At 52.6% G+C, this 47,737-nt stretch carries 31 protein-coding genes and 1 pseudogene; 23 read left to right on the forward strand and 9 right to left on the reverse strand.

Going from position 1 to position 47,737, the window contains the following annotated elements; all coding sequences use genetic code 11:
- The 17 genes from TU80_RS33240 to TU80_RS29170 all read left to right on the forward strand — a co-directional run.
- Nucleotides 1-259: hypothetical protein (locus TU80_RS33240; RefSeq protein ID WP_211271288.1), on the forward strand; the 259-nt coding region annotated here is incomplete at its 5' end.
- Nucleotides 260-447: 188 nt separating this feature from the next.
- The gene (locus TU80_RS29095; RefSeq protein ID WP_057005979.1) at nucleotides 448-1,902 is read left to right on the forward strand and encodes a tyrosine-type recombinase/integrase; all 1,455 of its coding nucleotides are present in this window, start codon (nucleotides 448-450) and stop codon (nucleotides 1,900-1,902) included.
- A gap of 881 nt (nucleotides 1,903-2,783) precedes the next feature.
- Nucleotides 2,784-3,794: a helix-turn-helix transcriptional regulator gene (locus TU80_RS29100; RefSeq protein ID WP_057005980.1), complete on the forward strand. Its 1,011-nt coding sequence runs from the start codon at nucleotides 2,784-2,786 to the stop codon at nucleotides 3,792-3,794.
- 185 nt (nucleotides 3,795-3,979) lie between these two features.
- Nucleotides 3,980-4,717 (forward strand): vWA domain-containing protein, encoded by a 738-nt coding sequence (locus TU80_RS29105; protein ID WP_057005981.1) that lies wholly within the window; start codon nucleotides 3,980-3,982, stop codon nucleotides 4,715-4,717.
- On the forward strand, nucleotides 4,717-4,986 hold the full coding sequence (locus TU80_RS29110; protein WP_057005982.1) for a WXG100 family type VII secretion target: 270 nt from the start codon (nucleotides 4,717-4,719) through the stop codon (nucleotides 4,984-4,986). The genes TU80_RS29105 and TU80_RS29110 overlap by 1 nt, the downstream gene beginning before the upstream one ends.
- 16 nt (nucleotides 4,987-5,002) lie before the next feature.
- Nucleotides 5,003-6,319 carry a hypothetical protein gene (locus tag TU80_RS29115; RefSeq protein WP_057005983.1) on the forward strand — a complete coding sequence of 439 codons (1,317 nt, stop codon included), beginning with the start codon at nucleotides 5,003-5,005 and terminating at the stop codon, nucleotides 6,317-6,319.
- A complete protein-coding gene (locus TU80_RS29120; RefSeq protein WP_057005984.1) occupies nucleotides 6,316-6,657 on the forward strand; it encodes a hypothetical protein in 342 nt (113 codons plus the stop codon). Before TU80_RS29115 ends, TU80_RS29120 begins: the two co-directional genes overlap by 4 nt.
- Nucleotides 6,650-6,880, forward strand: a complete 231-nt coding sequence (locus TU80_RS29125; protein ID WP_057005985.1) for a hypothetical protein — start codon at nucleotides 6,650-6,652, stop codon at nucleotides 6,878-6,880. Before TU80_RS29120 ends, TU80_RS29125 begins: the two co-directional genes overlap by 8 nt.
- Entirely contained in the window at nucleotides 6,877-9,642 is a 2,766-nt protein-coding gene (locus tag TU80_RS29130; RefSeq protein ID WP_057005986.1) for an FtsK/SpoIIIE domain-containing protein, read from the forward strand. Before TU80_RS29125 ends, TU80_RS29130 begins: the two co-directional genes overlap by 4 nt.
- On the forward strand, nucleotides 9,639-11,432 hold the full coding sequence (locus TU80_RS29135; protein WP_169850805.1) for a Card1-like endonuclease domain-containing protein: 1,794 nt from the start codon (nucleotides 9,639-9,641) through the stop codon (nucleotides 11,430-11,432). The genes TU80_RS29130 and TU80_RS29135 overlap by 4 nt, the downstream gene beginning before the upstream one ends.
- Complete coding sequence (locus TU80_RS29140) at nucleotides 11,429-11,899, forward strand: vWA domain-containing protein (protein ID WP_057005988.1); 471 nt, start codon at nucleotides 11,429-11,431, stop codon at nucleotides 11,897-11,899. Before TU80_RS29135 ends, TU80_RS29140 begins: the two co-directional genes overlap by 4 nt.
- The gene (locus TU80_RS29145) at nucleotides 11,896-12,615 is read left to right on the forward strand and encodes a PP2C family serine/threonine-protein phosphatase (RefSeq protein ID WP_057005989.1); all 720 of its coding nucleotides are present in this window, start codon (nucleotides 11,896-11,898) and stop codon (nucleotides 12,613-12,615) included. The genes TU80_RS29140 and TU80_RS29145 overlap by 4 nt, the downstream gene beginning before the upstream one ends.
- Nucleotides 12,608-13,951: a protein kinase domain-containing protein gene (locus TU80_RS29150; RefSeq protein WP_057005990.1), complete on the forward strand. Its 1,344-nt coding sequence runs from the start codon at nucleotides 12,608-12,610 to the stop codon at nucleotides 13,949-13,951. Before TU80_RS29145 ends, TU80_RS29150 begins: the two co-directional genes overlap by 8 nt.
- Complete coding sequence (locus tag TU80_RS29155) at nucleotides 13,948-17,400, forward strand: DEAD/DEAH box helicase (RefSeq protein ID WP_057005991.1); 3,453 nt, start codon at nucleotides 13,948-13,950, stop codon at nucleotides 17,398-17,400. Before TU80_RS29150 ends, TU80_RS29155 begins: the two co-directional genes overlap by 4 nt.
- Complete coding sequence (locus TU80_RS29160) at nucleotides 17,394-19,349, forward strand: hypothetical protein (RefSeq protein WP_169850804.1); 1,956 nt, start codon at nucleotides 17,394-17,396, stop codon at nucleotides 19,347-19,349. Before TU80_RS29155 ends, TU80_RS29160 begins: the two co-directional genes overlap by 7 nt.
- Before the next feature lie 3 nt (nucleotides 19,350-19,352).
- The gene (locus TU80_RS29165) at nucleotides 19,353-21,908 is read left to right on the forward strand and encodes a chromosome partitioning protein ParA (RefSeq protein WP_235000081.1); all 2,556 of its coding nucleotides are present in this window, start codon (nucleotides 19,353-19,355) and stop codon (nucleotides 21,906-21,908) included.
- Nucleotides 21,844-25,272, forward strand: a complete 3,429-nt coding sequence (locus TU80_RS29170) for a DNA-binding protein (RefSeq protein ID WP_232243872.1) — start codon at nucleotides 21,844-21,846, stop codon at nucleotides 25,270-25,272. Before TU80_RS29165 ends, TU80_RS29170 begins: the two co-directional genes overlap by 65 nt.
- 147 nt (nucleotides 25,273-25,419) lie before the next feature.
- Here TU80_RS29170 and TU80_RS29175 read toward each other — a convergent pair whose 3' ends face one another.
- From TU80_RS29175 to TU80_RS29190, 5 genes are read right to left on the reverse strand one after another with little or no spacing between them, the layout of a single operon-like run.
- On the reverse strand, nucleotides 25,420-25,590 hold the full coding sequence (locus TU80_RS29175; RefSeq protein ID WP_156422921.1) for a hypothetical protein: 171 nt from the start codon (nucleotides 25,588-25,590) through the stop codon (nucleotides 25,420-25,422).
- A 35-nt stretch (nucleotides 25,591-25,625) separates the two neighbouring features.
- Nucleotides 25,626-25,904 carry a hypothetical protein gene (locus TU80_RS32885; RefSeq protein WP_134939717.1) on the reverse strand — a complete coding sequence of 93 codons (279 nt, stop codon included), beginning with the start codon at nucleotides 25,902-25,904 and terminating at the stop codon, nucleotides 25,626-25,628.
- Between the two features lie 42 nt (nucleotides 25,905-25,946).
- Nucleotides 25,947-28,733, reverse strand: coding sequence for a DEAD/DEAH box helicase (locus TU80_RS29180; RefSeq protein WP_057005994.1), 2,787 nt, complete (start codon nucleotides 28,731-28,733; stop codon nucleotides 25,947-25,949).
- The gene (locus TU80_RS29185) at nucleotides 28,730-30,673 is read right to left on the reverse strand and encodes a phospholipase D-like domain-containing protein (protein WP_057005995.1); all 1,944 of its coding nucleotides are present in this window, start codon (nucleotides 30,671-30,673) and stop codon (nucleotides 28,730-28,732) included. The genes TU80_RS29180 and TU80_RS29185 overlap by 4 nt, the downstream gene beginning before the upstream one ends.
- Nucleotides 30,670-32,052: a hypothetical protein gene (locus TU80_RS29190; RefSeq protein WP_057005996.1), complete on the reverse strand. Its 1,383-nt coding sequence runs from the start codon at nucleotides 32,050-32,052 to the stop codon at nucleotides 30,670-30,672. The genes TU80_RS29185 and TU80_RS29190 overlap by 4 nt, the downstream gene beginning before the upstream one ends.
- Before the next feature lie 1,126 nt (nucleotides 32,053-33,178).
- Between TU80_RS29190 and TU80_RS29195 the strand changes: the two genes are divergently transcribed.
- From TU80_RS29195 to TU80_RS29215, 5 genes are all read left to right on the forward strand, one after another.
- Nucleotides 33,179-34,633, forward strand: a complete 1,455-nt coding sequence (locus TU80_RS29195) for a tyrosine-type recombinase/integrase (RefSeq protein ID WP_057005997.1) — start codon at nucleotides 33,179-33,181, stop codon at nucleotides 34,631-34,633.
- Nucleotides 34,634-34,716: 83 nt separating this feature from the next.
- A complete protein-coding gene (locus TU80_RS29200) occupies nucleotides 34,717-35,907 on the forward strand; it encodes a hypothetical protein (protein WP_057005998.1) in 1,191 nt (396 codons plus the stop codon).
- Nucleotides 35,908-36,026: 119 nt separating this feature from the next.
- Entirely contained in the window at nucleotides 36,027-36,236 is a 210-nt protein-coding gene (locus TU80_RS29205) for a hypothetical protein (protein WP_057005999.1), read from the forward strand.
- Nucleotides 36,237-36,722: 486 nt separating this feature from the next.
- A complete protein-coding gene (locus TU80_RS29210; protein ID WP_057006000.1) occupies nucleotides 36,723-37,538 on the forward strand; it encodes a hypothetical protein in 816 nt (271 codons plus the stop codon).
- A gap of 350 nt (nucleotides 37,539-37,888) precedes the next feature.
- Nucleotides 37,889-40,033, forward strand: coding sequence for a CHAT domain-containing protein (locus TU80_RS29215; protein ID WP_159440088.1), 2,145 nt, complete (start codon nucleotides 37,889-37,891; stop codon nucleotides 40,031-40,033).
- 776 nt (nucleotides 40,034-40,809) lie between these two features.
- Here the strand turns inward: TU80_RS29215 and TU80_RS32890 are convergent.
- Together TU80_RS32890 and TU80_RS29225 are read right to left on the reverse strand one after the other, a co-directional pair.
- Nucleotides 40,810-41,727 carry an HNH endonuclease gene (locus TU80_RS32890; protein WP_058421001.1) on the reverse strand — a complete coding sequence of 306 codons (918 nt, stop codon included), beginning with the start codon at nucleotides 41,725-41,727 and terminating at the stop codon, nucleotides 40,810-40,812.
- 3 nt (nucleotides 41,728-41,730) lie between these two features.
- A complete protein-coding gene (locus tag TU80_RS29225) occupies nucleotides 41,731-42,792 on the reverse strand; it encodes an AAA family ATPase (RefSeq protein ID WP_082643917.1) in 1,062 nt (353 codons plus the stop codon).
- A gap of 642 nt (nucleotides 42,793-43,434) precedes the next feature.
- On the opposite strand from TU80_RS29225, the pseudogene TU80_RS32270 reads away from it, so the two are divergent.
- Nucleotides 43,435-44,138, forward strand: a pseudogene (locus tag TU80_RS32270) (transposase); the annotation flags it as partial.
- 32 nt (nucleotides 44,139-44,170) lie between these two features.
- Here TU80_RS32270 and TU80_RS29235 read toward each other — a convergent pair.
- Both TU80_RS29235 and TU80_RS29250 read right to left on the reverse strand, forming a co-directional pair.
- On the reverse strand, nucleotides 44,171-44,608 hold the full coding sequence (locus tag TU80_RS29235) for a transcriptional regulator (RefSeq protein WP_057006004.1): 438 nt from the start codon (nucleotides 44,606-44,608) through the stop codon (nucleotides 44,171-44,173).
- 1,092 nt (nucleotides 44,609-45,700) lie between these two features.
- Nucleotides 45,701-47,443 (reverse strand): B12-binding domain-containing radical SAM protein, encoded by a 1,743-nt coding sequence (locus TU80_RS29250; protein ID WP_082643918.1) that lies wholly within the window; start codon nucleotides 47,441-47,443, stop codon nucleotides 45,701-45,703.
- Nucleotides 47,444-47,737: the final 294 nt, after the last annotated feature.

Below are 47,737 nucleotides of genomic sequence, written 5' to 3' on the forward strand. Positions count from 1 at the left end.
GGACATGCCTGGCCCAGGACTCGCGCCGCGCGTGCATCGTTTCCATGTGAATCCCCTGCTGAAAAATACAGAGGATGCGGGCAGGGGTGCTCGAGGAGAAGGTGGGCGGGCTGGACGCTTACCAAACTTCGATTGTGGTATTACATCGAAAAGTCCACCAAGAGCCAGTCGTTTTGTAGGGGTAAAACGACCAAACATAAAAAAGGGTCGCGAGATAAAATCTCGCAACCCTTTGAAAAATATGGTCGGGACGGAGTGATTCGAACACTCGACCCCTAGCACCCCATCTCCTTTTTCATACTTCTTGAAAGATTCCAAAATTTTACTCTGGATTTTTTCAAGCTAGTATTTACTTGAGCTCCAGCGGTGTTCTGCTCTACGAGAGTCCAGGAACGTCCATCAAGAGCCGACGTTTTTGTGGGGGTAAAAGTAGGGGGAACCCATTTTATGGCCAAAATCACCATCAAGGAACTCGAGTCGCTGACCGCCAATGATGCCGGCCGGATCCTCAGGGAGGATGGCAATCTCGCCGGTCGAATCTCCGTCCGTAAAGACGGTGTGTCGGTCAGCTTTTTTTATCGCTATCGGTGGGGCGACCAGAACAAAGAATACTCCTGCGGCTCCTGGCCGCGCAAATCCCTGACGGACATCCGTAAGGAGCGTAACCAGGCCAGGGCACTCATTGATGAGCAGATCAATCCCAACGATCACAAGAAAACCGCCAAGGCACAGGCATACGCCGCTGCTAACGTAGAGGCTGAACAAGTAAAAACGACGAAGGTCCAAACGCTGACCGTCCAGGATCTGGCCAAGGCTTGGCTGCTGGATGGCGTCGCGCGCAAAGACGGCAATGCCGAGTTGCAAAGACGCTTTAATAAGGACCTTTACCCAGCACTCGGCAAGACAGCGGTCAGCAGTGTGTCCGAGCATGATGTTCGGGCGCTGATCCGGGCCGTGGTCAACCGCGGCGCTCACCGGCAAGCCATCAGCTTCTTCGCCGACCTCACCCAGATGTTCAGCTGGGCTAGAAAGCGCCAACCTTGGCGGGCGCTACTGGTTGAGGGGGATCCGACTGAACTGGTCGACATCTCCCCGTTGATCCCTGCCGACTACGAAGCGGAAAGAAGCCGCATCCTTTCCCCGGCTGAGCTGTTGGAACTGCACAACCGCTTCCAGCAAATGACCGCCGGTTACAAAGCCCTCCCCGCTGGTCAAAAGTACGACGGCATTCGGCCGTTAAAAAAAGAAACTCAACTCGCGCTTTGGATCAGCCTGGGCACCCTGTGCCGGATTGGCGAGTTGCTGCAGGCCGAATGGAAAAATGTCGATCTGGACCAGCAGACCTGGTTCCTCCCCAGCGAGAACGTCAAAGGCACCCGGGGCAAGAAACAGGACCACCATGTCTTCCTCTCCCCCTTCGCCCTGCATTTCTTTCAGGAACTCAAGACCCTGACGGGAGACTCCCAGTGGTGCTTTCCGAACAAGCAGGATGATGGGCATGTGGACGTAAAGGTGGTGAGTAAACAGGTCGGCGATCGCCAAGCCCGGTTCAAAAACCGCAAGGCCCTCTCCAGACGGCGTCATGACGATACGCTGGTCCTTTCCGACGGCCAGAACGGCGACTGGACGCCGCATGACCTGCGCCGTACGGGAGCGACCATGATGCAGGCCTTGGGGATCAGCCTGGACGTCATCGACCGCTGCCAAAACCATGTACTGGCCGGCTCCCGGGTGAGGCGACACTATCTGCATCACGATTATGCCGAAGAGAAGAAACGCGCCTGGAATCTGTTGGGCGATCGACTCAGTGCCGTGCTGTCCTCAACTTACGAGCACACGCCAAACGAGTCGATGATGTCTTTTCCAGGATGTACCGCGATCGGATCCCTACCGCCTTCATAAGTCGGTGTCTTTAGTGCTGAGTCCTTATAGTTTCGTGGACATCGCCGAGCGTTTTCTTCAGATCGATCCCGGCCTGTTGACGCCAATGCCGAATTGCCCCACGTGCCTATGTGAGACTAACCCACCTCAAAATCAGCATTGATCTGGAAAAGGTAACGGTGCGAGGAATCAATCTCGGCAACCAAGCCAATTTGGCGTCGGAACCCACAATCTACCCACTGAAAGTCAATCCAAGCGACACATTTTGACGCTCCCACTCGGCAACCTAGCGCTATTGGTCACCAGCAGGATAACGCTATGCCAGTCTCTCCGCGTCCGTTCACCCTCGTCTGTGCTTGCTGCTCCTGGAAGGAAACCATCCTGCCTCATAGCCATTTGGCAGCGCTCAGCCCAGACACATGTTTTTGTTGCCCCGAATGCCGCTCCCCTTCGCTTGAGCGTCGAGAGGCGAGTCGTCAGGAAATTCTCAGAACCCGCCTCGATGAATTTTTCATCCTCAACAAGTGACGCTTGAGTGTCGCGACACAGGTTGTCGCCCCATCCTGGAAAATATGCAAAAACCCTTGGGGAACCCGGCTATGAAAAACCTGTTTGCTGTCATCGGACTGTGTGTGGTGCTGAAGAAAGGCTACGAATTTTACCGCGAGTACAGCGAACTCAAGCGCGACAGACAACGCCCCCCGCCTTCAGCCTCTTGAGTCAAGGCACCGAGCCACGATCCTTCTCAAGTTCCATATTCCGCTGCCGAAAGACTTTGGTCGTATGCAATCCACATATAGATGGCACATAGCTATCCAAGTGAGTAGGATCGACGCCAACTTGACGCCAACTTGACGCCAGCTTGATGTTCGTCAGTTGAGATGCAGAACAAGGAAGTCATCATGTCCCAAGCGAAAGATACGCTACTCAGGCTATTCGCATTATTGCGCCTGATCCCCACCGAGCCGCAGCGTATTGCAACACCTACCCTGCTCGAAAAGCTTCGAGAACGGGGCTTTTCCGTGACCCTGCGTTCAATTCAGCGCGACTTGAACCGGTTGTCGATCCCCTTCTCGTTACAGTGCAACGACAGCGAGGTTCCTTTCCGCTGGAGCTTCACCCGTGATGCGCCATTGAAGCTGGAAGACATGGATGCCTCCACGGCATTGGCGCTGTATCTCTCGGAAAGTCATTTGAACAGCCTGCTGCCCCAGACTGTTTTGGACCAGCTAGGTCCACAGTTCAGACGAGCGCGCAATTTCCTTGGTGATCTCGGCCACAATGGATTGGCCGATTGGGCGCGACGGGTTCGAGCGATCCCCAACGGAAAAACCTTACTGCCTGCTGCGATTGCTCCCGAGGTGTGGGCGCAGGTGTCTGCTGCCTTACTGGAGCGAAGGCAACTGGAGGTTTCCTATCGGAGCCGAAGCAAAAGCGAACTCAAGCAGTTTCGCTTGCATCCCGCCGGTTTGGTATCGCGGCACGCCATCAGCTACTTGCTGGCATCCGTGGATGGCTATGACGACCTGCGTCAATTCGCGCTGCATCGTATCCAGCATGTGCACGTGCTCGACGAACCCGCGGTGCGGCACGCTGGCTTCGATGTCGACGATTACATCGCGACTGGCATATTCAGCCATCGCCAGACCGACACCCAGGTGGAGTTGGTTGCGGATGTTCATCCGCAGATTGCCTTCCTCCTCGACGAGACACCACTGAGTCACAGACAGACGCTCAGCGATATTCCTTCCCACACCTGGAAACGCCTGCACGCGTGGGTGCCACTGGATCGCGAAACGCTGTGGTGGATCTTCGGCTTGAACGACAACATTCGTGTCCATGCCCCGCAGGTCTGGGCCGAGGAAATCCGTCAACGAGTGAGCGCGATGCTGACGCTCTATCGGGAGGCCTAGTTGACCCATATTGGACACCATCGTTGCTCATCCGATAACGCTTCAAGGATTACACCTGAGCAATCCCCATGGATAAGCCTCGGGAAATCCTGCCGTCACTTGTTTCTCTGGGTGCCTGGCAATGAACAACGTGGCGGCATGGCGACCAGCCAACCCATTTCATTAATTCTCAAGGAGTCTTGTCTATGAGCAACACCCCATTCGATCCGTCGAAATTCACGGTACCGAAAGCCAAACCGGTGCCGGTAATTCTGTTGCTCGATATCAGCGGCAGCATGGAGAGCGAAGGAAAAATCCGCAATTTGAATGATGCTGTACGCGATATGCTCAATGTGTTCCAAGACACGGAGAGCGGTGAGACTGAAATCTGGGTTTCGATCATCACTTTCGGTGCACAAGTCAAGCTGCATCAGCCGCTGATCAGTGCCGGCGACATCCGCTGGCAGGACCTTTCAGCGGGTGGGATGACGCCGCTCGGTGTCGCCCTCAAGATGGCGAAAGCGATGATTGAGGATAAGGATGTCGTGCCATCACGCGCCTATCGCCCCACGGTTGTGTTGGTCTCCGATGGGCAGCCGAGCGACGATTGGGAAGGCCCGTTGAATGCGTTCGTCAACGATGGACGCTCCGCAAAATGCGATCGCATGGCGATGGCCATCGGTGCCGGTGCAGACGAGGCTGTACTCGGAAAATTCATTGCGGGTACTGCGAACGGTCTCTTCTACGCCGAGAACGCTAAACAGCTACGGGATTTCTTCAAGTTCGTCACCATGTCGGTGACCATTCGCACAAAGTCACAGACGCCAAATATCCTGCCTGATGCGAGCGCCATTGATATCCAACCAGCCACGATCGACGCTCGGCAGGAGCATGTGAAATCGGTGACACCGAAATCCTCGGATGAAGATGGAGGATATTGGTAATGGCACAGGCAATCGGAGACCCGGACGAACTGGAGCGCTTTGCGTATTCGTTGCAACAGTTCACTGATTCACTCAACGATGCCGTCAGCAGCCTTAACGGTGCATTCGCTTCGCTCGGTGACACTTGGCAGGACGATAAACGAGCGCAGTTTGAAGAAGAGTACAACGCGCTCCTCCAGCAGCTGCATCAGTTCGATGCCAACGCGACAGAGCAGGTTCCGTATTTGAACGCACTTGCCTCACGCCTGCGCGATTACTTGCAAAGCTAGGGGCGCGGGAGTCGCAATGGCACAGGTTTCAATTGGACAAGTGGAGAATCTGGAAGACCTCGTGCACGGATTGCAGTCTGTACTCGAGGTACTGGAATCCTCATGCCGCGAACAGATTGCTTTTGCGGAACAGAAATCCGAAGAAGCTCGCGACGAATCACAGAACAGCGAGAGCTTGTTGGACAGTGCCACCCGGCAAGAGCAGGCGGCGCAGCAAGAAGTTGATGACGCTCAGGAGGCTTTGGCCAGCAGTCAAAGTGCGCTCGATTCCGCCCAATATTCGCTGTCGGCCTGCCTTTCTCAACCGAGTGATGATGATGATGATGAAACTCATCCCGACTGCTCCGATGAGTACGCTTGCGTTGCTGAATTTGAAGCCGATGCCGAGCAGGCTCAAAGCATGCTGGAACAAGCAAAAGCGGATTTCGAGCTAGCCACGGAAAATCGTCAAGCGATGGAGCAGCGCCTGGATCTCGCGAGACAGGCTCAAGCGATGGCGGAACAAATGCTGGTACAGGTTCAACAGGAATGCAATGCACGGCTGGCATCTGTCGGCCGGGCTGTTGAAGTTGGCACTGCTCGGTTGACTGCCGCACAACAGGCACTGAATGCATACCTGGCGACGAATCCGTCCGCTGGACAGTTTCATGCCTGGCTGAAATGGGACCCCACTCAACAGGGCGGCCCCATCACACCGGACATATTGCGAGACCGGATGAACCTGTCGTCAGAACATCAACGGATGCTTCAGGACTATCTATACGAGCGCAACCCTGGGTATCGGAAACTGGTTGACCGCTATCGCAGCCAATGGGCAGACGCGAAGGGCGACGCCGAGCGCAACATCGTCGCACGCAAGGCTCGTATACATCTGAGTGGTGAATTTGGGGAGCAAATAGCGCGGCACGCACTTGCACCTCTAGGCGGACGAATCGAAACACAAGGTCGCACGTTCGTTGGCGACGATGGACGCTACACAAAAACAGATCTACTGATAACCAACTTACGAGTCCCAGTCATTTTGGGACGTGGCGAGGGCATGGGAGCTCCTGTGGGAGGCTCGATGGCGTTCGAGGTGAAATGCGGGAAGGCGCAGTACCTCTATTCGCAAATGGAGCACATGGTTTTCCAGTCCGAAGGACACAAGCAGGCGGATGCGCAATGCACGCTTTGCTCGCGAGATATCCAGGACCTTTCACCAGAGAAGCAGAAAGAATTGCGCGATACCTTGCGCGAAGCAGGTTCGCCAATGGTGGGAATGTTGCCCAGGAAGAACGAAATAGATAAGTCCTGCCTTGATTTCATCCGCCCAAACGAGGAGGAGCAGCCATGAAAGTGCGATTCGCAATTATCAGCCCAGACACTCTCGCCCAAGTCCGGACGGAGATTGAAAGACTTCAACAAGCGGTCAACTCCGGGGATATGGACGGCGTGGATGCGGCCACGGCGCAATTATTGGAATTGACGGCGGACTGTCAGTCGATCGATTTGTCCGAGGAAGATTGGCGAGCGTTTCTGACTCGAGTCAGGTGCATGAATCCTGAGTTCACATCCAACTATCTATTGCCAGGCGAAGTTTGCGCCTCGATTTTTCCGACCATCACCGCTGACAGCTATGTACTCGAGCTTCCCATTGATGGTGATACGGCGGAGGAAGAGATCGATGTTTGACGATGTTTTTGGAATGGCGATTTTGTGTGCCGAAAACTTTCGCGAAACAGCACACGATTCATTTGGTCTTTCCATTTCCACCGAGGTGCTCGAGCCGATTCTCAAGGAAATCGATTCACTGCGCATTTTCAATGAGGAATTCCAGCGCCAGGCACTCAATCTTGATAAGACTCTGGAGAGCGCGCGACTCATCCAGAGCACAAATCCTGGGAATGAAAAATGAATGGAACTCAGCGATTTTCCAAAACTACGATGAACGCGATTGATAAAGCTGTCGCTGATTATCGAGAGGGTCTGGCGCGCATTGACCGCGAGTTCGATGCCCTCTCCAACCGGATAGAACAATCGATTCTGGACCTGTCTGGCAATGCGGCGAACAATCGAAGTAAATTGAACGAAGAGGCGATGCAGCGCCTCGCATACGAAAGCAAGCAAGCGAACGGCAACCGGGAAAAGAGGACGTTGAATTGGCAATCGACCTTCGCTCGAGAATGGGAGAAGATCGCCGCTGAAACCGGACGTTGGGGTTTTCAGCTTCGCCGACAACAGCCCGCGTTTGTGGATTTCGGGCCAAATTGCCCTTTGATGGCATCTGATATTCCGACACACATATCGTTTGGTTCGCATCGAGTTGCCTTTGAGGAACTCTCCTGTGTTGTCCCGCACACCCCTACATTCCCGCTCGCACGCGCCCTTGTCCTATCGGAGGACAACGCAGCGCACAAGCACTTGATACATCAACTCCTGTTGCGGCTACTGTCAGCCCTGCCGCCGGGCCGGTTGGAATTGACGCTCATTGACCCTCTGCAATTGGGACAATCGATCGGACCGTTTCTGCCGCTTCTGAAAGTGCCGCAATTGGTGCCGCAACAACGCGTGCTGACTCGCGCAGACGAAATCGAAGCAGCCCTTGGCAAAATGACAGACGAGGTCGAGGAGCTGATTCAACATCGGTTCACCGACCAGTCACCCAACTGGTCAGAGTACAACGCGCACAACGTCGACAATCCGCTGCGTTACAAGGCCGTATTGCTTTTTGACGCTCCAGAACAACTTTCGGACAAGAGCCTCTGGTTCCTTGAGCGGCTTTGCGTGAACGGTCCACGCTGCGGTGTACTGCCCATTCTCGCGATTGACGGGCACCGCATGGAAGACCGGCGATATGAAAAATTTCGCACCACACTGGAAACTTCGACCATGGGCACTGACGCACTGTTGCGTGGTGCGGACTACGGATGCGACGGGCTGTCGTTGACCTACCAGCCAGAGCAATGGCTCGAGCAAGACTTTTTGGCCGGGTTCATCTCCACGGTTGCCGAGCATTACGCCGCCACGGCACGCTTGCGCAAATCAATGCCTGATCTCTGGACGAATTTCAGCAAAGGCGCGACCACCCGCACCGGCTTCAGTATTCCAATCGGATGGACGTCCGTCGGTGAGCAGGTGCCACTGATCCTGGGTGCAACGACCTCCGAGCATCACGCACTGCTTGCAGGTAAAACGGGCTCTGGCAAGTCCAACCTGCTCCATGTGCTGATTCAAACGCTGTGCGAGAAATACTCGCCGGCAGAAGTTGATCTCTACCTGCTGGATTACAAGGAATCTACGGAATTCAATATCTATGCAGACCCACCACTTCCTCACGCCCGTTTGGTCGCCACGGAAAGCGATCCCGAATACGGCGTAACGGTGCTGAGGCATCTCGTGGATGAGCTGGAAGAACGAGCGCGTATTTTCAAGAAAGCGGACGTTCGTGATTTTGCTGAATACCGCACGGCGAGCAGCGAGCGACTACCACGGATTCTTTTGGTCGTAGATGAGTTCCAGGTTCTCTTTGCAGGGCAGCGCCAGGTCGCAGAGGCGGCAGAGCAACTGCTCTCACAGTTGTTAAAACAGGGCCGCTCATTCGGTATCCACATCCTGCTTGCAACGCAAACCCTGAAAGGCATTAATGCACTGTCAATCGCAAGCATAATTACCCAACTGGGATGCCGTATCGCGTTGGCCTGTGGTCAGGAAGATTCCGCGATGATCCTCGGTGCAAACAACTGGGCGGCGGCTGAACTCAAGAGCCCTCCCGAGGGCATTATCAACAATGCCAACGGTGCGAAATCCGGCAATATAAAGCTGCTAATTCCACTGGCAGAAAACACACTCTGCCGCGAACACATTGCAACGTTGGCGGGATATGCGACACAGCATGGCATGGCCGGCAAGACGCGAATTTTCAGCGGAGCCAATCTGCCGGAGCTGCCTTCATCCAGTGAATATCAAACGATTTGCGGACAAGACGACACCCTGCTTTTAGGTGAGCGGCTGACATTCGATGCCCAAAGGCTGACGATCCCGCTTACCCGACGCTCAGCGTTCAATGTCCTGTTCAGCGGCTACAACGACCAAATTCACGACGGGCTGTTGGCCGCTGCGCTTTCCAGCATTACCTTCACAAACAGCTTCGATGAGATTGTCTATTTCAATGGACGTGGCGTTGCACCAGGCGGTGGATTCTCCGCCGCAGCGCAGGTGCTCGGCGCACGTTTAAAGATGTTCGACGACATTGCCACGCTACCACTGCAAGCGATAGCGGACGGTATCGGGACGCGCCGCGTCGCGTTGATCATCGATGGTCTCGACGCCGAGAAAGCACTGCATCCGTCACCCGCATTCAAGGCCCCCAAACCTGGTGACCCCCCCTCACCCGCTGACCTGCTGAAGCGCCTGGCTGAAGAAGGCCCACGCAAGGGGATATTCGTGTTTGCATTCGTTGACCGTTGGCAACGCTGTGCTGGTGCTTGTAAGGATCTCTTCGCATCTTTCGAGTTACGCGTGGCGTACTGCATGAACGAAGACGATGGGGGATCACTCGTGAGTGGTGGTATTGGTAAGTTCAAAGGCATCGAAAAGCCAAATCGCGCCGTTTTCGTCAACAGAATGACAAACGAAATCGCATGGTTCCGGCCCTACATTCAAAAGAACTCTCAATGAAAAAGTTTCTGCTCACTTGGTATGGCATCACGGATTTTCGCGCATCGTTAGGCTTTGAAAGCACAGACGGCCCAATCGCCGCGGCACTCGCTGCGCAAGACTATTCTGATGTCGTTGTTCTCTGCTACACACGGTCGGACGAGACAGACAGACAGAGTCTGAAGACCCAGGACGCCTTCAATGTAGCGCTAGCATCAATCCATGACTCGAATCAGCAAAAAGACTGGAAGTCGACCAGCGATTTCGTTTCCAGATTCGCCAATACTGCAGCAGCGCACGAACATTTCGTCCGCTGGTTAAACGGCAAGTTTCATACTGCCGGCAGCAGTCCGAAAATCAGCTTCAAGAGCGAAAAACTACGCGAACTCAACGACAGTGAGGGGATCTACGCTTGCGCTATGCGAGCTCTGGATTCTGTTGCAAAAGCGACCGGCGAGAAGCTTGTTACGCTCTATTTGAGCCCTGGTACCCCGGTGATGGCCTTTGTCTGGGCCTTAGCGGCACTCGGACATCCGAATCTCAAAAAGAGACTCCTCGTATCACCTGTTATTGGAAAACCACCCGAAGCCATCACCTTACCCGTGGAATGGCTTGAACGGCATGGTGCAAGCCAGAGAGCGACACGCAACGCGGTAGACGGATTTGATGTGACATACCATCTGTTCGGCGAGCAGCGCATGCCGGCGTTGCTGGGCATCAGGCAGTTTTCATCAACCCGGCATATTTTCGTGAACTCGAATGATTTCCCCGCGGCCTGCATGCAGGCATTCATTCACGATGGAAACCTGGAGGAACTCGCCGTTGATCCCTGGGATGCCCACGACGTTCATGAAAAAATCATCGGTCATGCCAGGAGCCTGCCGGCAAACGCGCGAATTGGCGTCAACCTGACTGGCGGAACAAAATTGATGTTTGCCGGTGCGCTCTCGGCAGCCCGGGCGCTGGGCGCTGTTCCCTTTTACTTTGACAGTCGCAATCAGCGCGTGACTTTTGTGGACAATCTTCGCCGCGAATCCATTCGACCCATTGATTCGGTCGAAGCATTTTTGCTCCTCAATGGGGATGGGCTGAAGTTATCGACGACTGGCGCGATGGAAGGGATGTCGTCAAATCGCCGCCGTCTGACCGAAACGCTCTGGAAGTATCGAAGCAAGATCGCAAGTTGCTACAAAAAACTATGCGAACTCAATAACAACCACGAAAAGCTGCGCAAAAGAGGCGCAGAACTCACGCCTTTCTCCGTTGAATGCAACGGCTTCCTTTTCGAATTTGGACAAGACAATGTCGCATCGGTCGTTGGCTACGGACTGGATCTGCGTTTCAAGGACTGGGCTGATTTCGCAAAATACCTTTCCGGCGGATGGTTTGAGGAATACGTATATCTGCAATGCAAACCATACGAAGACAGAGGAATCATCAGAGATTTGCGTATCAATCTCACGCTGCAACTTGATGGTGAAAGCCAGGCAGGATCATCCACTGGGGACGCCCAGCATAACGAACTCGATGTCACGTTCACGGACGGCCACTCTCTCTACATCGTGGAATGCAAGGCAGGAAATGTAACGCAGGAGCAAGTCATGAAGTTGCAGAACCTGGTTCGTTTCTACGGTGGCGTCGAGGGCCGTGGCATTGTCGCTTGCTGCTTCTCACCAAATTCGGAGTCGGTTCGAAAAAAAATCAAGGATGCACGATTGACGCTCTGTTGCGCGGGAGCATTTTCCGAACAGTTGCGTGCGTTGATGAATGGCATCGAAGCACGCGCCAAATCAATCGGGGAGTCCCTATGAGGCTCTACCTGGTTTGTGATACCTCCGGCAGCATGAGGGACGGGGGCAAGCCGTTCATCATGAGAACAACCGTCATGGCTATCGCCCAATGGGTGCGCTTGGGATATGGAAACGCACAAATCAGCTTGTGCGCGTGGGCATCCGAAGCATGCCTCGTCCCTGATTGGAGCGAAAAGCAAGAGTACCCGGCACAACTGCTCGATTGCCAAGGAACTTCAAATTGGAAGGCCTTGATTCAGTTGCTTGGGGAACAGCCCGACGGCAAGGTTTTGCTGTTTTCTGATGGGTTTTGGTCGCGGGCCGATGCGAGGTTATTCAAGCAATGGAAGGAGTGCCTGCCGCCGGATTCACTGCGCATTGTCAAAACGGGCGCCGACGCCAATCCACAACTCAGAGGGCCGGATATTTTTGCGGCTGAAGATTTATTCGCCGTACTGGACGGTTGGCTGGAAGCCAATTCAGCATGACTCTTTGGAAGAGTTTTGGCGCAAGTGTCCGAGGCCCAGGGCATATAACTACAGGTACCACCAACCAGGACGCATGGGGATCGTTCCACCATGCATGGGGGGACGGCATTGTTGTTTCCGACGGTCTCGGCTCAAAGCCGTTTTCCAACTTCGGAAGCGATGCCGCCTGTCTGGCAGTGAAGTATGCAGCTCGCGCCTGTCGTGACAAATCTGAAATGGACCACGACCTCCTATTCCAGCGCATCACATCCAATTGGTTAACCCTTGTCAGGCCGCTTACACCCCGCGATTGCGCAGCCACTTGCCTGTTCGCGTTCCGGCTTGGAAATGGCGTAATCCACCTGGGAATGCTCGGCGATGGCCTGGTTGCCGCAGTCAGATCCAATGGCTCTGTCGTGTCTCTGTCCGAGGATAAATCACAGGGTTTTTCAAACATCACTGCTGCACTCTCGCCGAATGTTTGCGCGAAGGACTGGCGGCATGCATTGCTGCCGGAGGAAGACTGCGCGGCCATCCTGCTCTGCACCGATGGCGTGGCGGACGATCTGGAGGATGTCGATGGGTTCGTGAGGGGCGTTATCGAAGCACACCGGCCCCTTGCCACCTTAAGCGCCAACCGACGTATCCACGAGATGCTCGAAAACTGGCCGACGCCAAAGCACAGCGACGACAAGACTATCGCCTGCCTTTGCCGCGAGGAGATCACGAATGGATAAATCCGAAGAACTGATGCATTCAAAGCCGCTTTGCGATGAATACGGCAATCAGCACTATCTGGCCGAAGAGCTCGCCAGAGGGGGACAGGGCGTAGTGTTTCGCACCAGAGATGCTGATCTGGCGATCAAACAGCCAATCGATAAATCGGGCGGCCTGGACAAAGATGCCAACCTGCTTGAACGCTTCAAGAACATCCGCCTGCTGCCCATGCCTTCCCGCATTCCTGTTTCCCTGCCGCTTGCCATTCTGCGCGACGAGCCGGGTTATGTGATGCGCCTTTTGAACGGGATGCAACCGTTCGGCGTTTTCGAACACGATGGCAGGACGAAGAAGCAGCAGGAAGATTGCAATCCTGCACTCCCCGAGTGGCTCGCAAAAATTACGGACAAAGATATGGCGTTGCGGCTCCTGCAATATGCCAAAACGGGTTCAACCCGCCGCCGCTTGTTCGCTCTCTCCAAATGCGCATCCATCCTCGCCCGCCTGCACAGCGCAGGGTTAGTGTATGGCGACATTTCGACGAACAATGCGTTTATCGCAGACGGCTTAAGCGATGTCTGGCTCATTGACGCCGACAATATGCGCTTTGAAATGCCCGGCGGCGGCACTTCTGTCTATACGCCAGGCTACGGCGCGCCAGAAGTGGTGCGTGAAACCGACTCCTCGCGCCCGCGCTCGGATTGCTGGGCCTTTGCAGTGATGGCATTCAAGACACTAGCTCTGTGCCACCCATTCATCGGCAAGAAAGTGCTGGAGCCAGACGAAGACGAAGGTGGCTGGGACACCGAGCCGGTTGCAGACGCCTCCCCTGCCGATTTGGACGAGAAGGCCTACGCCGGCTATTTGCCTTTTATTGATGACGACAATGACGATTCAAACCAGGGCGTTGGTGGCCTGCCACGCGTGTTGATAACGACGCCGGGGCTGCGCCGGCTTTTCCAGGAAACGTTCTGCGGCGGAAAAGAACAGCCGCACCGCCGTCCGGCGATGGCGTTCTGGGCGCTGGAATTGAAGAAGGCATTCGACCTATCGCTGCAATGCCATGCGTGCAGCATGAGCTACTTTGTCGATGACCATACTCAATGCCCTTACTGCCATGTCGCACGCGCTTCCTTCATCCGCGCCATAACTCCGCGCGGGAATATGGTGATTCCCGGCAGTGCCGCAGAGCTCGCACTCCCGCACCGGCTTTTTCACCCGTTTTCATTCGAGCATGACGACGCGCAAGAATACGAAGCAGTTCTGGACTTTAAAGCGAAAACCGCATTCCCCGCACGAGGCACGAAGACGTTCCCCGACACGCTGGCTTTCGAGTTTGTGGGAGGAGCGAAATGAAGTTTCAAGAAATCCCGGCCGATATCTTCACCGTCCGCATCAAGCGAACTGACAACACAACGGATACCTTGCCAGAGCAACCTGTCTTTTCGATTGAGAGCAGTCCGTTGCGACCCGAGGAATTTGAACTTCGCCTCAAGCAGGCGCTTATCTGCGTTCGAACCGTGCATGCCATTGACACTCGTCGCCTCAACGCAGAACTCGCCAGTGGTCGCGCCATGCTTGCTCAACTGGTCAATTTCGCAGCCGACGGCAGCATGGAACTGCAAATCGCCTTCTTCACGGGCGAGTGCCTTGAGATGGGTGAAGTCGAAATCGGCGTGGACGAACATGTGGGAATCAAGATTTCGAAGATCGAACCTCGCAGGGGTGAACTAAAGGGAACGCGTCTTTACGAGCGGCTTGTTGAACATTGCTGTTTCCGACAAGACGAGAGCGAATTCTTCTTTCTGACCGCCGGCCCGGCAATTGATGAAGCATTGGAGCCAGAAAAAGCCCGAGAGCAGGCTGAAGACAATGACGACGGAACCGAAACCCAGGAAACGGCAATTGATGCCGAGTCGAATGCGGTTCCTGACAATGTAGCGCACACAGCAAACACACGGCCGACCCGCAACAACTCCTTCTGCATCACCGGCGACGGCATTCGCTTTGTCGCCACTGAGACCTCGTTGTCAGAAGGCAAATCCATCTTCATGACCTCGCGCCTGACCGAAATCAGACGTCGAACCGATCGCGCATTGCGCTTGGTGAAGGGCACGCTCCGCTTTACTGACTGGACACAGGCCGGCCAGATTCGAATACTCGCAAAAGCACAACTGACCGCGCTGACGCAGGACGATGTCAGTTATCTAAAAAAATGGGACGAGTTTGGTGATCTGGAAGGCGAGTTACTGCTCAAAAGAGCCCGGGTCGTCGGTGCCTTGCAGTTTACCAATATGGCTCCAAAAAGAGACGGAACAGTCTCTGTTCGTATTTCCCAAGCCAGTGATGCTGCCTTGAGTGCATTGGCAGGGGGGTTGGTGCCTGAAGTGAAGATGATCGACGAACTGCCCGATTACCTGAGACACGAATCCCTGCGTTTCAAGGATTTCGCGAGCGGAATCGAGCGAGCCATGGAGAACGAAAAACCTGCTCAACGCAATGAGCGACGAGACGCGAAGGCGAAGACGAATTTCGAGGTGTCTGATTTTGACAAGGAATCAAGGACGCTCACGCTCAAGGCCGAAACATTGCCGGGGGAATCAGGCACGCTCATTCTTTCGTTGGCGGGCGAGATTGCTCAGATCAAGCGCCGGTTATCCGCTCGCCGCTCGATCCTGGAAGGCCGCGCAGCCAACCCCCAGCTTGGACTGCTGATTGAAGAAAAAGCGACAATCGCACCAACACGCAAGCCACCGGAAATCGCGCCACTGACAGCGTTTGTTCGTAATAAAGTGTTCAAAAATCAGCCGACGGAGAAACAGCTGGACGCGATCAAGTACGCATTGGAAACACCCGATATTGCACTTATCCAGGGCCCACCCGGCACCGGCAAGACCACAGTCATCGCGGCGATTCTCGAACGGCTGAACGAGATGGCAGACAAGCGTGGCGCGAACGTCAAAGGCCAGGTGCTGCTGACAGGTTTTCAGCATGATGCGGTCGAAAACATGATTGAGCGATTGTCGCTCAACAGTATTCCCGTTCCGAAGTTTGGCAAGCGCTCCAACGCGCAAATAGACGGCTCCAGTCTCTTTGAGAAGCGGCTGGACGAATGGTGCGCAACACTCGCGACTGAACTTCGCGAGCGAAATCCGCGGATTGCCGACATTGAGCAGGAAATGGAAATCAAGCATCTGTGCCTGCAATACGTTCAGACCCCGACGCGCGCGCTGGGCGCACGTCTCGCCGAGAAAATTGCATCACTTGGCATCGCGATTATCGGTGAAGAGTACGCGCGACGAGCCGTAAATCTCAAAAACAAGATGTGCCTTGAAGAAAAGCTCAATGACGACACCAACCAGTTGCTCGGTGCTGTGCGCCGTCTGCGCTGTCATGCGGAAAGCTTCGCAGATGACGGGGCTGAGCGAGCGGCTGATGCACTGAATGATCTGCATGAGCTACTTGAAAAGAAGGACCGCGATTTACTGGACAACGCCAGCCTGTGGCGCAACGAAGATGGGCCCCCGTCATTCCTGAAAGAGTTGACGGTATTGAAGAAGACACTTCTTGCCCGTTTCACCGCTCCTCCGGTGTTTCGTGTAGAGAAGCAAAACGATGAAGTCGTAACGCTGGCAATGCGCGCGATCGAACGCATCAAGGCTGCAGGTCACACTGCCTGGGACAAGAAGTCTGTCGCGCTTGCCGAGTTTCTGGCCGAACTTGAAAGCAACCCTTTCGCTATGTTGAACGCGGTGTCTGAGTACAGTTTCGCGTTCGCTGCCACCTGTCAGCAAAGCGTGAATCGAGGGATGCAGATCCAGAAAGGCATCAAAGGGGGTGATGCCAATGAGAACCAGCAAAGGATGGAATACGAGTATGTGATTGTCGATGAGGCCGCGCGTGTCTCGCCGCGCGACCTCATGGTACCGATGGCCCAAGGCAAGCGCATTATCCTCGTCGGCGACCACCGTCAATTACCTCACATTATTGACGACGAAGTTGCTCATCAGATGGAGGCAGGCGAAACAGAGCTGCAAGAGTCGGACTGGCTCAAAAAGTCGATGTTCCAGTATCTGTTCTCAGAGCGTTTGAAAACGCTTGAGGACAACGACGGCATTACCCGCCGCGTTACGCTGGACAAGCAATACCGCATGCATGAACTGCTGGGCGACTTCATCAGCCGTAACTTCTATGAACGTTTCGATCCATCGGAGAGATTTGACTCTGGTCGGCCCGCAAGCGATTTTGTCCATAATCTCCCTGACACGGATGGCAAACACGCTGCCTGGCTGGAGGTACCCGTCGACAAAGGCAAGCATCAACGTAGCGGAACCAGTTGGATACGCCCTGCGGAGGCGACCGTCATCGTTCGCCAGTTAAAGAAGTGGATGGATTGCGAAGCCGGCAAGGATCTGACGTTCGGCGTCATTTCATTTTACAAGGCGCAGTCCGAGCTCATCAGCAAGCAACTCGGCGCGATCGCGGAAAACGACAAGAAAATTCGTATCGGCACGGTGGACTCCTTCCAGGGCATGGAATTCGATGTCGTCTTTCTGTCAACGGTGAGGACATTGCCACAGCACTGGAAGCCCGAAGACGATGACCGCGAGAAACAGGCACGAACGCTGTTTGGTCACCTCTGCCTCTACAACCGCCTGAATGTTTCGATGAGCCGCCAGAAAAAACTGCTGGTGGTGGTGGGCGATTCAGGTTTGCTGAATGGAGAACTTGCCGCGGATTTTGTTCCGGGTTTGGTTGATTTCCACAAACTCTGCCAGGAACACGGAGTCATGCTGAAATGTTGAATCTCCTGGATTACGGTAAACCAAACCCCTTCGGTGCAACCATTGGCAGGCCACGCAATCTTTCCTGGCCCGTCAGCACCTATCGCGTAACCCTGCCCAGACCATCCGAGGACGGCGAGAGCCTGAACCCGTTCGAGCATGTCATCCTCAAACTGCTCGATGCATCAGGCGCGATGGAAGCTCAGGCGCTGGCAGATGAAACCTGCATTCCGATCGACTTGGTCGAAAGTATTCTCATGCGTTTGCAGGACAAGGCTCTCATTGACGAGTCCAAAGCCATCATCGAGCAAGAACGCAACACTGGCGGCAGCGATGTTGAAAAAACGCCTGTGTTTGTCACCGCGCTTTTGTTTCGTGAACTCGTCACCGGCAAAATCCTCCCGTTCATGCATTGGCTGGACGACGCGAATCCATTGCAAAAAAAGCAGGGTAAGGAGGGGCAATTTCGAATGATTCGTTGGAACAATGCCCACAAAAGCAATCCACCCACTCAGCGAGATGTCATCAGTATATTGCGGGTAATGCATAGAAGGTCGGCGGCCTTCGGGAGGGAAGAACCAACGCTCAGCGTCCAAAAGGTCATGATTGTTGAGCAACCTGAGATGCATTACCTTGACTGCCCGATTGCAATCCAGAAAAGCGATGGTGAGTTCCGCATCGCGGATCCGTTTGGCACTGGATTTTCGTTGATCCTCGAAGGAGCATTCGAGCACTTGCTTGAACAGGACGAAAAGCTGTGCGAATGGCTGGAACAGTGGAAAGTCTCACTGAGCAATCCGCGCGCAAAAAACCTGGAAGCAAAGCCCAAAGAGCCGTTCGACACCGACATCAATTGGGGTCACTACCCGAAACTCATCTCCAGTCTGCGCCTGCAGTCGAATGCTGCCTTTCACTCCATCGCTCAGGTTTACGCCTCAGTTGAATGGGCACTGTTTTACGCTTGCCGCAGACGCCCCTTTGAGGATGCAATTACAAGACTGAGATTCACCCCGCAAGCGGAACATTCCGCGCTGCTTGCGGATGCCTCGAATGATGTAGGGCTAACCTTGCCGCACTTTGGATTCCGGCCAATTCGAGAAGGAAAGCTCCTGGATTTCCAGAACGGAAAAGCGGAGCTGGAGACGCTCCTGTCCATTGCCATTTTGCAAGCACAAAGCGACGCGTCCCATCCCTTACACCGCATCGCGGTCTTGCACCCGACACTCATCAGCCATTTACTTCGTATCAAGAAAACACGCGATGAGAAGGGACATGGAAAAGGCAGCGTTGACGCGCCGGAAGTGGAGTTGTCGGATGCCCCATTCATGCGCGAATTGGTCCACACACTGCTTCCGGAAATCTTGTTTTCCGACATACCCGTCTCCACGCCTGACAGCGATGCCCATGCCGACTCCCTGCTGGATGGCCGCACAAGTATTCAAAGCGAATTTGGCTTCAAGACCTTCAACCGCCTCGGCACGAATTTGAAAGAGCGCCTTATTCATGCAGAACGCTTCTTTCTGTTCTGCAAGGACGGGGATGACGCACTCGCTTTCGTTCGCGATCTGTATGCGGCGCTGCAATCGGTGTTTGAGATGTCACTGGCCAGCAAATTACCGCCGGATATCAACGATGCGCAGCTTGTCGAGTCCGCTGGAAGTAGAGCCATCTGCGCCGGTTTCTGCAATGAACTGCCTGAGGGCCTGCGCACCGTCAAAGCTTCCGCGGTCCGGCAAACGCTGCAGGGCGCTGGACAATCGCTCGGGGCCTGTGTGCTGGCATTTCTGCTGATGTCCGATGCCGATACCCTCGACTCAATCTCGGGCTCGCAGCCATCGTTTGTGGACGATGTGACGGATGTCATTACTCGGCGAGGGCACGGTAATGAGCCGCTGCCGCTGCCAAAGGCGGAAATCGCAAGGCTCCGTAAAGAATCCTACAAAACTATCAAAACACTCATTGAGGTATAGGGAATGGAACACGCTGGCGAATTGGAAGATGCCATGAAGCAGGATGCAACTAACCATGCGGTGCGCGAAACCGACATAGCACTTCGGGAGCAGGTTCTCGCTGAGCTGGAACGATCCATGTCTGAACGCGAACAGCGCATTGTCGAAGAAAGTCGTGCGGTTGAAGAAAAAAAGACCCAGCTCACCCAGCGTGAACAAGCGCTTATCGGCGACGAACAGAAGCGCGAAGCGGGCTTCGCCGACGAGCGTGCCATCCTGAATGCCGAACTGCGCGATAAACGCTTCGATACCGAGCGCGAGATTGCAAACAGCCGCGAGCAGAAGCTTGCCGCCCTTGACGATGAAGTTGCCAGGCTAAGAGCCAAGCGCCTGGCAGATATTTCCAGCGCTGAAAACATCGAGCGCGATCGCATCCGTGCCGATATATCCAGAGAGCGCGAAGCATGGGACAAGCGCAAGGACGACGCACGACAACTGCTGGACGCTGAACACACCGAACTTGCAAGGCAAAAAGGAGCGCTGTCGGCCCTGCAAAGCGAAATCGAGGGGCGAAAACTGGAGCTTGAAAACTCCGAGCGGGCTTTGGAGCGCAAGGATCAGCGGCTGGAGCAGCAATCGCAGAGGCGTATTGAGCAACTTGATGAAGAACTCGGTTTCCGCCTGGAAGAAGCACGTAAATCACTGGATGCGCAAAAACAGTCGTATGTGGAGGAAAACAACCGCCTGCGGCAAAGCCTTGCAGCACAAACCGGCCTGCTAGGCGCATTTGAGCAGTTGAAGCGGCAACTCGGGGGCAAAGAACCGGTCGAGATCCTGCGCGACCTGAACAGTCAAACCGATGAGCTGAAGCGCCTGCGTGAAGAACTGGCGATGCGGCCCACCGAAGAGATGCGCGAACGACATCAGGCACTTGAGCTGGAAACCAAACATCAGAAGGCCCGTGCAGACGAGTTTTCACGGCAATTAGAAAACAATAGAGTCGCTGTCGCGGAAGTTGGCGATTTACGCTACAAAAATTCCGAACTTGGCGCGGCAATTAAGTCTCTGACGCAGAAGGCTTCTATCTTTGAGGGAGCGGCCAACGAGGCACAAGCCGAACTCAACCGCCTGCGTGCTGCTTATGAACGTCCCGCTGAAGTCGAGGCACGGCACAGGGAAATCGAGATTCCGCACTTCAGCGCGGAAAAAGCCAAGCCGCCAGTCAAAGCCGAAATCGACGAAACGACATGGCTCACGGGTATTGCCGGCGCCTGCAGTACATACGGCTTGCACTTCAGTCCCCGTATCCTGAAAGCGTTCCATACAGCGCTCAAAACGGCCGAATGGTCCCCACTTACCGTTCTCTCGGGCGTTTCTGGCACAGGTAAATCCGAACTTCCTCGCCTCTACTCACACTTCGGCGGTATTTTTTTCGAGCCGCTTTCAGTCCAGCCGAACTGGGACTCACAGGAGTCCATGCTTGGCTTCTTCAATTCGATCGACAACAAATTCGACGCCCAGGCGGTGTTGCATTTTCTAGCGCAAAGCCAGAAACACTGGAGTGATGATTATCCGGGCTTGTCCGATGCAGTCTGCCTCGTTCTTCTTGACGAGATGAACCTTGCCCACCCTGAACTGTATTTTGCCGAATTCCTGAGCAAGCTTGAGTTGCGGCGAGGCAGGAAAGGCGAAGATGTACCATTTCTGCCCGTAAAAGTTGGTGCTGGAATGCAACCCTACAAGCTCCCACTCGGCCGTAATGTCCTGTGGGCAGGAACGATGAACCAAGATGAAACAACCAAGTCACTCTCCGACAAGGTCATCGATCGCTCCATCATTATTAATTTCCCGCGCCCTACCGAACTTAAACGTCGCCTGAAACTCATGCCACTTGATGACACCAACCGTGGCCCTGCATTACATAAAGCATCCTGGCAAAGCTGGTTGGTTCAGGGCAGCAGCTTCTCGGAGGAAGAAATCAAGCCATTCAAAGAGTTCATTGAAACAATGAATGGCGCGCTGTCGGTTTCTGGCCGGGCGCTTGGCCACCGAGTCTGGCAGTCCATTGAATATTACATGGCAAACTACCCGGATGTTCGGGCTGCTCAGAGGGCAAAGGACAAGAACCTGTTGGCGAAAGCAATGCATATCGCTTTTGAAGATCAACTGGTGCAAAAGGTCATGCCCAAGCTTCGCGGCATCGATACACGAGGCAAAAGTCAGACTGAATGCCTCGACAAAATCAGAGGCCAGATTGTTACAGGCATTGGCGGCCATAGTTTCAATCTTTCCGAAGACTTCGATCTTGCCTGCGAACTGGGCTACGGCCAGTTCATCTGGCAGTCAGCAAACTATTTGAACAGTGCCGACACAAAAATGGCAGTTCTCAGTACCGAGGCGCTTGTAAACACGACCTCTGACAATGACGAAGAACCCCATCCGTTATTTCAAATAAACGAGCAGGACCAGAATAAACGCCAAAAAGCATGGAACATGAAGCCCGCTAATAAACGGAATGAACTACGCAAGCAACTGGAACAAAATGCGAGGGCTGGAAAAATTGTCGACCATGATATCTGACCCTTCCCAATGGGTGAAAATCAAGCTGCCTGATCTCTATGCCAACTACCGAGGCGTTGGAGAATATAGTGACGTAGCGCGGATATTGTTCGAGCAATCAGACTGGTTTTGCTGTGCCGTCGACTTTGATCCCAAAAGCGGACAGGCGTTGCCTCAATCGCTATCCTCAGTGCTTTCGAAGATTGCCAGGTACGCGTCACCAGAATCAGGCGCACTGGTACGCGACCGACTCTGGCGCATCACTGAACATAGTCGCGCTTCAGTAGAGCGGCTTTTCCGTGCACTTAACGAAACGCCACGCCGCGAACAGGCGTTGCTGCCTGTTCACGCAGTGCGCGAACTCGATGCCACCAGTTTCATCAAGCTTAGCAATCGCCCGGGACGCAATATCCGGGAAAAGCTCGCAGGGAACCCTTATCTGCAGGCCGTCCGCAGGTTCCAGTCCGTCGACCTGCCGGAGAACCGCCTTCTAAAAGCGTTTGTTGTTCGCCTTGCGCAACTGCTCGAGTTACGCAGAGATTGCCTCGGTCACGAGGACAACTTGCTCCCAACGATCCAAATGTGGCTGCGCTGCGGCGAAGCGCGGAATATTGCGCGATGGGACAACCTGCCGCCTAACAACACACTCCTTTCGCATCGTGATTACAGACGCGTATGGGATGCTTGGCGCTGGCTGTCTACTCTGGATGACGACACCGCTGGTGACCTGTCAAAACTGAAGGAGCGCAACCAGACGCTTCGCACCTGGACCACATACGCGAAAATGTGGACCGAAGGAGCGCACCGCTTCGCGGACATGCCCATTTTTTTCGATTTCGAAACATTCAAAATTCGTCCGTGGCTGCCAAATGTTGCGGTTCAGCAAACGCCAGAAAAAATCCATCGAAACGTTGGCGTCCAAGTAATCTCCACCCCGGTTTGCGTGGATCTCACCCTGTTGCGTCCACGCTATGCCGCTGCGACAACCGCCAAATCCCTGCCCGATACTTTCCTTTGGCAACAGTGGAAAAACGATGACGATGCAGTGGCTATCGAACTCTTCAACGCCGATGCCGCCTACCATCATCCCCATGCGTCAACGCTGTCCGTTCCAGACCTTTTTTTCTCCAAAACCACCTCCGAGCACCTGGACCGTGCCGCACGCGCATTTGCCTCCAGGCTACACGCCGTGTTCAGGAGCAATACGCTTGTCTGGTTGGTTCCCGACGCACTCAACGACTTCGAACTCGATGTCGTGCGCCGCAATCTCAACGCTCGCTTCCCGGACGCTGAACCCCTCCCCCGCAGCGTTGCTGCCGCCTTTGAACGAGTTGATTACTCAAAAGTAAAAGATGGTTTCCCCATCGTGGTCATTGATACCGTAGGCGGCATAACGTGTGTCACCAAACTTCTTGCCAAGTTCGACCCGGACATTAAAAGAAGCCTGCCCGAAACGGGTGGCTTTTATTGGGAACGGCACCCCCCGATAGTCATCGCAAGCGCAGAATCGGAGATACCTGAACAAAAAAATTCAGATATTGCTTCCGTTGACACGCAAGGGAAGTGGTGCGATGCGACTCGAGCAGTGAGACCACCTGTCATTGACGCATCGACCCTGAAACGTGATTCACGCATAGGGCCATTTGCATTCGCGATCAACTTGACGGAAAGCCCGGTGATCGGAGGCATTCGCCTCCATAATCTGCAACAACGCGCCGGAGCAATTGCACTCTGGCGCGACCAGGTTCCCGAGCTATCGATCAAAGTACTGAAAGATGGACGCCACCAGCGCTTCTATCTAGTGTCGCGGGGTACAACCGTCAAACCGATTCGTGGCCGGCCGGTCATCATCCACGTTGGCGAAGATTTCACGCTTCCGGCCGGAAAACCGTTCTATCAGTTTCCGCTTTTCCTGGGTGAGAGTTCCGAAGATCTCGGTTACTCGGCCCGCCTCGACTCCACCGCATTTCCATTGAGAGAAAACACCGTTTGCAAACTTCACCTAACCTTTGAATACGGTGCAGACGACCCCTACAAACTACTCTTCATCCCCCACGACGACACTTTCCAACCGGTTCGTGCCACATGGCAGCGTACGGAAGAGGTCAGCATCACTGATGACGCTCCTGCTCCGGAGTACCCTGCTCCCATAACATGGGCGGACTTGCGCCGCGTGCCAAAACCCGACAGCAATGAGACATCTGATTTACCTAAATGGGTAACAAGCGTAATCGGCCGACTAGACCAGGATTTTTACATCCGCCCCAAAGCCAGGACGATCGGCGTAATAAAAATGGATTGGTGTCTTGATAAAAAAGGAGGGCATTTCACCTTTGCCGATAGGGACACCACCGAGGGTCAGGTCTTTATTCATCAGAATAATTTCATTTACGGACTGAATCATGCTGACTTTACCCAAGGAGATAGCATTTCATTTGAACTTCAAGAAAAAGATGGAAAACACTACGGTCGTAAAGTGGCCGCGCGAAACCATACAGAAACAGAGCGCCTGAAGGATTTCGACGAAGCGTCAACCAGAAGCGTGGTCAAAAAAATACGCAGCGGACTCTATTATCCTGTCATACAAATCTGGCGCGACGGACGTTCGATCGACGACCCGGAATGTCCGAAAGAGTTTTCCGAGCCAACCCGAGACGATATCCGGTATCTCGTTGCGTTACTGAATGAAAGCGCAATTCCAGAGCCGATAAAAAACGAAATATTTTTTTTAATGTGTAGCATGGGCAAGGACGCACCCGACGAGTGTGTTCAGTGGATAAACGAACAGGTCGCCAAGGAAAATGTTATCAACCCACGAGCACTTGGTTTTACGCTGGGCAGTGTCTCCGAACCGTGGCAGAAACAATTATTGTCGAAGCTTATGGAGCGCCCCACGGAAAGCGCTCTCCGGGCTTTTGCTTATGCGGTCTGGCGAGACCAGCACTTCATTGAGAAGTTTGATTTGGCACAGCTCAGGTCAATTCTTGATTTGCTGAGCGCGAAGCTGAGTCAGATCAGATCGTGCCCAGCAAGGAAAGGCGAAAATGACAAACGGGTTACCGTCAACTGGACTCGCGCTACAGCAGAATTACTCGAACTTCTACTGGGTTTGCTTCGTGCTCGTGATTCCTCAGACGCTGAAATCAAGATGCTCCTTCAGCCGCATCAGAGGATTACCAAGGAACTGGCTAATAAGGTCGAACGGGTGACGGAGTTAGTCGCGCAGTCAAAGGTCTGTCTCTTTTCCCGGGTGCAGATCAACATCGAGAAGCCCGACGGCGACCATACCCCTGACCTGCTTTTCGCCCTGCGGCTCTATCTCACTGGCGACGATGGCGCAAACGCGATCCACATCACCAGCATTTCCGATAACCTTGAGGAATGAGCAACAGGAACCCGACATCAAGTGCCTCCGCCTCACCCGCCCCGGCAAGACTTAACTTCATACACGGAGTGGCGTCTACCGTAGGTTCATTTGAGTCATGCACATGAAAAGAGTTGTGCCTGAGTTACCCCGCAGGCACCACTCCCCCTACGCGGGAAGATGCTTGCGGGTTCCAAAATAACCGGCAACGTCCGGAATGAGCTCCGCCGCTTCGCTGTCCGCTGGAATCCCCTGCTGAATCTCACCTCTCGCCGCCTTCCTCAGGTCAACGGCAAACACTGGATCAACAACGGCATCAACCTCGCGTTTACGCGCCATGAGTATTTCGATCTGCTGGCGCTCCAACGTGTCGCTTAATATGGATAGTGGACTTCCAGCCGCAGTGGCGCTTCCGCGCCGTTGCCCGCCTGTATCAGACGGCGTTCTATCTGCTGAAATAGCGGTTGATCCGGCCAATGCGCTGTTCCAGATCGCCAGGCGTCCACGCCATAGTACATGGCCCGATCACAGAAGAGGTGCAGATTAACGACTTCGCGAATGGTATCGGTGCCAATCATGACGTAAGGCAATCCGGGAGTATTGAATTGCTGGATCGGACGTTTATGACCTTGGCTGTTACCGGTAATACCCACGACCGGATCCAGCTGATGCAGGAAATCGAAGTCTTCACTGGGTCAGTTTTCGGTCAGCGGCAACACCCCGAGGATAGATTCGAAATAAGGCTCATAGTTTTTGGACAGATCGCCCTGCGCAAAACTGGCGCCGTAGGGGTCATTGATTAACGTCTGCCCTCGACCAACCGGCGTCTGCAAGAACTCCTTCCACTCCTGCGTATTGTCCAAACGCATCTGCTTGTCAAAATTGGCCTGAACGCAGGCATCCATTTGTTTTTCAACTTGGTGTTTGCGCGCGATGAACGAAGCGACCTGATCCTCATCAACCGACCCCTGCAGGAAGGGATAATGAATGCTCAGATCGGTATTGCCGGCGTGTTTCAAACGCTGGTTGACGCAACCGAACAAACGATCAAGGCGCCCGACCCGCTGCTCATTGTCACCGGGTGACCCAGCCAGCCCGTAGTGATGAATCTGATGACACTGCATGTGCAGATTGACTCCCTCCTGGAGCACAGAAGTAGACACCAGCACATTGGGATAGAACGGACTGTTGAAGCCAAGGATCAACCGCTGCCGACTATTACTATTCTCTCCACTGGCATACAAGCCCGGACTGGTCAGACCTTTAAGGCTTCGCCACTCCTGATCCCAGCGATTGAGACCGTGATCAATGATTTTGCCGCACAGCTGATCGAAGGTTTCAAGCGCAGCAATGAAGTAGCGCAGCATCAACGACCCCTCAATTCTGCCGCTCACCCACTGATAAAAACTCCGGTAACTGCTATGCACATTCCTGTCGCGCCTACCGCGTCGGAACTCAACAAACCACCCATAAAGTTCGACAATCACCGGACTCGCATGCAGGAAGCCAGCTTTGAGATAATTTCCAAAGTTTTCCGCAACAGCCTTATCCGACTCTGCCCAACACCTGAGCTTTTGTCGAAGCAAATCGGGTAACCTGGGTACCAGCAGCGACCAAACGCTAAACATGGGTTGATCAAACTTGCCGTCCGGCTGCACACGATCACCGATAGCTAACTTGAGCTGTGCCTGATTGCCCCAGTGTTGAAAACGAGCAAATTTAGCTGCATTTGCATAGTCAGCCCTCTTCGCATCTATCTGGGTGTAATAGCCTCCATAACCAGCCTCCTGGTAGTCAGATGCTGGCTCCAGAAACAGTGAAAATACACTCTCCGACTTGCTGAAGCGCAAACGTGAATTTACACAATCGGTTTGGCCACCCAGCTCCCTCTTAACCACAAACAGTTCAGCAATGCGAGATGCCAGCTGGCCGCTATCCTCCTCACTGTCCTCGTCGTCGCCAACGACTTCTGCAGCCTCGTCCATGACAAACGCATGATCAAGTCCGGAGATGAGCTGGTCATAAGACGCCCGCGACCAGCCCGTCTTCCGCCAAACATCCACCCGAGGGTCATTTAAGGGTATGCCCCATGCCTGAATAATTATGCCTGCCAGTAGCTCGTCATAACGCTCATTGACCCGCTGAGTCAGTTCGCGGACCGAGGGAATACGTCGCACAAAAATCAGATGCTTATGGTCATGCAGCATCTTATCCTGGCCATACAGGCCCTCGGGCACACACTGATCAATCAGCGCGCCGTATTTGGGGTGGTCGGGAAAAGTACCAAACTGTTTGCGGTAATCACCCGTAAGCTCGCGTAAAAGCTCTGTATCGCTGGCCGTGGAAAAGTCCTCAGCGGCTTTGTCCACAATCTCTGTAACCTCGCCGCCATCGCTGCTCTGAGCCAAAGCTGGGAGATGGCCCATCGACTCAAAGCCCTCAAGGTAGCCATACATAAGGCTCTTGTTTTCTTTCTGCTTGCGCAGATCCGCCACCAGCCTTTTCTGATACAGCGCGAAGAACATCTCCGCATTCGGCCGTCCCTCAAAGCCAGCAGGTATGGCTTTCTCATGCCGATAGTGGCGTTTACTGTACAATCCCCCAGCCCCTTCCATCAGCCGCAGTCGTCGAAGAGCAAACTTCTCCAACAATGCTTTGGTTCTAGCCGAACCACTGAGCACTGCCAGCTCGCCTTCTGGATCAATCTCAGTGAAGTAGCTGAGAATACTCTGCACATCGATCAACCGAGAGTGGCTCGGAGTTGCCGTCAGCAGCAAATTCTTCGCACCCAGTCGGCTACCTTCGGCACCAAAAAGTGCGCGCGCAGCACTGACCCGCTGGGAGCCACCATTCAGGTTTCGCAGGTAATGCGCCTCATCTACGATGATCAGATCGAAGCCGGACTCACCCAGCGCGCTTTTGAGCCGCTGATGAATAATCCCAGCCGCAACTCTGGCCGCACCAGCTCCGTCAGACTTGTCCTTTTTCTCCACCAGTCCACTGAGGGAATGAATGGTCGTCAGGTACAAATGCCCGAGTCCCCGCTCAACTGCATTCACCAGCTTGTCCAGTCGATAACATTCTTGCACCGAGGGCACCGGTCCACCGTCCACACTGCTTTTCACACTGTGGTCGGCCTCGCGGTAATGCTCGCGCACAAAAGTTTCGAATTCCCGTCGCCAATGCCGACAAATATCCCGGCCTGGGGCCATGACCAGCACACGCGCATCGGGCTTCAACTTCCACAACAAAGCCGCCACACCAAGCGCCTGAAAAGTCTTACCCATGCCGACCTCATCGGCCAGCAGTGCAACGCCATTGGCAGCAAGCAAGTTCCACAGGTAAGCCACGCCTTCGGTTTGTTTGGCCGCCATCGATTCACGATTATCCGGCGCGTAATGCCAAGCGGTGTTATTGCGCTCAAAGTTGATCCAGTGCGAGACACGCTGCGGGTCTAGCCCGCCCCAGGTTGGCGAACTCATTGTGTGCCCCACTTGCCACTGATTACCTGATATGCCTGCTGCAAGCGCTGACGATAGGCATCGTTGGCGCCGGCCGGTAATGCAGGCTCCGCAACAAACAATGCCCGCCATCGCGACAGAGGCACGGACTGCTCATTTTTGGGTAAGCGTTGACGAATACGAGCAGCCAACTCACATAGGCCATTAACTTCCTGAGCCAGAAACCAGCTGAACACATTGGCACCGTTTTTTTCGATACGTTCAGCGGCTTTCCCTACCAACTCCTCCAGGCAGCCCGGCCGACTAAAAACCCAGCGTTCGAGCGTACGAATTTGCTCAATCTCATGAAGTCGCGCGGCATACTGGTAGCTGGCAGAAAACAGCCGGAAGTAGCTGATCTCGCCTGGATCTCCCACGGCTTGCATCGTATTGCTCCCATCCCAGGTCGCCCCGTCCAAAAGCAGCTCGCCGCTCTCGGTTTCTCGCACCCGGTAGCTTGCATCTTCCAGCGAAGGTTCGTTACCGGCATACGTCATGGCATCAAACAGACTTTTCAAATCATCGTACTGTTGGGCGCGTCGATGCTGCGTGTGGGTTTCGATCAGCATGCCAACGTGGCAAAGCTTGTCCCCCCTAAACACTCTGAAGCAGTGGTCGGTGAGTAGCGCGCGCACTGTACCTATGGGCAGATCAGAGATCTGGAGGGCTTTTTTCTGCGGCATCCAGTGCAGAGGAAGTGGCTTTTCATGGTCAGGCAAGCGCAGGGTAAAATCCTGCTCCGGCGAGCAAGCTGCATGCCACTGGCCTTTAAAACAGTAGGTCTGGCTGGCCCAGTCAAACGTTACGGCAATATCAAACGGCAGGGGTTCAGGCACCACAAGCGCCTCGGCTGCCAATTGTTCATCCGTAGCAAACAGGCCGTCATGTGCATCCAGCACCTTACCCAACAGCGGATCAATCGGACTGTTGTCAGCAATAATAAAGCCCGCTTCGATGTTGTTGTGGCGCCCGTCAGCCTGCCCGCCGACTCGTGCATTGGCCCCCGCATGGGTAAAGTTCCAGGAACCGATCGCCAGGTGCCTGGAAGTCTTCCAGAGTTTGGCGTGGCACATGGACATCCGCTCATCCAGCGCGCGCGGGTTCTGGCACAGAATCAGTTCTTTATCCTTGAACAGTTGCCCCAGCGCGTCACTCCACTGGGTCCGCAGGTACTGCCCATCCACTCGGTCTGCCACCAAGCAGACCTTCAGCTGGGGCTGGTTGAAGTTCTGTTTCAGATCACGAATAAACCCTGCAAGGTCTTTGGGAAAATACGGCGACCACACCGCCAGACGCTGCAACGATTTACCACCGAATAGTTGGCTGATGAATGCCTCACTCTGGAAGCTGTGGCAGAAATGCACGGGAGACTCGCTTCGAGCAAAAGCTCTACGTATTTCCAAGGGGCACTCCTCGCCCACATTGGCAAAAACGACCTGAAAAAACGCTTTCAACGACTGGTAAAGCGCCAGGGTTTCCACCGATACAAAATGAAAGACTTCCTGATTGCGCCCCCAGCCACTGAGCGTCAGGTTGGCACTGCCCGCCCCCAACACGCGGCCATATTCCCCCTCCAGATAAATCACTTTGGCATGGAAAAGGCTGTCTTCGTTGATCCCCAGGCGAGTCAGCTCAACCTTGTTGCCCGGCGATACTCCATATACCGGTATCGAAGTGCGCTTGTTCTGATCGGCACCAATAAAGCGCCGATCGCAAAACACCCGAAAGTCAATGCCGCTATCATTCAGCACCAACTGCAAGGCCTCATAATCCATACGCGTGCGTGGGATCTCTGCCCCCAGTACTGTGGGCAGCACGTAGGTTTCAATAAATTCGATATCAATATTGAAGCTTGTCAGCCACACCCGCTTCAGCTTGCCGCAGACTTTGATCTGTTCGGCAAAGGCATTCAGCAGCTTCATGGTTGCCCCCCCCGATAACCCGCTACCAGATTTCGGAACTGCGGGATGTAATAATTATTCACCCAACGCCCGACTGGCCATTTTTCAGCGGTCGGTAAAGTCGTAGTGCGGGCATTAACTTTAATCCGCTCAAAATCCTGCGCTTGCACCCAAGGCAGCTGCCCACGACCACGCATCACCCCTGCGTGATAATCGAGCAACCCGCGCAATTGCTCGGCAAAACTTCCTGTACGGGACAGCTTCAGTAAATATCCCAGGCGTTTTTGGCCGGTGCCGGTCAACACGGAAGTCAGCGACGGCAGTTCTTCTATCTGGCAAGCAGCGGTTGCCAGGGTATTGGCATTACGACCAAGCGCCTGCCAGTGGGCCTCGATCTGCGAAATACTCTGATTCTTGGCATGACGCGCCAAGGTAAACATCAAATCGGCTTCCGCCAGCAGAGGCTCCAGAGTTTGTACGTGAAGCAGTTTTCGCTGCTCCACTGGATCGCAACAGTGCTGACGACTCAAAGAAAACAATTGTTGTATGGGCAAAGGTAACTCGGGCGACTGCTGCGCCTGTTTATCGAGCACACTCAACAGAGCACCCGCAGCGCCGTTAGCCAAGCCGGTAATATCCAGCCAGAAATCACGGGTATCCGCACCCACTTGGCTTGGGCTTGGTAGCGCCTTGCGGTAGGCATCCAGCAGGCTGGCCGGCAAGTCATCGAAGGCGAACGTAGACTTGCGCCGATAGCCTTGCAGCAACTCCATCAGATGCGCCTTGGCTTCCTTGTACAAATCTGCCAGTCGTTCACAGCCTTGGATCAGCAGGTGGCTTTTGTCCCACAGCTTGGCCGCTTCGGGCTGATGGTGGTAGTTGTAGGTCGCGTTGAAAAAGCCCATTTCCATAAAGGGGGTCTTGTAACGCCCACTCACGCCTAGCCCCAACTGGCGGACGAGCAGGTAGCCTGCTTTTTTGTGGGTAAATTGAAGCTTTGGATTGCCTTGTGCCTCTAGCCGGGCACGGGCCTTACTGGCCCCCAGAATACCCAGGCTTTCCACCCCTGCATTGGCAGGTGCAGCGACCATTGCATAGGTAAAAAGGTTTTCCAGGTAGACCAAACAAGCTTGACGTAACGCCAGACTGTGTTTATCGCCTACCTCTTCGACCAGCGCCTTGCTGGGTTGCACGGCATCGTCGTCGCACAAGTCGCGAATCAACGTATGGTGCAGCAGGTTGAGGGTGTAATTGCGCACGTCGTTGGAAATGGAATTGACCCGGTTGCGGAAGATCTGCTGGCCAAAGGCCGACCAGATCACCAGCACACCTAGAGGGTCGATATAGCTGTCGCCGCTCAGCTCGTCATCGTATTCAGTCAGAAACCGGTTTAACTGCATTGCATTCCCTTGTTTGAAGCTGGCCCGTTATATCCCCCTAATCCCGTCAAGAAAATTTTCCAGCGCATCTCAAGCGGAGCCACTTGAGTGATGTGGGGTAAGCGACTTGAGCCTTCGGCTCAACACGAACGATGGGATGAAATATCTTCGATATACCAAAGGCGTAAAGCTGCCACGGCCACCATGACTATACGCGGAGCCATTAGCTGAGCAGTCCTGGCGTCATCCAAAAATTTTAATAATGTCGAAAAATCCACATTTCAGCCTTCAAGTTAGCTTTTATGAGCTATCAACGCTTACGCAGGAAGAAACGCAGGACATCCCGGCAAGCTTGTTCCAACGATGTTTTTTAGGAATGTCTGGATGCCTGATCCTTAAGCAGGATGCTAAGGATATGCAGCGTAGAGATGGGCGCTCAGAGAAGAAACGTCATCCTTGCGAGGCAAATATCCATTCATGCCCTTTTGCCAGCACGATACGCTTCATCCCTCCGTACGGCAAAGCCATATGCGAACGTCAGCCGACCAAACGTGTTGCTTAGTTAAGCACATGAAAACGACAATCCGACTCTGAGGATCCTCATGCCCAGGGCGCGAATCACGCGAAGTCGAGCTCAGCCCCCATTCGACATCTCTCGAACACTTCTGTCTGCGCACTCAGCCCTATCAGTCCAAGCGAGAGTATTGTTCGCGATTATCAGAGCAACGATTAACTGATCAAGAACGGACAGCTCTGCGTAAACGTGCGTTCGGCCTGAAGGTCTGACTGGACGCATTGACGTGCTGCTTGTGCCTTCCGGGACAAACTCTGGCCTTTGTATCAGCCAAAGATTCCACCCAGAGCCAGTCGTTTTGTAGGGGTAAAAACGACCAAACATAAAAAAGGGTCGCGAGATATAATCTCGCAACCCTTTGAATTATATGGTCGGGACGGAGTGATTCGAACACTCGACCCCTAGCACCCCATCTCCTTTTTCATACTTCTTGAAAGACTCCGAAATTTCACTCTGGATTTTTATAAGCTAGTATTTACTTGAGCTCCAGCGGTGTTCTGCTCTACGAGAGTCCAGCAACGTCCATCAAGAGCCGACGTTTTTGTGGGGGTAAAAGTAGGGGGAGTCCATTTCATGGCCAAAATCACCATCAAAGAACTCGAGTCGCTGACCGCCAATGATGCCGGCCGGATCCTCCGGGAGGATGGCAATCTCGCGGGTCGAATTTCCCTGCGTAAGGACGGCGTGTCGGTCAGCTTTTTCTATCGCTATCGGTGGGGCGACCAGAACAAAGAATACGCCTGCGGGTCCTGGCCACGCAAATCCCTGACGGACATCCGCAAGGCCCGCAACCAGGCTAGGGCGCTCATCGATGAGCAGATCAATCCCAACGAGCAGAAGAAAACCGTCAAGGCACAGGCATACGCCGCAGCTAACGTAGAGGCCGAACAAGTAAAAACGTCGAAGGCGCTAACGCTGACCGTCCAGGATCTGGCCAAGGCGTGGCTGGTGGATGGCGTCGCGCGCAAAGACGGCAACGCCGAGTTACAGCGTCGTTTTAACAAGGACTTATTACCGGCACTTGGCAAGACAGCGGTGAGCAGTGTGTCCGAACACGATGTTCGGGCGCTGATCCGCACCGTGGTCAACCGCGGCGCTCACCGGCAAGCCATCAGCTTCTTCGCCGACCTCACTCAGATGTTCAGCTGGGCCAGAAAGCGTCAGCCCTGGCGGGCCTTATTGATCGAGGGCGATCCAACTGAGCTGGTCGACATCTCCCCATTGATCCCTGCCAACTACGAAGCGGAAAGAAGCCGCATCCTTTCCCCGGCTGAGCTGTTGGAATTGCACAACCGCTTCCAGCAAATGACCGCCGATTACGACGCCCTCCCCGCGGGCCAAAAATACGACGGCATTCGACCGCTAAAGAAGGAAACACAGCTTGCGCTCTGGATCAGCCTGGGCACGCTATGCCGAATTGGCGAGTTGCTGCAGGCCGAATGGAAAAATGTCGATCTAGACCAGCAGACCTGGTTCCTCCCCAGCGAAAATGTCAAAGGCACCCGTGGCAAAAAACAAGACCACCATGTCTTCCTCTCCCCCTTCGCCCTGCATTTCTTTGAGGAACTCAAAATCCTGACGGGAGACTCGCAATGGTGCTTTCCGAACAAGCTGGATGATGGGCATGTAGACGTGAAAGTGGTAAGCAAACAGGTGGGTGATCGCCAGGCTCGGTTCAAAAACCGTAAAGCTCTCTCCAGACGGTGCCATGACGATACCCTGGTCCTTGCCGACGGCCAAAACGGCGACTGGACTCCGCATGACCTGCGCCGTACCGGGGCGACCATGATGCAAGCCTTAGGCGTTAGCCTGGATGTCATTGATCGCTGCCAAAATCATGTACTGGCCGGCTCTCGGGTGAGACGCCACTACTTGCATCACGACTACGCCAACGAGAAGAAAAACGCCTGGAACCTGCTGGGCGATCGACTCAGTGCGGTGCTGTCCTCGACCTACGAGCACACGCCAAACGAGTCGAAGTTGTCTTTTCCAGCGTACACGACGAAAGAGCCCCGGACATCCTCATAGGGCTGTTTCACCCTGCGTTCACCGGAATTTAACGTCCCCATGCTGTGATCCATAATTCGCGATGAGCAAAGGTGGCAGATTGCGTGTACACATTCGTGAGCTTTACCGTAGAGGAACTGTTCGAAAAAGTGTGGCAAACACCCATGGTCAAACTGGCCCACGAAATTGGTGTTTCCGACGTCGCCGTCGCCAAAGCTTGTCGCAAAGCCGGCATCCCTCTCCCTGGGCGTGGCCATTGGGCCAAATCGGAAAAGCAGCGACAACGCAAACCCAAACCTCCTCAGGTCGAAGGCAATGTCCGATTCCAAGTGCTCGACCGTGACAACTCGCTCGTCGCGACTGGCACTGATTTGAACTCACCTATAGTCCGGCGAACGATTGAAGCCCCCTATCAATTATCCGAGCCTCACGCGCTAGTGAGTCAGTGGCTAAAGAGTGCAAAAACGTCGAAGGTCAAGGACGGCTACCTCGATTACGCAGGAAAGCGCGTCTTGAATGTGATGATTTCATCGACATTGATAGAACGCTGCGCAATCCTTTTTGATGCATTGATCAAAGAGGGTGAGGCTGAAGGTTGTTCATGGAAGATCAACGCTGAAGGAAAAACAGTCATCACGGTCAACGATGAGCCCATATCTGTGCGACTCGTGGAGCGATTAGACAAACATCCGATCCCACCGCCACCGCCCCCAAAACGCCGCCCAGGTGCTCCATGGGAGCCTAATTTCATGTCCCTGCGAAGCCCACAGTTTGAATGGGCCTCAACGGGCGAACTGACGTTTCAGATCGAAGCGCGGATGGATTACGGAGAACGGAAAAACTGGAAGGACACCAAGACCGCGCCGCTCGAGAAAAAACTTTCTAGCATCCTGGCGGGCTTAAATTCCGCATCAGTTTCTATCAAGGTCCTCAGAGAGAAAGAGGAGGCAAGAAATCGTGAATGGGCTGAAGATGAAAGACGACGTCTTGAACGAGCCCGTACAACAGAGACTCAACGTCGCCTCAGACTGAGCGTCGTTAAACATACAGAGCGATGGGAACGAGCCGAGCGCTTACGAGCCTTCATAAAAGCGGTGGAAGATCGGCTGAAAATTGCCCCGATCGCAGATCAAGAAATGGCAAATCCTTGGATCGACTGGGCTCGCAAGCAGGCTGATCTCTTGGATCCTTTGAAGGGGAACCTGGCATTAATTACCACTTTGGACGTAGAGTTAGAAAGCTGGTTCAGTGGCTCACACTACGGACAGGCAGAAAAAGGTTGGTGGTCTGAGTAGTCGGCGACGATGTAGGCCTCAGGAAACACGACTTTGAATTGGCTCTAATCGCAACGTTTAGACAATTGGTCATCGCAAATTTTCCTACTGCTACGCTTTCCTCACACGGAGAATAACCAATGACCAATTCAGACCTGCTCCCTTCCCTGCTTTTCAAGATCAATCAAAACCAACTCGCCCTCGAAGCTGCCATCATGGAGCTAACACTTTGGGTCGAGCATCGCGGATCTGCTGACGTCGCCGAGAATGTTCGCGGTGCGCTAGACACAATCAGCAAAAACGAAGAGTTCATTAAAATGACACTCGCGGTGCTGATGGCGCCGGAGTGATGTCGTCTGGGGGACACATGCCGCGCGGCGCCTAATTCCTCCGTGGGCGAAAGTATCCAAACAATCCCGTTGGGTAACTGCCTGAAAAATGCTTCTGCAACTCGACCGCTGACACCCTCCTCAGACTGCCATTATCTGTTGACAAAAGGCAACAATCGGCCAACAGCGGACTGCCCAGTAGCCTAAGGTTTCTCCATTGTCATGAACCCGGATCCGGGGAAAGATATTCCGGACTACAGCTACTTACTAACACGGACTTCGTGGCTGCTCAGCTTTCCCTATCGCACAGTCAGCAACGAGTGTGGCGAACGAGGTCATGGTCAACTGTCTGATCATGAGGTCGCTGTGGTGATAGATGGCAGCAGCAGTAAATGCGGAGCCCATCGATTTCGACTTTTATTGGGCTTAAGTGAGCCTGGATTGCCTCGGGATGACGCCAGGTGAGGGCTGAGGGCATAATGCCTCCTCACAACAATAGGAGTGTTTATGAACAAGGATACGGTCGAAGGTGCGATGAGCCGCTTGGCTAATACAATGCGGATCTACGTAGAAGCCTTTCTGCGATACAAGGGGCTGGTAGCTATCGATAGAGAAGAGGCTATCAATAATATAGACAGAGCCTGGGAGTCAAAGCTTGAAGCCTTCCATACGCTATATGATGTCACGCAGGAAGAACTCGATTATTTTGATCGTCCCGACTCGGCTCTGCTGATATTTCTGCGCAATGCGCTGCATCACCGTAATCACTCCCTTTTCCAAAGCTTAAATTCAACATTATGGTTATGTGATGAGCCAGAGCGATTGGCCGGAGCTGCATATCTGCTCGCAAATCATCCACCTAAAGGAGGTGGTCCTTCACGCATGCATCACTTCATCAAACTCGAAGACATCTACTCTCGGCTTGATCCACGCCGGAGTGCTTCGGAGCTTGATAGAAGTAAAAAAGTTCAAAGTAAATTCCGCTTTATCGAGGAGGGTCTATCATTTGAGAAAGTCTGGGCACAAGCAGGCGCTGAGCGCTATCCAAATCACCAAGTCTACTTGGATCTGATGCCAATTTTTATTTCCGCAGTAAGTAACACACTAATACGACTGAAAGCCCTCGATTATTCTTTTAAGGGATATGACGCAGGAACGTATGAAAGCTGCTTCACAGAGGAGCTTGGGACAGATCTGTCTAATCCAAAATTTAGGGGACTAAGAATGAATGGCTTGCAATACTTAATGGGGCCGTCGCATACAATTAATGAAGCAGCAGTCCCCTACAATGATAAGGGCGAAATGACCTATGCTGGGTTTTGAGCGATAGGAGGTCGGTAACATCGACCTTAGTCTACGTTCCAGTTAATGATGACTGATGCATGCATAGCCTTAAGCAGTCATGCCGAAGGGCAAATATGGCCAAAAGCGGACTTTCCGAAACAGCCCCATTCCGGCACCCCCCGAGTCACAATCCCGGCTGCTTGTCACTGTATTGTACTTACCTTTGTTCAAAGCGCTGAGCTATTATGGAAACCGTCCGATCTCGTACCTGTGGCCTCTTTATCTTGGGCTGCTAGATATCACTAGGTGACAGTTACAAGAATTTTCGACATTAGCGCAAAACAATGTAACATCGCTTTACAGCCCCTAACCAATGGATATCAATGTTAATGATTAACAACTTAAGCATTTGTTATGTTATTCGGGAAAGCGCCAATACACCCTCACATTTTTTGAGGGGATCAATATTCAGCAATGAAACAATTGAGGCATTCAAGCTCATCAGCCGACTGCCCATTAGCATCCCCGAACTGCTCTGCACCAGAGAAGAGACCATAAGAACAAGATTAGACAGCATATACCACGGACGAGTTATAGAGTTAATTAGCAACCATGATCAAATCCCATCCCTCCCCTACATTTTCAAAGTTGTCTTTTTAGACACCGCCCCCCCAGAAAATCATTACATGTCAAATGATATTCTGTATATTTCACTTAATAAAGACTTGGCTAATCAAGCTGCTCCTCACATTGAAACGCTCACCACTGAAGTCCTCCGAGACTTCTTCTTTTCAAAAATACAAAACAAAGACCCTATACTAAGAAAACTTCCCGACACATATCAAATTAGAAAACCGATTAAAGTAGATTTCAAAATCACTAACAATATCTACACCTACGCGAACATTCAAACGCTTAACAGCGTAGGTATAATTACTGAAGATACCGGAAAAGTAACTCTCGCCGAAAATGATAAAACCCAAAACACAGAGAACCTTATAGATATAATAAATCATTATAGGAGAGCCATAAATAGCAACCTCCCCTCTTGCGCTCACTTCCCTAGCATGGATTATTTGATCACAGATTTCAGTATAGATTTTGAGTACTCCATCAACTCTAACAAATACAGTAAACACACCCTTCTAAGGAGTGGAGTACCTGACCACGCTTTGATTGCTGAGTCCGTAACACATGCGAGAGCAACGACCGAAATAGATACCATACCTGAAAACAAGCTCATTCTGGACTACCAGTCCGAGCAGTACTTTAGCAGCCTTATAAACTCCCTCTATGCAGCCTCCACGCTTACACCAGAAATAAAAATTGACATATGCAATAATGACTTGATGAAAATCATCTCATCGATGAGGGATCATGTTGGCAATAAATCATCAGCAAAAATACACAAGCTAGCGTCTGACTTTTCAGAAACAGTGCTCAGCAAGTCCAATGCTCTACTAGATTATATTTCGTACTCTTTAAACAAACAAATCAAGATTATATCAAACTTCCCCCTAGAATGGACCAATCTAAACGGCTTGCCGCTTATGATTAGACACAACACAAGCCGAGTTTTTACTTCCCCCGGCATCATCAGAGAAAAATTAACTCTCAACAATCACGAATGTAAACTTACAATTGATGACTTTAATAAAATTCTAGTCATTAGTTCTTTCCCCGCTGACGACGACATAAGCGCAGACATGTCTCAGGAGCTAGAAAAGACAGTCAATTTATTTAACGACCCAAGATACAAAGCCTTGACTGAACATCTCGCAAAAAACGAGATCTATACTACAAATTTTGAATCAGAGATTATCTTTGAAGTTGTTAAAAACAAAAACGAGCTAATTCAGTCGCTAAACAAGCACCGCTACGCAATTGTTGTATTTGATATGCATGGAGGTCATGGCAAAGATGGCCACGGTTTTCTTCAATTATCGGAAGGGATCATTTACCCACAGGATCTTATAAATAACGCACAAATCCCACCTATCGTCATCTTAAGTAGTTGCGACACAAGTCCTGCCGACAGAAATCACTTTAATGTCGCGAATGCATTCTTATGCGCAGGCGCTAAAACAGTTCTCGCTTCTACGTACACGATTTTGAGCAGCGAAGCAGCCAACTACATCGCAAAACTTTATAAAAGAATAAAGCTTTATCTTCCTGAGAGAATCCTATCGGAAAAACGAAGCCTCAGGTGGTCAGATTTCATGACCGGGCTAAATCGACGTGTATACTTTGAGAATTTTCTAATTCATATTTCAAAAAAATACAAAGTCGTGAGCAAAAAACAAATTAACGAAATCGGAAGCCACATTTCATCAGTACTGGAAGCTCACCCGGATAATTTTTATGAAGGAGTACTATTCTTCTTCAACGAGATCGCAGGTCTTTCAAACGAATTGATACTAGACGAGCTTACTAACCACTTCACATTTACAGAGTGCATGAACTACGTACAAATCGGATTCCCAGAAAAAATACTTATCCATGCAGAGGACATGTCTTTTACTGAACACGCATAACGAAGCAATTTTATACTGCAACTCACACGGCATTATGCACTGCCATATAAAAAGCCTGCAAAGGGTCGTTTTCTGCGCCTCATGACGGGCAAGAATCGGCCAAGAGCGGCCCTTGGCGACAGGTAGCAGACGGCTAGCAAGCATGAGCAAATATGCTCGAAGCGAAGTTGCGAGAACAACGGAATCTGTCTCCCCATTTGAGAAGGTCTCGCGCAACCTTAGAGAACAAGCCCAAGCGCACAAGCCTGTCACCACATGATGTCCGTAGTGTTACGCAATCCAATTACCTACTGGATTGCCACTAGCTCATCGGCATCAAATTAGCACATGACAGAAAATTGCTGAGTCACAAAAGCTATCAGAGAATTTCTTTCCTCTAGAACGGTATTTGAGGTAGTAGCAATGGTATTGAACGCAAAAATTGTCGGCGACTAGGGTTGCTATTAGTCCCTAGCCTTTTGCGAAAAATACACAAAACGCTTGACGACACCACAAAAATAATATGCGAAGCCACCATTGACGGCACCAGTCAACTCCGTTACGTCGCGACTGATGATGTTCAGGCTACGTTCGAGCGCAGCGTGAAATGGAGGAAGACTCATGCAGGGCGTTCATGCATCGTGAATTCGTACTGTTCGACATAAACAAGCGGCGCCTGGCTCCTACTCTGCCCGGTCATAGCAACAAAGCGTGATGGTGAAATCCGATGTGAAAGATTGGTCAGGACGAATGCCATAGGCAAGTCTGTGCAATTACCCAACAGACAGGTCAACCCCTTAGGGTTGACCATTATTGTCGCTAGAATCTGGGGAGGGTAATGCCAATACGACATCGTGCCCGATAGCCAAAGCCCTGCCGCCTCCTGAAGGAAGTGGAACCCATTTTGAGTCAAGCCATTTATTCTCAACATCAGCGAGCGAGCCTACTGAAAAATTAAAAGGATCCGTGCTGTCTATAGCTTTCGCGATCATCGGGAGGGAAGCTTTGCTACCTTGCTCCTCAAGCACTAGTTTTAGTATCTCCTGTGCTAGTGCAGGCTGATTTTGTATCTGCGCTTTTAGCGCATCAAGCATCAATTGCTGACTAGGTGAAAGCGGTGCAACTCCCTGGGCATCATTTATACTATTGACTTCAAGATCATTCAGCTTGAAAAATTTGAACATAAAGTTGGTTTTATCACCAGGCGTCTCAATGATGAATTTTACCAGCTTTGCCTTCCCATGTTGCTCTTGTCTTCTTATTATAAAGTCTTCATACACCTCAAAATTTGGATGAATTACGCGATATGTGCTTTTATCTAGATATGTGCTCTCAATCGAACCAGGATCAACAAATAGGCTGGTTTTGTCTTTTTTAATTTCCATGTTGCATCTCTTGCAAGAGACTGAAAGATTTGCCATAACATAAGTTAATTTTTTGCAGTGGCTTTTGGGGATAATATGCTCTCTATCCACCATAAAAACTCCACCCCCGAATAGGTTTGTTCTACAATAGCAGCACGTGTAGCCCTGCCTTAATAGATGGTATTCTTTTATTCGTTCTCTTAGGTTCTTCAGCACCTGGCGAACCGGAGCCATATCTTTTTGGTCAATGTTCCATGAATCATGCAGCCTAAGAGCATGATCAATGGCCAGTTGCTCCTCCGCTGTAATTACAAAGTCGGAGAGCGCAGGCATTAACGGGTCACTAAGCATAACTCACCCTCTCGCGATGCTGTCAGCAAGTTGTCTTGCTGCAATAAAAATGTCTTGCTGGCCGTCATCGAAAGAGGCCTTGCTTGCGCTATCGATAAATTCAATTGCTTGATTAAGGGAAACTTTGTGTGCGGATAGCTCTTCGAGCTTCTCGGCTAGTTTTTCGCTTAAAAAGCGACTTTTTGGCGAAATAATCTCAAACTGCCCCCATAACAATTCTTCAATGTTTGTTGAGGAAGAAAATTCAAGATTTCCGGTTGCCGGATGATATATTGATGACGATACTCGCTCGTCTAACTGTGCGCCTGTAACTATTAATGGGGAGTGCGTCGCTATAATTACTTTTACTTCATGGTATTCAATTAGACTGCATAGCATGGAGGTGTATTCTCGCTGCCACCTAGGATGCAAACTGTTCTCTGGCTCATCAATAAGAATCATGTTGGTTCCCGAAATTTCGCCTAGAACGAAAATCAGAGAAGTCATCAGGCTCAATTCGCCAGAACTTGCATTTAGTAGGGGGACAGGCTCTCCATTATTCTTGTAAAGCGATATTTCAATTGCCTTTACCATGCCGTAATGTCGTAGTGGTTTTTCCTGATGCAACAGATTCTCTAGCTTTGACAGACTTGAAATATCAGAGGTTTCACCGAAGTTTACATTGAAGGATATTTCATCCTCTCCATTAAAATAATTATCTATCATTTCGGTTAGTTTTTTAATGGAGGAGGTGTCAGAAAAGTCGTCCAGCCTGCTATCGATCTTACCGGCTCTCATGGTCACAGTTATGTGCGGAGCGTAACCGCAATAAAGCAGTATTTTTTCGATTTGATGCAGACGATGCGTTCCTTCTCTCATCATCTTCTTGATCACCGATTTCATGACATTGTTCGGGTGTGATCCAGTATTTTTAACGGAGAATCTCTTTGAAGTCTTGAGCTCCTGTGACCGATCATGAACAGTATTGCATAAGTATAGTGAGTCTTGATTATTGCCTTTGGCTTGATCAATTAAATATTGGCTTTTTCCGGCACCATTACGCCCGACCACGAAGCAAACTTCCATTTTATGCCTTCCACATCAGTGCTTATTAAAAAGCGAACGAGAGAATGAGGTATTGTTTTGTGCCGCTAGTAGTTGAGTAGAACATCGCTCATGAGGCTGAGCCCTTCAGAGAAACACTTATTCTGAATAACTCCGCGTGAACGCGCTAGAGCATTCATCCTGATGGAGAGCGATTGGGCCGAATTTTGCCCATTATTTCTGGCAGAAATCGGCCAGGAGCAACAGTCAGCGATCGGCTGGTCCGGCGTTGCAGACCCGTTCGAGTTTTTTTGCCGGGGCACCATGGCCCACACGTCTGGCCAAACTAGGCCATCGCCCCGCAAGATCGACGGTTCAGCTACACCAGCCAAGCAGTTATCGCGACCCTGGTCCAGGACTAGCAGAGCCAGACCTCAAGCCCCCGCCCGCGCAGCAACTCAAGTCGACATGTCACTTACCGTCATCACTGCCGCCACGCCCCTAGACTCAGAAGTAGCGGCTGCTTAGCAGGCTCCGCCCAGTAGCTCAGGCCGTACCGAACCCTAGCCCGCATTCCAATGAGCATATTCTGCCACCACTTGATGTTCAAAGTGCTACGCCTAGGGCTGCGGTTAGCTTGCTAGGTGACGCGGCGACCTGTGTACCGAAGCGCTGTGCAAGCGGTTGTTCGACAAAGGCTTCTGGGGCGCGGATCTACTGCTAAGGGTGGTTGGCGGCGGCGCGAACCGACACTGGATGACGCCTGCTCGCAAGAATTTGGTCATGGAGGAAGTGGAGCGCTACGGCGAGCACGATCGTCTTGTGCGGATGAAGGTTTCTCCTCAGGCACGCAAACGAAATCCTGACTGCCCTTGAGTTGGGAAGTGCGTGAAGTTAGCTATGAAAGCCATGGAAAAGTCAGGTCGCTGCTTACCTCTCTGCCTGTCGAGAGCTATGACACAGCAGTTGTAGCTGAGCTGTACCTGGACCGGTGGGAAATTGAGCTGGGCTTCAGGGATATCAAAAGCTCAATGCAACAGAACGCGGTGACGCTGTGCAGCAAGGAAGTCGAGCTGATTTATCAGGAGGTCTGGGGGCTTTTGCTGGCTTATAACATTATTCGTCGAGAGGCCAGCCAGGCCGCTGTAGCGTTCGGCCGCGCGCCTTCGGATATACGGTTCAAGCCTGCCTGCCAGTACATAGCGGTGCAGTTGATAGTGATGGCAGCAGCTAACCCGGTATCGGCAACAGGAAGGAGGCTAAGCGAGCTGAGGGGAGGAGTAGGTGGAATGTTTTTGGATCACCGCCCAAGGCCGGGAAGGCCAAGAACGGTGAAGATTTCTAAAACCCGGTACCCAGTGGACCGTAAGGCTGCTCCGCTTAAGTGAACAGCATTACGGCTATTCTGCCGGGTTTATGATTAAGCAATTTCTTCTTTTTTCTCAAGCCAGTCATCATTCGCACGAGCGAATACAATACCGTCATCCTCAATAATTCGATGCTGGACATACAGGGTATCTAGCCCATGCCTGCTAGCCGTCTTATATACGTAACGCATGGCAAGGCTTGAGGTCCTAGGGATAGCCTCCTCCTGCCTCTTCTCCCAGTTCGCTATCGTCTGGACGTCGACGCCAAACAATGGAGTCAAATGTTCCTGGGTCAACCCCAATTGCTTGCGCAAGAAGCGGAACTGTTGCCCCGTCATCTCGTGCTCTTGCTCGACGAGCTCATCTGCGATTGCTGCATGCAGCCTGTCGATATCGGTGATTGTCACGCCACTTCCGTAGGGAGTGTCCACGATGGTGTACCCATCAGTCAGGAAAACACCCCTGAAGCCACAACCCTTGTATTCATACATGTTCAAATCTCCCAAGCTGTCAAAGCTATGGTGCCGGAGGGATTAGCCAGCGGAGCGATCGCCAAGGCGACGCACACAATGTCATTGGGCTTTTTCTCTTCCATTCGGAATTCAAATGTGCCGTAGGTCGGGTTAAATGTTGGCCCCCTGACAATGACACCCCTCTGCATACACCTGAACGCCTCATCCAGTGTGATGCCTCTCTGCAAAAGCCTGTCCATGAAATGGTCAGTTAGCGCCACGTTTGCAGAGGTCATTGAGAGCTGATTCACCATCTTTCCTAGCTGCGCTTTCGTCCATGGTGCAGATGGTATGCTCATATTTACCTATAATAGTTATAGGTGGCGCCATACTAATGCGCAACCTGCCATTGTCAATATATGTGTAATTCGTGCCTGAACTGAATGCCCTGAAGGCTGCGCGCTACGTGAATCGAGTCGCCTGATGATTCGACGGGCGGTACGTGCGCTCATCCATATGCCGAAGATACGGCTATCATGGCAAAAATAGAAACTGAATGTCAGCCAAGGATGATTTATGAAACGGAATTTATTGGCTGGACTCGCTCTCATGCTCGCTGCAGGGCAAGCGTCTGCGGATAGCTGCTGGATCATTACTGATTTTAAGGGTGCCTCAGCTTCCGCCTCCGACGGCTATGAGTTCACCAAGGACGGCTTCAGCACGAGCATATTTGTGCTGAGAATCAGCGAAACCCATTCCGTCCAGGTGACCGGGTCTGCATCCTCCTACAGCGAGGGGAAGATGATCCGCATACCCACCGATACATCCGAAAGGTTCTGCCGGATACGTGCCTGTTGGCGCTGATGGAATTTTGAACCAGGCTACCGGAATTCATTGACCCACCCGAGTATTCAAAAAATGATGACCTTGCGGGTGATCTCGGAGGCAGCATGTGGTTCAGTCAAAATCAGCAGCCTGGGTCAAAATCGTATCAGCGCCAAAAGGAACGCAGCGCTAGGCTGCGTTGGAAGGCTAATACTTTGAGACGGCCACTCGTATAACGCTGCGTTCGCTCGCCTCGACCATCTTGCGCGAGCAGCATGCGCCCGGTGACAAGAGTACGCCCTAGGATCAATATCCCTCACGAACCAATTTACTGTATTCGTGAACGAACTCAGGACGCAGGTAGAACCGTCGATATGCCGTTTCGATAATACTGAAGTACTCGCTCGGTTCACCCCATGTAACATTCGATAAGATTGAACTGGAAGAATCGCTGTCGGCATGATGGTCGTTGTACTTAACTATATCGCTGAACCGGAAGCCCAGCTTCGCAAGCTGCGCATAGCTTTCAATCTCTATTTGAGTGGCCGGAGATGACAAGCCTTTCATAGAGGGGTCACTTAGGTAAGCGGAGTAGGTGGCATCCCACACGACGGCCATCTGGCTATATTCGGCAAAGGCATCATGTCGTGAGGATGGCCCGCGCTCTTCACTTAGCACGTGCACTGCCTTCACGAACTCTTTGTAGAGGGCGAAATAGGCGAGCGTTGCACCGCAGTCTAGCGCGAAACGGATAGTATCCAGTGCCGATTCGGCCGTCTCCCATTGTCCACCGATCATAAAATATGCTTTTGTCTGAATACCTGCGTCCCTAAGTCGCTTAAATAAGCTCACGATTTCGGCGTTCTTGTAGTCTGCCCCCGCCTTTAGGCGCTTCCTTCGATTTTCGTCGCCATGTTCCAAACCAAATGCCAGCATGCGGCATCCGGAAGAGACCAACTTTGCAACAAATTCATGCGTTCCAAAACTTTCCTCGTAGGAGAAAAAGTCCTCGACCCGGAAGATTCCTCGCCAGCCGAACGAACCTTGGCGCCCCTCTCGGACTTCCCGAAGGCCGTTCAGGAACGCGCTGGTCCAAACTTTGGCTTGCGCCTGTCCCGTAAGATCGTGCGTCGCCAGCGCCGAGATCTGGGGCAGCAAGTTGTCATCAATGAACTGAATTCGCAGGTCACGGTAGGAGGATGAAAGGCGCTCAAGCTCAGCTAGGACTTGCTCAACCGACCTTCTCCGTTCGCCACCGCTGAGGTCTTTCCGTTCAGTACAGAAGGCACAGTTCCAATCACACCCTTGCGACATCACAACGTGCGCCTCATGGACTGAACCGCTTAGGTCACGGGTATGTGCCGGTTCATAAACACCATCAGGTCCTTGGTAGATACGCCTGTCAACGTCAATCTCCATCCAGGATAGGTCTAGTTGCTTAGGAAGACTCCCTAGCGATTCACGGATACCTCGAAATGAAAGTATCTGACTCAGCGGATTCGCTACAAGGTGCTGTGTTGAGGGCCATGGATCAGTAGAGCCTAACGCCTGGAGGAGATCGTCCAGCGCATTAACTGCCGCCGAAGGAATCGCAAAATCCCATGCTTCACTTTCCTCATCAGACTTCGCAGAGAAGCGCCATACGTCGAGGTTCGCTGCAGGACCACCGACGATCAGTAGCGGATGGGCTGTCTTACGTCGTATCGCTTGGAAGAGCTCCATCGTGGAACGTAACGTGCTAATCACTACGTTGCAGCCGATTATGTCGTAGCTGTCAGCGAGCTCAATTATGTCATCCAGTAACTCGGGGAAGCGATGACAGTCAACCAGATGGATATCGTGCCCCTTGACCGCAAGATGAGTCCCTAACAAGCCAAGACCGAGCGGAGGCGTACTAGTAGCAGAGGCACCCCGAGATTCACCCGAAGTGACGGAAAGCGGAGGCAGCACAAGCAGAACACGCCGAACGGAACTGCGGACCTCCTTTCGTGCGGCCACGACTTCCGGATGCTCCGAGCCAGTCAGCGACTCAAAACGTACACCCGGCATTGGGCCAATTAATATACGCGATTGCGGAAAGTCCAAGACGGAAAACCGTCTCGACGCGGTCCCCTGGGAAGGATCAATGAACTCCGCACCAAAGTGAGTTAAAAACTCACGAGCAAGCCAAGGATGCCCTCCATCGGCGGTTACCGCCAAGTCGATAATACGACCTAGTGTAGTGGTCAACTAATCCCGGACACGACGTTAAGTTTTTCCTCGGCCCGCGCTGGAGCCAACCCATCGTTGAATTGATGAGGCCTAATCCAGTTGTAGCGATGCATCAAAAAGTGGCTGATGTCG

This window comes from Pseudomonas veronii, assembly GCF_001439695.1.
GTDB lineage: Bacteria > Pseudomonadota > Gammaproteobacteria > Pseudomonadales > Pseudomonadaceae > Aquipseudomonas > Aquipseudomonas veronii.

What these genes read in the sequence shown, in the direction of transcription:
- TU80_RS29215 (WP_159440088.1), top strand. Translation starts at nt 37,889, where the DNA reads ATGATTAACAACTTAAGCATTTGTTATGTTATTCGGGAAAGCGCCAAT.
- TU80_RS29105 (WP_057005981.1), top strand. Translation starts at nt 3,980, where the DNA reads ATGAGCAACACCCCATTCGATCCGTCGAAATTCACGGTACCGAAAGCC.
- TU80_RS29130 (WP_057005986.1), top strand. Translation starts at nt 6,877, where the DNA reads ATGAATGGAACTCAGCGATTTTCCAAAACTACGATGAACGCGATTGAT.
- TU80_RS29210 (WP_057006000.1), top strand. Translation starts at nt 36,723, where the DNA reads ATGAACAAGGATACGGTCGAAGGTGCGATGAGCCGCTTGGCTAATACA.
- TU80_RS29185 (WP_057005995.1), bottom strand. Translation starts at nt 30,673, where the DNA reads ATGAAGCTGCTGAATGCCTTTGCCGAACAGATCAAAGTCTGCGGCAAG.
- TU80_RS29155 (WP_057005991.1), top strand. Translation starts at nt 13,948, where the DNA reads ATGAAGTTTCAAGAAATCCCGGCCGATATCTTCACCGTCCGCATCAAG.
- TU80_RS29135 (WP_169850805.1), top strand. Translation starts at nt 9,639, where the DNA reads ATGAAAAAGTTTCTGCTCACTTGGTATGGCATCACGGATTTTCGCGCA.
- TU80_RS32890 (WP_058421001.1), bottom strand. Translation starts at nt 41,727, where the DNA reads ATGCTTAGTGACCCGTTAATGCCTGCGCTCTCCGACTTTGTAATTACA.
- TU80_RS29100 (WP_057005980.1), top strand. Translation starts at nt 2,784, where the DNA reads ATGTCCCAAGCGAAAGATACGCTACTCAGGCTATTCGCATTATTGCGC.
- TU80_RS29095 (WP_057005979.1), top strand. Translation starts at nt 448, where the DNA reads ATGGCCAAAATCACCATCAAGGAACTCGAGTCGCTGACCGCCAATGAT.
- TU80_RS29120 (WP_057005984.1), top strand. Translation starts at nt 6,316, where the DNA reads ATGAAAGTGCGATTCGCAATTATCAGCCCAGACACTCTCGCCCAAGTC.
- TU80_RS29235 (WP_057006004.1), bottom strand. Translation starts at nt 44,608, where the DNA reads ATGTATGAATACAAGGGTTGTGGCTTCAGGGGTGTTTTCCTGACTGAT.
- TU80_RS29195 (WP_057005997.1), top strand. Translation starts at nt 33,179, where the DNA reads ATGGCCAAAATCACCATCAAAGAACTCGAGTCGCTGACCGCCAATGAT.
- TU80_RS29180 (WP_057005994.1), bottom strand. Translation starts at nt 28,733, where the DNA reads ATGAGTTCGCCAACCTGGGGCGGGCTAGACCCGCAGCGTGTCTCGCAC.
- TU80_RS29175 (WP_156422921.1), bottom strand. Translation starts at nt 25,590, where the DNA reads ATGGCGCGTAAACGCGAGGTTGATGCCGTTGTTGATCCAGTGTTTGCC.
- TU80_RS29250 (WP_082643918.1), bottom strand. Translation starts at nt 47,443, where the DNA reads ATGCCGGGTGTACGTTTTGAGTCGCTGACTGGCTCGGAGCATCCGGAA.
- TU80_RS29110 (WP_057005982.1), top strand. Translation starts at nt 4,717, where the DNA reads ATGGCACAGGCAATCGGAGACCCGGACGAACTGGAGCGCTTTGCGTAT.
- TU80_RS29145 (WP_057005989.1), top strand. Translation starts at nt 11,896, where the DNA reads ATGACTCTTTGGAAGAGTTTTGGCGCAAGTGTCCGAGGCCCAGGGCAT.
- TU80_RS29205 (WP_057005999.1), top strand. Translation starts at nt 36,027, where the DNA reads ATGACCAATTCAGACCTGCTCCCTTCCCTGCTTTTCAAGATCAATCAA.
- TU80_RS29125 (WP_057005985.1), top strand. Translation starts at nt 6,650, where the DNA reads ATGTTTGACGATGTTTTTGGAATGGCGATTTTGTGTGCCGAAAACTTT.
- TU80_RS29190 (WP_057005996.1), bottom strand. Translation starts at nt 32,052, where the DNA reads ATGCAGTTAAACCGGTTTCTGACTGAATACGATGACGAGCTGAGCGGC.
- TU80_RS29150 (WP_057005990.1), top strand. Translation starts at nt 12,608, where the DNA reads ATGGATAAATCCGAAGAACTGATGCATTCAAAGCCGCTTTGCGATGAA.
- TU80_RS29115 (WP_057005983.1), top strand. Translation starts at nt 5,003, where the DNA reads ATGGCACAGGTTTCAATTGGACAAGTGGAGAATCTGGAAGACCTCGTG.
- TU80_RS29160 (WP_169850804.1), top strand. Translation starts at nt 17,394, where the DNA reads ATGTTGAATCTCCTGGATTACGGTAAACCAAACCCCTTCGGTGCAACC.
- TU80_RS29140 (WP_057005988.1), top strand. Translation starts at nt 11,429, where the DNA reads ATGAGGCTCTACCTGGTTTGTGATACCTCCGGCAGCATGAGGGACGGG.
- TU80_RS29225 (WP_082643917.1), bottom strand. Translation starts at nt 42,792, where the DNA reads ATGGAAGTTTGCTTCGTGGTCGGGCGTAATGGTGCCGGAAAAAGCCAA.
- TU80_RS29165 (WP_235000081.1), top strand. Translation starts at nt 19,353, where the DNA reads ATGGAACACGCTGGCGAATTGGAAGATGCCATGAAGCAGGATGCAACT.
- TU80_RS29170 (WP_232243872.1), top strand. Translation starts at nt 21,844, where the DNA reads ATGAACTACGCAAGCAACTGGAACAAAATGCGAGGGCTGGAAAAATTG.